This window comes from Pseudomonas bohemica (assembly GCF_002934685.1).
GTDB lineage: Bacteria > Pseudomonadota > Gammaproteobacteria > Pseudomonadales > Pseudomonadaceae > Aquipseudomonas > Aquipseudomonas bohemica.
Genome location: NZ_NKHL01000120.1, coordinates 199410 through 256758, shown reverse-complemented (window position 1 = coordinate 256758; position 57349 = coordinate 199410). Strand labels below are relative to the sequence as shown.

Annotated in this window: 53 protein-coding genes (1 of these 53 running past the window's edge); 39 read left to right on the top strand and 14 right to left on the bottom strand. The window is 59.1% G+C overall.

What is annotated here, in order from left to right; all coding sequences use genetic code 11:
• The 3 genes from dapC to map form a co-directional block, all read right to left on the bottom strand.
• Positions 1-994, bottom strand: partial view of a succinyldiaminopimelate transaminase gene (dapC, locus tag CE491_RS26865; RefSeq protein WP_110951347.1) — the 5' portion only. 203 nt of this gene lie to the left of the window's left edge; 994 of the gene's 1197 nt are visible here — the first part of the coding sequence; its start codon is at positions 992-994; its stop codon lies beyond the left edge, outside the window.
• A gap of 78 nt (positions 995-1072) precedes the next feature.
• Entirely contained in the window at positions 1073-3772 is a 2700-nt protein-coding gene (locus tag CE491_RS26860) for a [protein-PII] uridylyltransferase (protein WP_110951346.1), read from the bottom strand.
• A gap of 53 nt (positions 3773-3825) precedes the next feature.
• On the bottom strand, positions 3826-4608 hold the full coding sequence (gene map / locus CE491_RS26855; protein WP_110951345.1) for a type I methionyl aminopeptidase: 783 nt from the start codon (positions 4606-4608) through the stop codon (positions 3826-3828).
• Between the two features lie 337 nt (positions 4609-4945).
• Between map and rpsB the strand changes: the two genes are divergently transcribed.
• From rpsB to ispD, 23 genes are all read left to right on the top strand, one after another.
• Complete coding sequence (rpsB, locus tag CE491_RS26850) at positions 4946-5686, top strand: 30S ribosomal protein S2 (RefSeq protein ID WP_110951344.1); 741 nt, start codon at positions 4946-4948, stop codon at positions 5684-5686.
• A gap of 188 nt (positions 5687-5874) precedes the next feature.
• Positions 5875-6738, top strand: a complete 864-nt coding sequence (tsf, locus tag CE491_RS26845; RefSeq protein WP_110951343.1) for a translation elongation factor Ts — start codon at positions 5875-5877, stop codon at positions 6736-6738.
• A gap of 200 nt (positions 6739-6938) precedes the next feature.
• Entirely contained in the window at positions 6939-7682 is a 744-nt protein-coding gene (pyrH, locus tag CE491_RS26840; protein WP_019692086.1) for a UMP kinase, read from the top strand.
• Positions 7679-8236, top strand: coding sequence for a ribosome recycling factor (frr, locus tag CE491_RS26835; RefSeq protein ID WP_110951342.1), 558 nt, complete (start codon positions 7679-7681; stop codon positions 8234-8236). Before pyrH ends, frr begins: the two co-directional genes overlap by 4 nt.
• A gap of 16 nt (positions 8237-8252) precedes the next feature.
• Entirely contained in the window at positions 8253-9008 is a 756-nt protein-coding gene (gene uppS / locus CE491_RS26830; RefSeq protein WP_110951341.1) for a polyprenyl diphosphate synthase, read from the top strand.
• A complete protein-coding gene (locus CE491_RS26825) occupies positions 9008-9826 on the top strand; it encodes a phosphatidate cytidylyltransferase (RefSeq protein ID WP_110951340.1) in 819 nt (272 codons plus the stop codon). Before uppS ends, CE491_RS26825 begins: the two co-directional genes overlap by 1 nt.
• Positions 9823-11013, top strand: coding sequence for a 1-deoxy-D-xylulose-5-phosphate reductoisomerase (gene ispC, locus CE491_RS26820; RefSeq protein WP_110951339.1), 1191 nt, complete (start codon positions 9823-9825; stop codon positions 11011-11013). Before CE491_RS26825 ends, ispC begins: the two co-directional genes overlap by 4 nt.
• A gap of 93 nt (positions 11014-11106) precedes the next feature.
• Positions 11107-12459 carry a sigma E protease regulator RseP gene (rseP, locus tag CE491_RS26815; protein ID WP_110951338.1) on the top strand — a complete coding sequence of 451 codons (1353 nt, stop codon included), beginning with the start codon at positions 11107-11109 and terminating at the stop codon, positions 12457-12459.
• A 75-nt stretch (positions 12460-12534) separates the two neighbouring features.
• Positions 12535-14922: an outer membrane protein assembly factor BamA gene (bamA, locus tag CE491_RS26810; protein WP_110951337.1), complete on the top strand. Its 2388-nt coding sequence runs from the start codon at positions 12535-12537 to the stop codon at positions 14920-14922.
• A 46-nt stretch (positions 14923-14968) separates the two neighbouring features.
• The gene (locus CE491_RS26805) at positions 14969-15472 is read left to right on the top strand and encodes an OmpH family outer membrane protein (protein ID WP_110951336.1); all 504 of its coding nucleotides are present in this window, start codon (positions 14969-14971) and stop codon (positions 15470-15472) included.
• Positions 15473-15476: 4 nt separating this feature from the next.
• A complete protein-coding gene (gene lpxD / locus CE491_RS26800; RefSeq protein WP_110951335.1) occupies positions 15477-16532 on the top strand; it encodes a UDP-3-O-(3-hydroxymyristoyl)glucosamine N-acyltransferase in 1056 nt (351 codons plus the stop codon).
• A 112-nt stretch (positions 16533-16644) separates the two neighbouring features.
• Positions 16645-17085, top strand: a complete 441-nt coding sequence (gene fabZ, locus CE491_RS26795) for a 3-hydroxyacyl-ACP dehydratase FabZ (RefSeq protein WP_074752726.1) — start codon at positions 16645-16647, stop codon at positions 17083-17085.
• A complete protein-coding gene (lpxA, locus tag CE491_RS26790; protein ID WP_110951334.1) occupies positions 17082-17858 on the top strand; it encodes an acyl-ACP--UDP-N-acetylglucosamine O-acyltransferase in 777 nt (258 codons plus the stop codon). Before fabZ ends, lpxA begins: the two co-directional genes overlap by 4 nt.
• A 2-nt stretch (positions 17859-17860) precedes the next feature.
• A complete protein-coding gene (gene lpxB / locus CE491_RS26785) occupies positions 17861-18997 on the top strand; it encodes a lipid-A-disaccharide synthase (protein ID WP_407681375.1) in 1137 nt (378 codons plus the stop codon).
• Between the two features lie 11 nt (positions 18998-19008).
• Positions 19009-19650, top strand: coding sequence for a ribonuclease HII (rnhB, locus tag CE491_RS26780; RefSeq protein ID WP_110951332.1), 642 nt, complete (start codon positions 19009-19011; stop codon positions 19648-19650).
• A gap of 70 nt (positions 19651-19720) precedes the next feature.
• Positions 19721-23242, top strand: a complete 3522-nt coding sequence (gene dnaE, locus CE491_RS26775; protein WP_110951331.1) for a DNA polymerase III subunit alpha — start codon at positions 19721-19723, stop codon at positions 23240-23242.
• Positions 23243-23355: 113 nt separating this feature from the next.
• Complete coding sequence (gene accA / locus CE491_RS26770; RefSeq protein ID WP_110951330.1) at positions 23356-24303, top strand: acetyl-CoA carboxylase carboxyl transferase subunit alpha; 948 nt, start codon at positions 23356-23358, stop codon at positions 24301-24303.
• A gap of 44 nt (positions 24304-24347) precedes the next feature.
• The gene (gene tilS / locus CE491_RS26765; protein WP_110951329.1) at positions 24348-25685 is read left to right on the top strand and encodes a tRNA lysidine(34) synthetase TilS; all 1338 of its coding nucleotides are present in this window, start codon (positions 24348-24350) and stop codon (positions 25683-25685) included.
• Between the two features lie 271 nt (positions 25686-25956).
• Positions 25957-27588 carry a CTP synthase gene (locus CE491_RS26760; protein WP_110951328.1) on the top strand — a complete coding sequence of 544 codons (1632 nt, stop codon included), beginning with the start codon at positions 25957-25959 and terminating at the stop codon, positions 27586-27588.
• A gap of 15 nt (positions 27589-27603) precedes the next feature.
• Positions 27604-28449, top strand: a complete 846-nt coding sequence (gene kdsA / locus CE491_RS26755; RefSeq protein WP_110951327.1) for a 3-deoxy-8-phosphooctulonate synthase — start codon at positions 27604-27606, stop codon at positions 28447-28449.
• Between the two features lie 169 nt (positions 28450-28618).
• Positions 28619-29905 carry a phosphopyruvate hydratase gene (gene eno / locus CE491_RS26750; RefSeq protein ID WP_110951326.1) on the top strand — a complete coding sequence of 429 codons (1287 nt, stop codon included), beginning with the start codon at positions 28619-28621 and terminating at the stop codon, positions 29903-29905.
• 157 nt (positions 29906-30062) lie between these two features.
• Complete coding sequence (ftsB, locus tag CE491_RS26745) at positions 30063-30341, top strand: cell division protein FtsB (protein WP_074752716.1); 279 nt, start codon at positions 30063-30065, stop codon at positions 30339-30341.
• Between the two features lie 11 nt (positions 30342-30352).
• Positions 30353-31063, top strand: a complete 711-nt coding sequence (gene ispD, locus CE491_RS26740) for a 2-C-methyl-D-erythritol 4-phosphate cytidylyltransferase (protein ID WP_110951325.1) — start codon at positions 30353-30355, stop codon at positions 31061-31063.
• Between the two features lie 118 nt (positions 31064-31181).
• Here ispD and CE491_RS26735 read toward each other — a convergent pair whose 3' ends face one another.
• Complete coding sequence (locus tag CE491_RS26735; protein WP_110951324.1) at positions 31182-32075, bottom strand: LysR substrate-binding domain-containing protein; 894 nt, start codon at positions 32073-32075, stop codon at positions 31182-31184.
• A gap of 104 nt (positions 32076-32179) precedes the next feature.
• Here CE491_RS26735 and CE491_RS26730 point away from each other — a divergent pair, with 104 nt between their 5' ends.
• From CE491_RS26730 to rpoS, 8 genes are all read left to right on the top strand, one after another.
• Entirely contained in the window at positions 32180-33292 is a 1113-nt protein-coding gene (locus CE491_RS26730; protein ID WP_110951323.1) for an S-(hydroxymethyl)glutathione dehydrogenase/class III alcohol dehydrogenase, read from the top strand.
• 99 nt (positions 33293-33391) lie between these two features.
• On the top strand, positions 33392-34237 hold the full coding sequence (gene fghA / locus CE491_RS26725) for an S-formylglutathione hydrolase (RefSeq protein WP_110951322.1): 846 nt from the start codon (positions 33392-33394) through the stop codon (positions 34235-34237).
• Between the two features lie 108 nt (positions 34238-34345).
• Positions 34346-34819 carry a 2-C-methyl-D-erythritol 2,4-cyclodiphosphate synthase gene (gene ispF, locus CE491_RS26720; RefSeq protein ID WP_110951321.1) on the top strand — a complete coding sequence of 158 codons (474 nt, stop codon included), beginning with the start codon at positions 34346-34348 and terminating at the stop codon, positions 34817-34819.
• Entirely contained in the window at positions 34816-35874 is a 1059-nt protein-coding gene (gene truD, locus CE491_RS26715; protein WP_110951320.1) for a tRNA pseudouridine(13) synthase TruD, read from the top strand. Before ispF ends, truD begins: the two co-directional genes overlap by 4 nt.
• On the top strand, positions 35862-36611 hold the full coding sequence (surE, locus tag CE491_RS26710; RefSeq protein WP_110951319.1) for a 5'/3'-nucleotidase SurE: 750 nt from the start codon (positions 35862-35864) through the stop codon (positions 36609-36611). Before truD ends, surE begins: the two co-directional genes overlap by 13 nt.
• A complete protein-coding gene (locus tag CE491_RS26705) occupies positions 36611-37288 on the top strand; it encodes a protein-L-isoaspartate(D-aspartate) O-methyltransferase (protein ID WP_110951318.1) in 678 nt (225 codons plus the stop codon). The genes surE and CE491_RS26705 overlap by 1 nt, the downstream gene beginning before the upstream one ends.
• Positions 37289-37479: 191 nt before the next feature.
• Complete coding sequence (locus CE491_RS26700) at positions 37480-38376, top strand: peptidoglycan DD-metalloendopeptidase family protein (RefSeq protein ID WP_110951317.1); 897 nt, start codon at positions 37480-37482, stop codon at positions 38374-38376.
• 104 nt (positions 38377-38480) lie between these two features.
• Complete coding sequence (gene rpoS / locus CE491_RS26695) at positions 38481-39485, top strand: RNA polymerase sigma factor RpoS (protein WP_110951316.1); 1005 nt, start codon at positions 38481-38483, stop codon at positions 39483-39485.
• Between the two features lie 589 nt (positions 39486-40074).
• Here the strand turns inward: rpoS and fdxA are convergent.
• Together fdxA and mutS are read right to left on the bottom strand one after the other, a co-directional pair.
• The gene (fdxA, locus tag CE491_RS26690) at positions 40075-40398 is read right to left on the bottom strand and encodes a ferredoxin FdxA (RefSeq protein WP_110951315.1); all 324 of its coding nucleotides are present in this window, start codon (positions 40396-40398) and stop codon (positions 40075-40077) included.
• 229 nt (positions 40399-40627) lie between these two features.
• The gene (mutS, locus tag CE491_RS26685) at positions 40628-43195 is read right to left on the bottom strand and encodes a DNA mismatch repair protein MutS (RefSeq protein ID WP_199885274.1); all 2568 of its coding nucleotides are present in this window, start codon (positions 43193-43195) and stop codon (positions 40628-40630) included.
• A gap of 535 nt (positions 43196-43730) precedes the next feature.
• Here mutS and CE491_RS26680 point away from each other — a divergent pair.
• The 3 genes from CE491_RS26680 (at position 43731) to recX (ending at position 45859) form a co-directional block, all read left to right on the top strand.
• Positions 43731-44231 (top strand): CinA family protein, encoded by a 501-nt coding sequence (locus CE491_RS26680; RefSeq protein ID WP_110951313.1) that lies wholly within the window; start codon positions 43731-43733, stop codon positions 44229-44231.
• Positions 44232-44316: 85 nt separating this feature from the next.
• Positions 44317-45378, top strand: a complete 1062-nt coding sequence (gene recA, locus CE491_RS26675) for a recombinase RecA (RefSeq protein WP_110951312.1) — start codon at positions 44317-44319, stop codon at positions 45376-45378.
• A 10-nt stretch (positions 45379-45388) separates the two neighbouring features.
• Positions 45389-45859 (top strand): recombination regulator RecX, encoded by a 471-nt coding sequence (recX, locus tag CE491_RS26670; RefSeq protein WP_110951311.1) that lies wholly within the window; start codon positions 45389-45391, stop codon positions 45857-45859.
• Positions 45860-45980: 121 nt separating this feature from the next.
• Here the strand turns inward: recX and CE491_RS26665 are convergent, their stop codons facing one another.
• Positions 45981-47099 carry an LOG family protein gene (locus CE491_RS26665; protein ID WP_110951310.1) on the bottom strand — a complete coding sequence of 373 codons (1119 nt, stop codon included), beginning with the start codon at positions 47097-47099 and terminating at the stop codon, positions 45981-45983.
• 702 nt (positions 47100-47801) lie between these two features.
• The gene (locus tag CE491_RS26655; RefSeq protein ID WP_110951309.1) at positions 47802-48227 is read right to left on the bottom strand and encodes a PA3611 family quorum-sensing-regulated virulence factor; all 426 of its coding nucleotides are present in this window, start codon (positions 48225-48227) and stop codon (positions 47802-47804) included.
• Positions 48228-48445: 218 nt separating this feature from the next.
• On the opposite strand from CE491_RS26655, the gene CE491_RS26650 reads away from it, so the two are divergent.
• The 3 genes from CE491_RS26650 to CE491_RS26640 all read left to right on the top strand — a co-directional run bounded on the left by CE491_RS26650 (position 48446) and on the right by CE491_RS26640 (position 50585).
• Positions 48446-49165: a tRNA-uridine aminocarboxypropyltransferase gene (locus tag CE491_RS26650; protein ID WP_110951308.1), complete on the top strand. Its 720-nt coding sequence runs from the start codon at positions 48446-48448 to the stop codon at positions 49163-49165.
• A gap of 297 nt (positions 49166-49462) precedes the next feature.
• On the top strand, positions 49463-50110 hold the full coding sequence (gene erdR / locus CE491_RS26645) for a response regulator transcription factor ErdR (RefSeq protein WP_110951307.1): 648 nt from the start codon (positions 49463-49465) through the stop codon (positions 50108-50110).
• A gap of 106 nt (positions 50111-50216) precedes the next feature.
• Positions 50217-50585 carry a diacylglycerol kinase gene (locus tag CE491_RS26640; protein ID WP_110951306.1) on the top strand — a complete coding sequence of 123 codons (369 nt, stop codon included), beginning with the start codon at positions 50217-50219 and terminating at the stop codon, positions 50583-50585.
• A gap of 24 nt (positions 50586-50609) precedes the next feature.
• On the opposite strand, the gene CE491_RS26635 is transcribed toward CE491_RS26640, so the two are convergent.
• Entirely contained in the window at positions 50610-51536 is a 927-nt protein-coding gene (locus tag CE491_RS26635; RefSeq protein ID WP_199885261.1) for a LysR family transcriptional regulator, read from the bottom strand.
• A gap of 121 nt (positions 51537-51657) precedes the next feature.
• Between CE491_RS26635 and fpr the strand changes: the two genes are divergently transcribed.
• Complete coding sequence (gene fpr, locus CE491_RS26630) at positions 51658-52437, top strand: ferredoxin-NADP reductase (RefSeq protein WP_002554680.1); 780 nt, start codon at positions 51658-51660, stop codon at positions 52435-52437.
• 243 nt (positions 52438-52680) lie between these two features.
• Here the strand turns inward: fpr and CE491_RS26625 are convergent, their stop codons facing one another.
• The 5 genes from CE491_RS26625 to CE491_RS26605 form a co-directional block, all read right to left on the bottom strand.
• A complete protein-coding gene (locus tag CE491_RS26625) occupies positions 52681-53142 on the bottom strand; it encodes a hypothetical protein (protein WP_110951304.1) in 462 nt (153 codons plus the stop codon).
• Between the two features lie 6 nt (positions 53143-53148).
• Complete coding sequence (locus tag CE491_RS31090) at positions 53149-54375, bottom strand: PAAR domain-containing protein (RefSeq protein ID WP_110951303.1); 1227 nt, start codon at positions 54373-54375, stop codon at positions 53149-53151.
• A gap of 214 nt (positions 54376-54589) precedes the next feature.
• A complete protein-coding gene (gene tsaA, locus CE491_RS26615) occupies positions 54590-55294 on the bottom strand; it encodes a tRNA (N6-threonylcarbamoyladenosine(37)-N6)-methyltransferase TrmO (protein WP_110951302.1) in 705 nt (234 codons plus the stop codon).
• A gap of 31 nt (positions 55295-55325) precedes the next feature.
• On the bottom strand, positions 55326-55787 hold the full coding sequence (locus CE491_RS26610) for a YehS family protein (RefSeq protein ID WP_110951301.1): 462 nt from the start codon (positions 55785-55787) through the stop codon (positions 55326-55328).
• A 66-nt stretch (positions 55788-55853) separates the two neighbouring features.
• Complete coding sequence (locus tag CE491_RS26605; RefSeq protein ID WP_110951300.1) at positions 55854-56564, bottom strand: rRNA pseudouridine synthase; 711 nt, start codon at positions 56562-56564, stop codon at positions 55854-55856.
• 189 nt (positions 56565-56753) lie between these two features.
• Between CE491_RS26605 and CE491_RS26600 the strand changes: the two genes are divergently transcribed.
• Positions 56754-57349, top strand: a 596-nt coding sequence (locus tag CE491_RS26600) for an alpha/beta fold hydrolase (protein WP_199885273.1), incomplete at its 3' end; no start/stop codon positions are given.

The following is a 57349-nucleotide window of genomic DNA, read 5'->3' as shown; positions in this document are numbered from 1 at the left end:
GCCATAAATAGAAGCTGCCGTCCGGGCGTTGCACGTCCATTACCGGAGACAGGATGCTCAACACAGCATCGTATTTCTCACGGTACAAGTCGCGGTTGGCGCGTACGTGTTCTTCGTCGCTCCATGCCGCGATGCTGGCCAGTTGAGTCTGAACCGGCATCGCGCAACCGTGATAGGTGCGATACAGCAGAAAGCTCTTGAGGATGTCGGCGTCACCGGCGACAAAACCCGAGCGCAGGCCTGGCAGGTTGGAGCGTTTGGACAGGCTGTGGAAAACCACACAGCGCTTGAAATCCTCGCGACCCAGCTCGGCGCAGGCAGTCAGCAAGCCCGGTGGTGGCGTGTCTTCGTCGAAATACAGCTCGCTGTAGCACTCATCTGCAGCAATCACGAAGTCGTACTCGTCCGCCAGAGTGATGAGTTTTTTCAGGGTTTCCAGCGGAATCAGCGCACCGGTCGGGTTGCCCGGCGAGCAGAGAAACAGGATTTGGCAGCGTTTCCAGATGTCCGCAGGCACCGCATCGAAATCCGGGTTGAAGCCGTGTTCGGCCAGGCAGGGCAGGTAATGCGGCTTGGCACCGGCCAGCAACGCCGCGCCTTCATAGATCTGATAGAACGGATTCGGACTGACCACCAGACCGTCATCGCTGCGATTGACCACGGTCTGGGTGAACGCGAACAGCGCTTCACGGGTACCGTTGACCGGCAGCACATGTTTGCTCGCATCCAGCCAACCTTGCGCAACGCTGAAACGACGCTCGCACCAGTTGACGATGGCTTCACGCAGGGCGGGAATGCCTGCGGTTGTTGGATACACGGCCATCTGGTCCAGGTTGTCAGCCAGGGCCTTGGCGACGAACGCCGGCGACTGGTGCTTGGGCTCGCCGATAGACAGGGCGATCGGGCGTTTGTCCGGGTTGGGCGTGACGCTGCCGAGCAGGACGCGGAGCTTTTCGAACGGGTAAGGCTGAAGCTGTAGCAGAGCGTTATTCATGGGCAATCGGTCTCAAGGAACGGGGCGCCTGCCCTGCGGGGAAGCAGGCGCCATTGAATATCTTGCAGAGGTGTTGTTTCAAATGCTGATGCGCAGTTCGCCACTGGGCTCGGCATTGACGCTGAGCTGGCGAACGATCGCATCCTGCAAACGGCTGCACAATTGCGGGTCGGACAGCGGCTGGTTGTTCTCGTCGGTGAGGAAGAACACGTCTTCCACGCGCTCGCCAAGGGTGGCGATCTTGGCGTTCTGCAGCGACAAGTCGAACTCCAGGAAGATTTTGCCGATGCGCGCCAGCAGCCCGGGGCGGTCCGGCGCGCTGAGTTCGAGCACGGTCACCGGGCGTTGGGCGTCGTTGGAAATCGTCACCACAGGGGCAAAGGCAAAATGCTTGAGCTGACGCGGCACGCGCCGTTTGATGATCGTAGGGTAGTCGTCCGGATTGCGCAGGGCTTCGGTCAGACCTTCGCGAATAGCCTTGATGCGCTCCGGGTTCTCGCCGATCGAGCCGCCATCGCTGTCCAGCACGATATAGGTGTCGAGGGTGAACTGGCTGGTCGAGGTGATGACCCGCGCGTCATGAATGTTCAGGTTCAGCTGATCCATCGCCGCAACGGTCACCGCGAAGAAGTCATGCTGGTCCGGCGCATAGATGAAAATCTGTGTGCCTCCTTCGAACTCTCGCTGCGTGGTTTCCTTGATCAGCACCAGAGGCCCGCCATCGGCCGGTTGCTGCAGGATCGCATCGCTATGCCAGGCCACGTCGCCTGCGGTGTGACGCAGGAAATAATCATCGCCCAGTTGCGACCAGAGCTGCTCGACATCGTCGGGGTCGGTGCCGTTGCGCACCAGAATATCCAGTGCGGCGCTTTGCGTGCGGCGGATCTGCTCTTCGCGATCCACAGGATTCTCCAGGCCGCGTTTGAGCGCGCGCTTGGTCTCGGTGTAGAGCTGACGCAACAGGCTGGCACGCCAGGAATTCCACAATGTCGGGTTGGTGGCGTTGATGTCTGCGATGGTCAGCACATAAAGGTAGTCCAGGTGCACTTCATCGCCGACGAACTGGGCGAAGTCGTGAATCACCTGCGGATCGGACAGATCCTTGCGCTGGGCCGTGGTGGACATCACCAGATGGTTTTGCACCAGCCAGACGATCAGTTGAGTATCCCAGTTGGGCAAGTGGTGGCGAACGCCGAACGCTTCGGCATCGGCTGCGCCAAGCTCGGAATGGTCGCCGCCGCGCCCTTTGCCGATGTCGTGGTACAGACCGGCCAGATAAATCAGCTCGGGCTTGGGCAGCTTGCCCATGAGCTTGCTGGCCAGCGGGAATTTCTCTGACACCTGAGTGTACTGAAGCTTACGCAGGTGTTTGATCAGGTTCAGGGTATGGGCGTCGACTGTATAGATGTGGAACAGGTCATGCTGCATCTGTCCGACGATATGCCCGAACTCCGGCAGGTAAAGACCGAGAATGCCGTAGCGGTTCATTCGGCGCAGGTTGCGATGAATACCGATCTCGCATTTGAACAGCTCGATGAACAGGCTGGTGTTGCGGATATCGTTACGGAAATCGTCGTTGATCAGATGCCGATGCTCGCGCAACAGGCGAATGGTATCCGCGCGCACGCCCTTGATTTCCGGGTGTTGAGCCATCAACACGAAAATCTCCAGCATTGCGAACGGCGTACGCTTGAAGACATTCGGGTTGGCCGCCTCGATGTAGCCGTCATGCAACTGGAACCGGGAGTTGATCGATTCGGTGACAGCGTGTTCATCGTCCGAAAGAATCACTTCCTCGAAGTGCTGGATGATCAGATCACTCAATTGGGCAATGCTCATGACCACCCGATAGTACTTCTGCATGAAGCGCTCGATGGCCAGTTTCGCATCACTGTCCTGATACCCCAGAAGCCCGGCGATGCTGGTCTGGTAGTCGAACAGCAAACGGTCTTCGGAACGGCCGGCGAGCATGTGCAGGGCGTAGCGCACCTTCCACAGAAACTCCTGGGAGGAGGCGAGCAACGCGTTTTCACTTTCCAGCAGAAACCCCTGATCGGCCAGCGCATGCAGATTCAGCGTGCCGTATTGACGCCGGGCGACCCAGAGGATGGTTTGAATGTCGCGCAGGCCACCCGGCGAGCCTTTAACGTTGGGCTCCAGGTTATATTCGGTGTCGAAATACTTGTGATGGCGGGTCTTTTGTTCGGCTCGTTTGGCCAGGAAGAAGTCCTTGCTCGGCCACATCTCGCTCGGGCTGGTGACTTCGAGCATGCGCTGGCGCAGACGCTCGGGGCCGGCGATGGTGCGGCTTTCCATCAGGTTGGTGATCACCGTCAGATCGGCGCGGGCTTCCGTTGCGCATTCGTCGACGGAGCGCACGCTCTGACCGACCTCAAGGCCGATGTCCCACAGAAGAGTCAGAAAGCGCTCGATGGAATCGCGGAAAATCTCATGGTCGGCGCTGTCCAGCAAAATCAGCAGGTCGATGTCGGAGTAAGGGTGCAGTTCACCGCGGCCGTAACCGCCGACGGCGAGCAAGGCGATATCGGCGTCCTCGCTCCAGTCGAACTGTTCCCAGGCTTGCTGCAGGATATTGTCGACGAACCATGCGCGGTCCTCGATCAGTCGACGAATTTCCCGGCCCGACCTGAAGCGTTCGTCGAGCACCTCACGGGCGTGACGAATGGCCTTCTTGAAGGCGGCGATGGGGCTCGCCTTCAATGCCAGCTCGGCCTGAAACTGGCCACGATCGAACAAATCTGGGTCCACCTGCGGCATGGAACTGCTTTCCTTCTATCTATATCGGCCAGCTACGCGTCAAGGGTGTGGGATCACGCCGATGTGCGGGGGATGGTGTCATCGCTGCGCAGGGTGAAGATCTCGTAACCGGTAGCGGTGACCAGAATGGTGTGTTCCCACTGCGCCGAGAGTTTGCGGTCCTTGGTGATGGCCGTCCAGCCGTCGCCCAGCAAGCGCGTGTCGGCCTTGCCTTGGTTGATCATCGGCTCGATGGTGAAGGTCATGCCTTCCTTCAGTTCCATGCCAGTGCCGGCCTTACCATAGTGCAGGACCTGCGGCTCTTCGTGGAACACCTTGCCGATGCCATGCCCGCAGTATTCCTTGACCACCGAGAAGCCGTTTTTCTCGGCGTGCTTCTGGATCACCTCGCCGATATCGCCCAGGTGGGCGCCTGGTTTGACCAGCTCGATGCCTTTATACATGCACTCCTGAGTGATCTTCGACAGACGTTCGGCCCACTCCGGCACCTTGCCTACATGAAACATGCGGCTGGTATCGCCGTGGTAGCCGTCCTTGATCACGGTGACGTCGATGTTCAACACATCGCCTGCCTTCAGCGGCTTGTCGTTCGGGATGCCGTGGCAGACAACGTGGTTGATGGACGTGCAGATGGATTTGGGAAAGCCCTTGTAGTTCAGCGGGGCAGGAATGGCCTTTTGCTCGTTGACAATGTAGTCGTGGCAGATGCGGTCCAGCTCGTCGGTGGTGACGCCTGGCTTGACGTATGCCTCGATCATTTCCAGTACGTCCGCGGCCAGACGACCGGCGATACGCATCTTCTCGATGTCTTCAGGGGTTTTGATGGTAACGGTCATACAAGGCTCTCTCGGCGCGGCAGGGCCGCAGCTAAAACACGGAAAACGCGATTCTACCAGACCGCCGCCGGGCGGGTTATCATCGCTTCCTTATATAGAAGCCGACAGGGCGTGTAGTACGGTGCCCTGAGCGGAGCAAAGCGTCGAAAAAACAGGATCTTGTTTCCGGTTCCGTTATTCATACTTTTGTGATATAAAATGCGCCGCTTTACGGGGTATACCCCGAAAGCTCAAACCCACACACGTGTCGACACGATGACCTGGGTGCCCTCGGCTCAAGCCGTTGGTTGGTCATTGGGATACGTGGAGGCCTAACCCGACTTATCAAGGAACTATCATGTCCCAAGTCAACATGCGCGATATGCTGAAGGCCGGTGTGCACTTCGGTCACCAAACCCGTTACTGGAATCCGAAAATGGGCAAGTACATTTTCGGCGCGCGTAACAAGATTCACATCATCAACCTTGAAAAAACCCTGCCTATGTTCAACGAAGCTCTGACTTTCGTTGAACGCCTGGCTCAGGGCAAAAACAAGATTCTGTTCGTCGGCACCAAGCGTTCCGCTGGCAAAATCGTTGCTGAAGAAGCAGCACGCTGCGGTTCGCCGTATGTCGATCACCGCTGGTTGGGCGGCATGCTGACCAACTTCAAAACCATCCGTGCCTCCATCAAGCGTCTGCGCGAGCTGGAAGTTCAGGCTGAAGACGGCACTTTCTCCAAGCTGACCAAGAAAGAGGCGCTGATGCGCACTCGCGATCTGGAAAAGCTGGATCGTAGCCTGGGTGGTATCAAGGACATGGGCGGTCTGCCAGACGCACTGTTCGTTATCGACGTTGATCACGAGCGCATCGCGATCACCGAAGCCAACAAGCTGGGTATCCCGGTTATCGGCGTAGTCGATACCAACAGCAGCCCGGAAGGTGTTGACTACATCATCCCAGGCAACGATGACGCCATTCGCGCCATCCAGCTGTACATGGGTTCGATGGCTGATGCCGTTATCCGTGGTCGCAACAACGTTGCTGGCGGCACCGACGTTTACGTTGAAGAAGCTCCAGCGGCAACCGTTGAAGGCTGAGTAGCAAACACGTAGCGTTTACTCAGTACGCAAAAAGGGGGCTTGGCCCCCTTTTTGCCACCTCGAAAACCATCTGGCGTTGCCATCGATCATTATTGTCATGCGCAGCCGTCACCATGGATTTTCAAGAATTTGAACGCCCGCCCGGCGGGTGGAATGGTTGAAGACCTATCCAAGAGGATTTTGAAATGGCAGAGATTACTGCAGCGTTGGTCAAAGAACTGCGCGAGCGTACTGGCGAAGGCATGATGGACTGCAAAAAGGCCTTGACCAAGGCCGGCGGCGACATCGAAAAAGCAATCGACGATATGCGTGCTTCAGGCGCAATCAAGGCAGCCAAGAAAGCAGGCAACGTTGCTGCTGAAGGCGCTATTGCAATCAAGGACAACGGCAAGCGCGCTGTTCTGATCGAAGTCAACTCGCAGACCGACTTCCTGGCCCTGCAGGACGACTTCAAGAACTTCGTCGCTGCCAGCGTCGCAAAAGCATTCGATCAGTCGGAGCTCACCGTTGAGCAACTGATCGAAGCTCAGGAAGCCGAGCGTACCGCTCTGGTTGCCAAAGTAGGCGAAAACGTCAACATCCGTCGTCTGGCGCGTGTTGAAGGCGACGTACTGGGTTCGTACCTGCACGGCAACAAGATCGGCGTTGTTGTGGCCCTGAAAGGCGGCGACGCTGAACTGGCCAAAGACATCGCTATGCACGTCGCAGCCAGCAATCCCGAGTTTCTGCTGCCTTCGGACGTTTCCGCCGAAGCGATCGAGCGCGAGAAGAACGTCTTCTTGCAACTGAACGAAGACAAGATCAAAGGCAAGCCTGCCGAGATCGCCGAGAAGATGGTTCAGGGTCGCATCAGCAAGTTCCTGGCTGAAGCTAGCCTGGTTGAGCAAGCGTTCGTCAAGAACCCGGAAATCAAGGTCGGTGATCTGGCCAAGAAAGCCGGCGCTGAAATCGTTTCGTTCACCTACTTCAAAGTGGGTGAAGGCATCGAGAAGCCAGTCGACAACTTCGCTGAAGAAGTCGCTGCTCAAGTAGCTGCCAGCAAGCAATAAGACGGTTCTCCAACTGTCGACCAAAGAGGCTGCCCGCTCACGCGCGCAGCCTCTTTGTCAAACGGCAGAAGGAATTTATTTTTCCAGGAAGCGCGGCTCATGAGGCTGCGAAATCCTGACGAAGTAGCCTAGAGTTAGCGCAGGCTGAAACGGCCCCGCAGGCTCAGAAGATTTTTTTAACGCCGCAGGAGAGATTCGCAATGGCTCAGCAGGGCAGTGGTTATCAAGCTCGCTATAAACGCATTCTACTCAAGCTTAGCGGCGAGGCCCTGATGGGGTCCGAAGAGTTCGGTATCGACCCCAAAGTGCTGGATCGCATGGCACTTGAAGTGGGTCAGCTGGTAGGTATTGGTGTGCAGGTCGGGCTGGTCATTGGCGGTGGCAACCTGTTCCGCGGCGCGGCACTCAGTGCTGCCGGGATGGACCGGGTCACCGGCGACCACATGGGCATGCTGGCTACTGTGATGAATGCCCTGGCCATGCGCGACGCGCTGGAGCGTGCCAACATTTCCGCCATCGTGATGTCGGCGATCTCCATGGTGGGCGTGACCGATCACTACGATCGTCGCAAGGCCATGCGTCACCTGAACGCCAAGGAAGTCGTGATTTTCGCCGCAGGCACCGGCAACCCGTTCTTCACCACTGATTCGGCCGCTTGTTTGCGTGCGATCGAAATCGACGCTGATGTCGTGTTGAAGGCAACCAAGGTCGATGGTGTGTACACTGCCGATCCATTCAAGGACCCGCATGCCGAGAAGTTCGATCATCTGACTTACGATGAAGTGCTGGATCGCAAGCTGGGCGTAATGGATCTGACGGCCATCTGCCTGTGTCGTGACCACAAGATGCCGCTGCGTGTCTTTAATATGAACAAACCCGGCGCCCTGCTGAACATCGTGCATGGCGGCGCGGAAGGAACCTTGATCGAGGAAGGCGAGCAATGATCAACGAAATCAAAAAAGACGCTCAAGAGCGCATGCAGAAATCCGTGGAATCCCTAGCCCACAACTTCGGTCGTATTCGTACCGGTCAGGCTCACCCGAGCATTTTGGAAGGTGTAATGGTGCCTTACTACGGCGCTGACACCCCGATCAAACAGGTTGCCAACATCACTGTGAAAGACGCCCGCACCCTGCAAGTCGTGGCGTTCGAGCGCAACATGCTGGGCGCCGTCGACAAGGCAATCGGTAGCGCCGGTCTGAACCTCAACCCGACTAACCTCGGTGAGTTGCTGCTGATCGCCATGCCTGCACTGACTGAAGAAACCCGCAAGGGCTTCACCAAGCAGGCTCGTGATGTCGCCGAAGACGCCCGTGTTGCCGTTCGCAACATCCGTCGAGATGCGAACAGTCAGCTGAAAGACCTGGTCAAGGAAAAAGAAATCAGCGAAGACGAGGAGCGCCGTGCCACTGGCGAGATCGACGATCTGACCAAGAAGTTCGTGGCTAAAATCGACGCGGATCTGGCGCAGAAAGAAAAAGACCTGATGGCCGTATAAGGGTCAGGAAGCTTTCATGGAAAAGACAAAGCTGGCAGTGCCGTCGGCGGTACCGCGTCATGTCGCGATCATCATGGATGGGAACAATCGCTGGGCTAAAAAGCGTCTGTTGCCGGGTGTGGCGGGTCACAAGGCTGGCGTGGATGCTGTCCGTGCGGTTATCGAAGTGTGTGCCGAGGCTAAGGTCGAGGTACTGACGCTGTTCGCCTTCTCCAGCGAGAACTGGCAGCGTCCGGCCGAAGAAGTGGGGGCGCTCATGGAGCTGTTCTTCACCGCTTTGCGCCGCGAGACCAAGCGTTTGAACGAAAACGGCATCAGTCTGCGCATCATCGGCGACCGTTCGCGTTTCCACCCCGAGCTTCAGGCTGCCATTCGCGAGGCTGAAGCCCGGACTGCCGGCAACACCCGCTTTGTCCTGCAGATCGCCGCCAACTACGGCGGTCAGTGGGATATCGCCCAGGCCGCGCAACGCCTGGCGCGTGAGGTTCAGGCCGGGCATCTGCGCCCGGAAGACATCACGCCCGAGCTGTTGCAGACGTGCCTGGCAACGGGTGATCTGCCGTTGCCGGACCTGTGCATACGCACCGGTGGCGAGCACCGCATCAGCAATTTCCTGCTTTGGCAGCTGGCATACGCCGAGCTGTACTTCTCCGACCTGTTCTGGCCGGACTTCAAACACGATGCCATGCGCCACGCGCTGGCCGATTTTGCTTCGCGCCAACGCCGCTTCGGGAAAACCAGCGAGCAGGTAGAAGCTGGAGCCCGTGCGTAATGCTCAAACAACGAATCATTACCGCGCTGATTCTCGCGCCCCTGGCGCTATGCGGCTTCTTCCTGCTCGACGGCGGCAGCTTTGCGCTGTTCATCGGTGCAGTGGTCGCGCTCGGAGCCTGGGAATGGGCGCGTCTGGCCGGTTTCGAAAGTCAGCCGATTCGCGTGGCATACGCGGTGGTGGTGGCTCTCCTGCTGTTCGTGCTGTACCTGCTGCCGGGGCTGGCGCCGTGGATTCTGGTGGCGGCGTTGATCTGGTGGATCGCGGCGACATGGTTGGTGCTGACCTACCCTGAGTCCAGCGAGCACTGGTCAAGTGTGCTCTGCAAGCTGGTCATCGGCCTGTTGATCCTGTTGCCGGCCTGGCAGGGCCTGATTCTCATCAAACTTGCGCCAATGGGTAACTGGCTGATTCTCTCGGTCATGGTCCTGGTGTGGGGCGCGGACATTGGTGCCTACTTTTCCGGAAAGGCATTCGGCAAGCGCAAGCTGGCGCCCAAAGTCAGCCCGGGCAAAAGCTGGGAAGGCCTTTTTGGCGGCCTGGCGGCATGCCTGCTGATCACCCTTGTGGTCGGCATTTACCGAGGCTGGGCGGTTTCCGAAATCCTGTTCGCGCTGGTGGGTGCGGCGATCGTGGTGCTGGTTTCCGTTGTTGGTGATCTCACCGAGAGCATGTTCAAGCGAAAATCCGGCGTGAAGGACAGCAGCAATCTGTTGCCCGGTCATGGTGGGGTGCTCGATCGTATCGACAGTCTGACTGCCGCGATTCCTGTGTTCGCTCTGCTGCTATGGGCTGCCAAAGACTGGGGCATGATGTGAGCCAGCCTCAGCAGATTACCGTTCTGGGGGCGACCGGCTCGGTCGGCCTGAGTACTCTTGACGTCATCGCTCGTCATCCCGCGCGCTATAAAGTGTTCGCGCTGACCGGTTATACGCGTTTGGCTGAGCTGTTGGCCCTGTGCGTTCGTCATACGCCGCAGTTCGCGGTGGTGCCGACGACCATAGCCGCGCGTCAGTTGCAGGATGACCTGCGCGCCGCCGGCCTCGACACCCGCGTCCTGGTGGGGGAGGGCGGTCTGTGTGAAGTCAGCGCCCATCCGCAGGTGGACACGGTGCTTGCGGCCATCGTCGGTGCGGCCGGATTGCGCCCGACGCTGTCGGCAGTGGAGGCGGGCAAAAAGGTTCTGCTGGCCAACAAGGAAGCCCTGGTCATGTCGGGCGCCTTGTTCATGCAGGCTGTGCGACGCAGTGGCACGGTCCTGTTGCCGCTCGATAGCGAACACAACGCGATCTTTCAATGTCTGCCGGGCAATTACGCAGGCGGGCTTGGGGCGGTGGGCGTGCGGCGGATTCTGCTCACGGCGTCCGGGGGGCCGTTTCGCCAGACGCCGCTGCCGGAACTCGAACATGCTTCACCCGAGCAGGCGTGCGCGCACCCGAACTGGTCCATGGGACGCAAGATTTCCGTCGACTCCGCCAGCATGATGAACAAAGGACTCGAGCTGATCGAGGCCTGCTGGTTGTTCGATACCGCCCCGGCGCGCATCGAAGTGGTGATTCACCCTCAAAGCGTCATTCATTCCATGGTGGACTACGTGGACGGTTCGGTGCTGGCTCAACTGGGCAACCCGGACATGCGCACGCCGATCGCCCATGCACTGGCCTGGCCGGAGCGCATCGATTCAGGCGTCGCGCCGCTGGATCTATTCAGCATCGCGCGCCTGGATTTTCAGGCTCCAGACGAATTGCGCTTCCCTTGCCTGCGTCTGGCGCGGCAAGCTGCGGAGGTCGGCGACAGCGCGCCTGCGGTTTTGAACGCTGTGAACGAGGTCGCGGTCGCGGCGTTTCTGGAACGGCGGATTCGCTTTCCGGAAATCGCGAGTATGATCGACGAAATTCTGAACCTTGAACCTGTTGTCGCGGTGAGCGAGCTGGAAACGGTGTTCGAAGTCGACGCCAGAGCGCGAGCACTGGCTGAGCAGTGGCTTGGTCGTAATGGCCGTTAAACGGCAAATGACGCTCGGCACAGGTTCACCGAAGCGGGTTGCCACTCAATGGGTGTCAGCCTGCGACGCCAAACCGGTATCCGGAGAACTGCGATGAGTGCGCTATATATGATTGTCGGCACCCTGGTTGCCCTGGGTGTGCTGGTGACCTTTCACGAGTTCGGCCACTTCTGGGTGGCCCGGCGTTGTGGTGTCAAGGTGTTGCGCTTCTCGGTGGGCTTCGGTATGCCGCTGTTGCGCTGGCAGGACCGTAAAGGCACCGAATATGTCGTGGCCGCCATCCCTCTGGGCGGCTACGTGAAGATGCTCGACGAGCGCGAAGGTGAGGTCCCGGCCGAACTGGTCGATCAGTCCTTCAATCGCAAGTCCGTTTATCAGCGCATCGCCATTGTCATCGCAGGCCCGGTCGCCAACTTTCTTCTGGCGATTGTATTTTTCTGGGTACTGGCGATGCTGGGCAGCCAGCAGGTGCGGCCGGTCATTGGCGGTGTCGAAGCGGGCAGCATCGCGGAAAAGGCCGGATTGACTTCCGGGCAGGAAATTGTATCCGTGGATGGCGAAGCCACCACCGGCTGGTCCGCTGTCAATCTTCAGCTGGTACGTCGCCTGGGCGAGACCGGCAGTATTGCGCTGCAGGTTCGCGAGCAGGGCTCTGACGTGGACACCCCGCACGCCCTGATTCTGGATAACTGGCTCAAGGGCTCCTCAGAACCTGACCCTATCCGCTCCCTGGGGATTCGCCCATGGCGTCCAGCGCTGCCACCGGTGCTGGCGGAACTCGATCCCGCCGGCCCCGCGCAGGCCGCCGGTCTGAAAACAGGTGATCGCCTCCTGGCGCTGGACGGCCAGCCGCTCAATGACTGGCAGCAAGTGGTGGACTGGGTTCGTGTCCGTCCTGATACCCGAATTTCGCTGAGTGTCGAGCGCGATGGTGCCAAAATCGACGTGCCGGTCACGCTGATCGCTCACGGGGAAGGCAAGACGGCAACCGGGTATCTCGGTGCCGGGGTAAAAGGTATCGATTGGCCTCCAGAAATGCTTCGCGAGGTCAGCTACGGGCCTGTGGCCGCCGTGGCAGAGGGCGCGAGGCGAACTTGGACCATGAGCGTGCTGACGCTCGATTCGCTGAGGAAAATGTTGTTCGGCGAGCTCTCGGTAAAAAACTTGAGCGGACCGATAACCATTGCTAAAGTGGCGGGCGCTTCGGCCCAGTCAGGTGTAGGTGACTTCCTGAATTTCCTTGCTTATCTGAGCATAAGCCTGGGAGTTCTCAATTTGCTGCCCATTCCAGTGCTGGACGGGGGGCACTTGCTGTTTTATCTGATCGAGTGGGCGCGTGGTCGTCCGCTGTCGGAAAAGGTGCAGGGCTGGGGGGTTCAGATCGGGATAAGTCTAGTGGTTGGAGTCATGTTGCTCGCACTGGTCAACGATCTGGGACGACTGTAAAAGCTACGCCGAATTGTGAATCTGCCGCATTTTGCGGCAGTTTGTTTATTGCCAGTTGGAATAAGAAAGGACTTCATGAAACGTCTGCTGCTAACTGCGGTTCTTGCCGTACTGATGATCGCCGAAGTTCACGCCGAGTCCTTCACTATCTCCGATATCCGTGTCAACGGCCTGCAGCGGGTGTCCGCTGGCAGTGTCTTTGGCGCGTTGCCGTTGAATGTGGGTGAACAGGCCGATGACGCGCGTCTGGTCGACGCAACGCGTGCACTGTTCAAAACCGGATTTTTCCAGGACATTCAACTCGGTCGTGACGGCAACGTTCTGGTCATTACCGTGGTTGAGCGTCCATCGGTGTCGAGCATCGAGATCGAAGGCAACAAGGCGATCACCACAGAAGACCTGATGAAGGGCCTGAAGCAGTCGGGTCTGGCCGAAGGCGAGATCTTCCAGCGTGCAACCCTCGAAGGCGTTCGTAACGAACTGCAGCGTCAGTACGTGGCTCAAGGCCGCTACTCGGCAGAAGTCGCCACCGAAGTCGTTCCTCAACCGCGCAACCGCGTAGGTCTGAAGATCAACATCAACGAAGGCGCAGTCGCCGCGATCCAGCACATCAACGTGGTGGGTAACTCGGTGTTCCCCGAGCAGGATCTGGTTGACCTGTTCGAACTGAAAACCACCAACTGGCTTTCCTTCTTCAAGAACGACGACAAGTACGCCCGGGAAAAACTTTCTGGCGACCTGGAACGTCTGCGTTCGTACTACCTGGACCGCGGCTATATCAACATGGATATCGCCTCGACTCAGGTCTCGATCACGCCTGACAAGAAAAGCGTGTACATCACCGTCAACATCCATGAAGGCGACAAGTACAGCGTCAAGTCAGTCAAGCTGAGTGGCGATCTGAAAGTGCCTGAAGATCAGGTCAAGTCACTGCTGCTGGTCAAGCCGGGCCAAGTGTTCTCGCGCAAGGTCATGACCACTACGTCTGAACTGATCACCCGTCGTCTGGGTAACGAAGGCTACACCTTCGCCAACGTCAACGGCATACCGACCCCGAACGATGAAGACCACACCGTGGACATCACCTTCGCAGTCGATCCCGGCAAACGTGCCTACGTGAACCGCATCAATTTCCGCGGCAATACCAAGACCGCGGATGAAGTGCTGCGCCGTGAGATGCGTCAAATGGAAGGCGGTTGGGCATCTACCTACCTGATCGACCAGTCCAAGACTCGTCTGGACCGCCTGGGCTTCTTCAAGGAAGTGAACGTTGAGACGCCTGCCGTGCCGGGTACCGACGATCAGGTTGATGTGAACTACGCCGTGGAAGAACAGGCCTCCGGCTCGATCACCGCCAGCGTCGGCTTCGCGCAGAGCGCCGGTCTGATCCTCGGCGGTTCGATCAGCCAGAACAACTTCCTGGGTACCGGTAACAAGGTCAGCATCGGCTTGACCAAAAGTGAATACCAGACGCGCTATAACTTCAGCTACGTCGATCCGTACTTCACCCCGGACGGTGTCAGCCTCGGTTACAGCGCCTTCTACCGCAAGACCGACTACGATGACCTCGATGTGGACGTGGCAAGCTACTCGGTAGACAGCCTGGGTGCCGGCATCAACATGGGCTACCCGATCAGCGAAACATCGCGTCTGAACTTCGGTCTGTCGGTACAGCAGGACTCCCTGAGCACCGGTACCTACACCGTCGACGAGATTTTCGACTTCATCGACAAGGAAGGCGACAGCTTCACCAACTTCAAGGCGTCTGTCGGCTGGTCCGAATCGACCCTGAACAAAGGCACCCTGCCGACTCGTGGCTCTTCTCAGAGCCTGACCCTGGAAACCACCATTCCTGGCAGCGACCTGTCGTTCTACAAACTTGATTACCGCGGTCAGTTGTTCCACCCGATCACCACCAACACCACGCTGCGTCTGCACTCCGAGTTGGGTTACGGTGACGGCTACGGTTCGACCTCCGGTCTGCCGTTCTACGAGAACTACTACGCAGGTGGTTTCAACTCGGTTCGTGGCTTCAAGGACAGTACCCTGGGTCCGCGCAGTACCCCCAGCCGCGGTGAAGCCAACGGTGGCAAACCTGGCACCATCGCTGACCCGGATCAGGATCCGCTGCCGTTTGGTGGCAACGTGCTGATCACCGGTGGTGCCGAGATCCTGTTCCCGCTGCCGTTCGTCAAGGACCAGCGCTCGCTGCGCACCTCTCTGTTCTGGGACGTGGGTAACGTATTCAACACCAACTGTGATAACGCCAAAACCACCCTCAGCGGTGAGAAGATCCAGTGCAACGGGCCTGAACTATCGGGTCTTGCAAGTTCTGTCGGCGTGGGCGTTACCTGGATCACTGCGTTGGGTCCGCTGAGCTTCGCGCTGGCCATGCCGGTCAAGAAACCGGACAACGACACCGAAACCCAGATCTTCCAATTCTCTCTCGGTCAGACCTTCTAAGGGTCTGATCATTGATCACGACAACGGATTCTGTAGGAGTTACAACGTGCGTAAGTTGACCCAATTGGCACTGCTGGCAACCGTTTTGGTCGCGGGCCCCGCATTCGCTGACATGAAGATCGCCGTACTGAACTATCAGATGGCACTGCTCGAATCGGATGCTGCCAAGAAGTACGCAGTCGACGCTGAAAAGAAATTCGGTCCTCAGTTGACCAAACTCAAGGCTCTGGAAAGCAGCGCCAAAGGCATTCAGGACCGTCTGGTAGCCGGTGGCGACAAGATGGCCCAGCCTGAGCGCGAGAAGCTGGAGTTGGACTTCAAACAGAAAGCCCGCGACTTCCAGTTCCAGTCCAAGGAGCTGAACGAAGCCAAGGCCGTTGCCGACCGCGACATGCTCAAGCAGCTGAAGCCGAAGCTGGACCAGGCTGTCGAGGAAGTGATCAAGAAAGGCGGTTTCGACCTGGTGTTCGAGCGCGGTGCCGTGATTGACGTCAAGCCACAGTACGACGTCACTCGCCAGGTCATCGAGCGCATGAACCAGCTGAAGTAACTTCATGACCGCGCCCATCACACTCGGCCATCTGGCCGAGTTCCTCGGGGCCACGCTGCGTGGCCCGGCGGACAAGGAAATATCCGGACTGGCCACCTTACAGGAGGCGGGCCCCGGTCAGGTCAGCTTTCTGGCCAATCCCCAGTATCGAAAATTCCTCGCCACGACCCAGGCCGCCGCCGTGCTCCTCAAGCCCGCAGATGCCGAAGGCTACGCGGGGGATGCACTGCTGATCGCCGATCCTTACCTGGCGTACGCGCGTATTTCCCATCTGTTCGATCCCAAGCCCAAGGCTGCTGCCGGTATTCATCCGACCGCAATCGTGGCCGAAGACGCTGTGGTCGATCCGAATTCCAGCATCGGACCCTATGTGATCATCGAGAGCGGTGCGCGGATCGCGGCAGGAGTCACCCTCGGTGCTCACTGCTATATCGGTGCCCGCAGTGTCATTGGCGAAGGCGGCTGGCTCGCGCCTCGCGTGACGCTGTATCACGATGTGCGCATCGGTCAGCGTGTGGTGATTCAGTCTGGCGCGGTGCTCGGTGGCGAGGGCTTCGGCTTCGCCAACGAAAAGGGCGTCTGGCAGAAGATCGCGCAGATCGGAGGCGTGACCATCGGCGATGACGTGGAGATCGGCGTGAACACGGCCATCGACCGCGGCGCCATGGACGACACACGCATCGGTAATGGCGTGAAGCTGGATAACCAGATTCAGATCGCGCACAACGTCCAGGTTGGCGATCACACAGCGATGGCGGCGTGTGTCGGCATTTCCGGCAGCGCGAAGATCGGCAAACACTGTATGCTCGCCGGCGGTGTCGGGCTGGTCGGGCATATCGAAATCTGCGACGGCGTGTTCATTACCGGCATGACCATGGTGACCCGTTCGATTACCGAGCCTGGTTCCTATTCTTCCGGGACCGCGATGCAGCCGGCTGCAGAATGGCGCAAAAGCGCAGCACGTATTCGCCAGCTCGACGATATGTCGCGGCGGCTGCAACAGCTAGAAAAGATTGTCGAGGCAGTGACCTCAGGCGGTAAAGCGTCATCTGATGGCTGATACCTTTTTCTTATCAAGTGTGCACAGCCGATAAACTGCCTCCTTGATTTGCTAGAGGAGTGCTGCGCATTTGTCGCGCACTCCCAATCTTTACTACAGGCTTGCTCTCGAAATGATGGACATCAACGAAATTCGCGAATATCTGCCCCACCGTTATCCGTTCCTTCTGGTGGATCGTGTGGTGGAGCTGGATGTTGAGAATAAAAGCATTCGTGCCTATAAGAATGTCAGCATCAATGAACCCTTCTTCAATGGTCATTTTCCCCAGCATCCAATCATGCCGGGCGTTCTGATCATCGAAGCGATGGCGCAGGCTGCGGGCATCCTCGGTTTTAAAATGCTTGACGTGAAGCCTGCTGACGGCACCCTGTATTACTTCGTGGGCTCCGACAAGCTGCGTTTCCGCCAGCCAGTGCTGCCGGGCGACCAACTGATCCTTGAAGCGAAGTTCCTGAGCTGCAAGCGTCAGATCTGGAAGTTCGAGTGCCAGGCTTCGGTAGACGGCAAGCCGGTATGCTCCGCAGAAATCATATGTGCGGAACGTAAACTATGAGTTTGATTGACCCTCGCGCAATCATCGATCCGACGGCCGTTCTGGCCGACAATGTGGAGGTCGGCCCATGGTCGATCGTCGGACCCGGTGTGGAAATTGGCGAGGGTACGGTGATCGGTCCCCATGTGATCCTGCGCGGCCCGACCAGAATCGGCAAACACAACCACATCTACCAGTTTTCCTCGGTAGGTGAGGACACGCCTGACCTCAAGTACAAGGGCGAGGCGACACGTCTGGTCATCGGTGATCACAACGTCATCCGCGAAGGCGTCACGATTCACCGTGGCACCATTCAGGACCGCGCCGAAACCACGATCGGTGATCACAACCTGATCATGGCCTATGCCCATATCGGGCATGACAGCGTCATCGGCAATCACTGCATCCTGGTCAACAACACAGCGTTGGCCGGCCATGTCCATGTAGCTGACTGGGCGATCCTGTCCGGCTTCACGCTGGTGCACCAGTATTGTCACATCGGCGCTCACAGCTTTTCCGGCATGGGCACGGCGATAGGCAAGGACGTTCCGGCGTTCGTCACCGTATTCGGCAATCCGGCGCAAGCGCGCAGCATGAACTTCGAAGGCATGCGCCGTCGTGGCTTCTCCGATGATGCGATTCACGCTTTGCGTCGAGCTTACAAGACGGTGTATCGTCAGGGCCTGACCGTGGAGCAGGCGGTAGTCGAACTCGCCGAACCCGCTGCGCAGTTTTCGGAAGTCGCGTTGTTCCTTGAGTCCATCCAGAACTCGACCCGCGGCATCACGCGTTAATCATGAGTGTCCTGCGTATTGCGCTGGTCGCTGGCGAGGCTTCCGGCGACATCCTCGGATCGGGTCTGATGCGCGCCATCAAGGCCCGACGTCCTGATGCACAATTCATTGGTGTTGGCGGCCCGCTCATGGAAGCCGAAGGCATGACGTCCTACTTTCCCATGGAGCGCCTTTCGGTCATGGGGCTGGTGGAAGTGCTGGGACGTCTGAAGGAGTTGGTGGCACGCCGCAAGCTGCTGATCCAGACCCTGATCGATGAAAAGCCGGATGTTTTCATCGGCATCGACGCCCCGGACTTCACCCTCAACATCGAACTCAAGCTGCGTCAGGCCGGGATCAAGACTGTGCATTACGTCAGTCCGTCCGTATGGGCGTGGCGGCAGAAGCGAGTGCTGAAAATTCGCGAAGGCTGCGATCTGATGCTGACCCTGCTGCCCTTCGAAGCGCGATTCTACGAAGAGAAAGGCGTGCCGGTGCGCTTCGTCGGGCATCCGCTGGCTGACACCATTGCGCTTGAAACCGATCGTCAGACTGCCCGCGCTGAACTGGGCCTGGGTGATGGCCCCGTGGTGGCCCTGATGCCCGGCAGCCGTGGCGGTGAAGTTGGCCGTCTTGGCGCGTTGTTCTTCGACACCGCAGAACGTTTACTGGCGCAGCGTCCGAACCTGCGTTTCGTCCTGCCATGCGCCAGTCCCCAGCGTCGTGCGCAGATCGAACAACTGCTACAAGGCCGCGATCTGCCGCTGACCTTGCTCGACGGTCGCTCCCAGGTCGCGCTTGCGGCCTGTGATGCGGTCCTGATCGCTTCGGGCACCGCGACGCTGGAGGCACTGCTGTACAAACGACCAATGGTGGTTGCCTATCGTCTGGCACCGCTGACCTACTGGATACTCAAGCGAATGGTGAAAAGCCCGTACGTGTCGCTGCCGAACCTGTTGGCCCAGCGTTTGCTGGTTCCGGAGCTTTTGCAAGACGCGGCGACTGCCGACGCCCTGGCGCAAACCCTGCTGCCATTGATCGACAATGGCGCGGAGCAGACCGTCGGGTTCGACGAAATTCACCGTACCTTACGTCGCGATGCGTCCAATCAGGCCGCCGATGCGGTATTGAGCCTGATTGGCCCGTCGCCTTCACGATGAGCGCGTAAACAATGCAAATGGGTCTGGATTTCAATCTGGTCGAAGATCTGGTCGCTGGTGTCGACGAAGTGGGCCGTGGCCCGCTGTGTGGCGCCGTGGTGACCGCTGCGGTGATCCTCGATCCCAAGCGCCCCATTCTGGGTTTGAACGACTCAAAAAAACTCACCGAAGCCAAGCGCGAAAAGCTGTTCGACGAGATCTGCGAAAAGGCCCTCTGCTGGCACATCGCGCGGGCTGAAGTGCACGAAATCGACGAATTGAACATTCTGCACGCCACGATGCTGGCGATGAAGCGCGCAGTCGAAGGCTTGCTGATCACGCCCAGGCTGGCGTTGATCGACGGCAACCGTTGCCCACAGCTGTCGGTGCCCAGCGCTCCGGTGATTCAGGGTGACGCTCAAGTGCCGGCCATCGCCGCAGCGTCGATTCTCGCCAAGGTTGCCCGTGATCGGGAAATGGGCGCGCTGGAGCTGGTCTATCCGGGATATGGCATCGGGGGCCACAAGGGCTATCCGACGCCGGTTCATCTGGAAGCACTGGCGCGCCTGGGGCCGACGCCGATTCACCGACGCTCCTTCGCACCGGTGCGCGCCGCCCATGAGGCTCGCGAGATGATGATCTCCACCGGGTTTACACCATTGCCGTTCAACTGAACGCGGGCTGATGTTTTGCTCAGAGGCCGGTACAATCCGGCCTTCGTTTTCTGTGCGCTATAGGATCAACATGCCGGCTTCTTTCGTTCATCTACGCCTGCACACCGAATACTCCCTGGTTGACGGTCTGGTCCGGGTCAAACCGCTGGTCAAGGCGCTGACCGGCTTGAACATGCCTGCGGTAGCGGTGACCGACCAGAACAACCTGTGTTCGCTGGTCAAATTCTATAAGACCGCCATGGGCGCCGGTATCAAACCGATCTGCGGTGCTGATATCTGGCTGGCAGGTCGCGATCGCGATGCGCCGCTGAGTCGCATGAGCCTGTTGGTGATGAATCCCAAAGGCTATCTGAACCTCACCGAACTGATCTCCCGCGGCTTCATGGACGGTCAACGCAATGGGCTGGTGATCATCGACCGCGAATGGGTGGCCGAGGCCAGTGAAGGGCTGATCGCTCTGTCGGCGGCCAAGGAAGGCGAAATCGGCATGGCCTTGTTGGGTGGCAATCCGGCTGAGGCCGATGAGCTGCTCAAGGAGTGGATGTCGGTGTTCCCGGACCGTTTCTATGTCGAGGTCCAGCGCACCAGTCGCATCAATGACGAAGAGCATCTGCACGCCGCCGTTGCCCTGGCCGAGCGTCACGGCGCGCCGCTGGTGGCGACTAACGATGTGCGCTTCATCAAGCAGGAAGACTTCGAAGCTCACGAAACCCGCGTCTGCATCGGCGAAGGCCGGGCGCTGGACGACCCTCGACGCTCGCACAACTACAGCGATCAGCAGTACCTGAAAAGCGCCGAGGAAATGGCCGAGCTGTTCAGCGACCTGCCCGACGCGCTGGCCAACACCGTCGAGATCGCCAAGCGTTGCAACATTGAAGTCAAACTGGGCACGCACTTTTTGCCCAACTTTCCGATTCCCGATGGCCTGACCATCGACGAGTATTTCCGCAAGGTGTCCTTCGAAGGTCTGGAAGAACGCCTGGCGGTGCTGTGGCCGAAAGAGACCACGCCCGACTACGAGGCCAAGCGTCAGGTTTATGTTGATCGGCTGAATTTCGAGCTGGATATCATCATCCAGATGGGGTTCCCCGGTTACTTCCTGATCGTGATGGACTTCATCCAGTGGGCCAAGAACAACGGTGTGCCTGTGGGCCCCGGCCGTGGGTCGGGTGCCGGCTCCCTGGTGGCCTATGTGCAGAAGATCACCGACCTTGATCCGCTGCAATATGACCTGCTGTTCGAACGTTTCCTTAACCCCGAGCGGGTTTCCATGCCCGACTTCGACGTCGACTTCTGCATGGATGGCCGCGATCGCGTGATCGATTACGTGGCCGAGAAATACGGCCGCAACGCGGTGAGCCAGATCATCACCTTCGGTTCGATGGCGGCCAAGGCGGTGGTGCGTGACGTTGCGCGGGTGCAGGGCAAGTCCTACGGCCTGGCTGATCGTCTGTCGAAGATGATCCCGTTCGAAGTCGGCATGACCCTGGAAAAGGCCTACGAGCAGGAAGAGATCCTGCGTGACTTCCTCAAGACTGACGAGGAAGGCGCGGAAATCTGGGAGATGGCCCGCAAGCTCGAGGGCGTTGTGCGTAACGTTGGCAAGCACGCCGGTGGTGTGGTCATCGCGCCAACCAAGCTTACCGACTTCGCCGCTATTTATTGCGATGAGGAAGGCAGCGGTCTGGTCACCCAGTTCGACAAGGATGACGTCGAAGCGGCGGGCCTGGTGAAGTTCGACTTCCTCGGCCTGCGGACGCTGACCATCATCGATTGGGCGATGAAGACCATCAATCGCGACCGCGCCAAGGTGGGCGAGGAACCGCTGGATATCGCGTTTATTCCGCTGGATGACGCCCCGACCTACGACCTGCTGCAGAAGGCCGAAACCACGGCGGTGTTCCAGCTTGAGTCGCGGGGCATGAAGGAGCTGATCAAGAAGCTCAAGCCCGACTGCCTGGAAGACTTGATCGCACTGGTGGCGCTGTTCCGTCCCGGCCCGCTGCAATCGGGCATGGTGGACGACTTCATCAACCGCAAGCACGGTCGCGCCGAGCTGTCGTATCCGCACGTCGATTACCAGTACGAGGGCCTCAAGCCGGTCCTGGCGCCGACCTACGGCATCATCCTGTATCAGGAACAGGTGATGCAGATTGCTCAGGTGATGGCCGGTTACACCCTCGGTGGCGCAGACATGCTGCGTCGAGCCATGGGTAAGAAAAAGCCCGAGGAGATGGCCAAGCAACGCGGTGGTTTCATCGAAGGTTGCAAGACCAACAATATCGACCCGGATCTGGCGGGTAACATTTTCGACCTGGTAGAGAAATTCGCAGGTTACGGCTTCAACAAATCCCACTCCGCCGCATACGGGCTGGTGTCGTACCAAACCGCCTGGCTGAAGAAGCACTACCCGGCGCCGTTCATGGCGGCGGTTTTGTCAGCGGACATGCACAACACCGACAAGGTCGTGACCTTGATCGAAGAAGTGCGGACCATGAAGCTGCGCCTCGACGCACCGGACGTGAACAACTCTGAATTCAAGTTCACCGTGAACGACGACGGTCGCATCGTGTACGGCCTTGGCGCGATCAAGGGCGTGGGTGAAGGCCCGGTCGAAGCGATTACCGAAGCGCGTCAGGCGGGTCCGTTCAAGGATCTGTTCGACTTCTGCGCGCGCATCGACCTCAAGCGCGTCAACAAACGAACCCTTGATGGCCTGATTCGCAGCGGCGCGCTGGATCGTCTCGGTCCGTTCTTCTTCGATGAGCCCAAACAGTATCAGGCCAACATCGACCGCAATCGCGGCGTGTTGCTGGCCACTCTGGAAGGAGCGATTCAGGCCGCCGAGCAAACGGCGCGCAGCCATGACAGCGGTCACGCCGACCTGTTCGGCGGGCTGTTCGTCGAAGCCGATGCGGATGTTTACGCGAACCATCGCGGAGCCAAAGAGGTCACTCTCAAGGAACGTCTGCGTGGCGAGAAGGAGACCCTGGGCCTGTACCTGACCGGTCATCCGATCGATGAATACGAAGGTGAGATTCGTCGATTCGCCCGTCAACGCATCGTCGATCTGAAACCGGCCCGCGACACCCAGACCGTTGCCGGCCTGATCATCGCGCTGCGGGTAATGAAGAACAAGAAGGGCGACAAGATGGGTTTCATCACCCTCGATGACCGCTCTGGCCGAATTGAGGCGTCGTTGTTCGCTGACTCGTTCCAGGCCGCTCAGTCGCTGCTGCAGACCGACGCGATGGTGGTCGTGGAGGGCGAGGTCAGCTCCGATGACTTCTCCGGTGGCCTGCGTTTGCGTGCCAAGCGGGTCATGAGTCTGGAGGAGGCGCGCACGGGGCTGGCCGAAAGTTTACGCCTGACGGTACGTAGCGAGGCGCTCAAGGGCGATCGTTTACGCTGGCTGGGAGACTTGTGCAGGAAGCACCGGGGAGCGTGCCCGATCACACTCGATTACACCGGGCAGGAGGCCCGCGCGTTGTTGCAGTTCGGCGAAGCGTGGCGGATCGATCCCGCGGACAGCCTGATTCAGGCGCTGCGTGACCAGTTCGGACGAGAGAACGTCTTCCTGCAGTATCGCTGAAAGCTGACCTTACGAATTATTTAAACTCGACCGCAAGGCGCCTGCTCCATTAAGGTATGGCGCTTACGGATCAACCGGCCGGCCTCTTGGCCGTCGACCCAAGACGGATGCCTATGAACCCGAATTTTCTGGATTTCGAACAGCCGATTGCTGACCTGCAAGCCAAAATTGAAGAGCTGCGTCTGGTTGGCAATGACAACTCGCTGAACATCGGCGATGAAATCTCTCGACTGCAAGAGAAGAGCAATACGCTCACCGAAAGCATTTTCGGCAACCTGACCAGTTGGCAGATCGCGCGCATGGCGCGTCATCCGCGTCGTCCGTACACACTGGACTACATCGAACACATCTTTACCGAGTTCGACGAGCTGCATGGCGACCGCCACTTCTCCGATGACGCTGCAATCGTTGGCGGCATCGCGCGTCTGGACGAACAGCCAGTGATGGTGATCGGTCACCAGAAGGGCCGTGAAGTGCGCGAAAAAGTACGTCGCAACTTCGGCATGCCGCGTCCCGAGGGCTACCGCAAGGCGTGCCGTCTGATGGAAATGGCCGAGCGTTTCAAAATGCCGATCCTAACCTTCATTGATACGCCAGGCGCTTACCCCGGCATCGACGCTGAAGAGCGCAACCAGAGCGAGGCGATCGCCTGGAACCTGCGGGTCATGGCACGTCTGAAGACCCCGATCATCGCCACCGTAATCGGCGAAGGCGGTTCGGGGGGCGCGCTGGCCATCGGCGTCTGCGATCAACTGAACATGCTGCAATATTCCACTTACGCGGTCATTTCGCCGGAAGGCTGCGCATCGATTCTATGGAAGACCGCAGAGAAGGCGCCGGACGCTGCTGAAGCGATGGGCATCACCGCCGAACGCCTCAAGGGGCTGGGCATCGTCGACCAGGTCATCGATGAGCCGCTGGGTGGCGCGCACCGTGATCCGGCTGCGGCGTCGGCCTCGATACGTGAATCACTGAGCAGCCAACTGGCCATGCTCAAGAAGTTCAGCCATGACGAACTGCTGGCGCGTCGCTATGACCGCTTGATGAGCTACGGCATTTAACCGGAGTCTTTTTTAGAGGTCCGGCACATTTAGGGTCTTTGCGCATGACCAGGCCGGACCATTTCAAGAAAGAATTGACCCAACGACTGCTGTCGCGCCTCGACCCTTGGCGCGGCGCAGTCGGTTGGCGCATTGCCTTCTCGGGTGGGCTCGACTCCACCGTTCTGCTGCATCTGCTGGCCGAGCTTTCCCGGCACCAGCGTCTTCCTCCTCTGACCGCTATCCATATCCATCACGGCTTGCAAGCCGTTGCTGCGTCGTGGCCGGGACATTGTCGTCAGGTCTGTCAGATCCTGGGCGTGCCATTGCAGGTCATTGACGTTCACGTGCGCCCCGGAGCGAGTCTTGAGCAGGCCGCCCGGGATGCGCGTTACGCCGCGTTCAATGAAGTCCTGCAGGCGGACGAAGTGCTGCTCACCGCTCAGCACCGCGACGATCAGGCCGAAACCCTGATGTTCCGTCTGCTGCGCGGAGCCGGGGTGCGCGGGCTGGCAGCGATGCCGTCGCAGCGCGAGCTGGGCAAAGGGCAGCTGTTCAGGCCCTTGCTCGACGAACCGCGGGCGCTGCTCGAGCGCTATGCGACAGAGGAGGGGCTGAGCTGGATTGAAGACCCAAGCAACAAGGACAGCCGTTTTTCGCGCAATTACCTGCGCAACCATGTGCTGCCGATGTTGACCGCTCGCTGGCCGCAAGCAGTTGCCAGTATGACCCGCAGCGCCGCGCATCTGGCCGAAGCTCAGGGCTTGCTGGATGAACTGGCGCTGCAGGATCTCTCGCTCGCCGATACACCTTGTCCCTGGCCTTGGCTTGACCTGCCCTCACTGGAACTGGCGCCTCTTGAGGTGTTGTCTGCCGCTCGGCAACGCAATGCCCTACGCCATTGGCTCGGGCCACTGACGCGTTTGCCGGACAGTGACCACTGGGCCGGTTGGGATTCATTGCGAGATGCCGGGCCTGACGGTCGCCCGATATGGCGGCTTGCCGATGGCCAACTGCATCGCGCCGAAGGGCGGATCTGGTGGCTGTCCGGCATCTGGCTGAAGGATGTCGCCGGCTCGCAGCATTGGTCCACGGCCTCACAGCCGCTGCATTTGCCTGGCAATGGCATGTTGCAGATTCTGGGAGATATTCCGCGCGGCGGGCTGCATGTCCATTATCGACAGGGCGGGGAAGTGCTGGATGTGCCTGACCGTGGGCGGCGGGATCTCAAGCGTCTGCTCAATGAAAAGGGCGTGCCGGTGTTTTTGCGCGGCCGATTGCCGCTGTTGTACCGCGGCGAGCAACTGCTGGCGGTCGCTAACCTGCCCGGACTGGACGCCGACCCCCATGGCGACTGGCGATTGCACTGGCAGCCACCGACGAATGACCACAGTTTGAGATGAGAGGCCGTTTCCGGTAGACTACGCTCCCTTCTTGATACAGCTTATGTCGATCCTTTCGGAACGATGCAAGTTGCCGATTACCAGCCAGTCTTTACTGGGCGATTCTCAAAATGTGGCGAGCAATGGACAGACCTTCTTTCGGTCGGTCGCCTTTTCTGGCGCGGCATATTCGGAAACGCACTGTGAGATACGCAGGTCATCGGGGGCTTCGGCCTTCCTTCGCTTTCCCCGGCGGCTCTGACCGCTTTAACGCAGACTTCTAGGGTTTTTCATGACGCGCTACATCTTCGTCACGGGCGGTGTTGTTTCTTCATTGGGGAAAGGCATTGCCTCGGCTTCATTGGCGGCCATCCTGGAGGCGAGGGGACTTAAGGTCACCATGCTCAAGCTGGACCCCTACATCAACGTCGACCCGGGCACCATGAGCCCGTTCCAGCACGGTGAAGTGTTCGTCACTCACGACGGCGCCGAGACCGATCTGGACCTGGGTCACTACGAGCGTTTCATTCGCACCACCATGACCCAGAACAACAACTTCACCACTGGCCGTGTGTACGAACACGTCCTGCGCAAAGAGCGCCGTGGTGATTATCTGGGCGCGACCATTCAGGTGATTCCGCACATCACCGACGAAATCAAGCGTCGCATTATCAAGGGTGCCGGCGATGCCGACGTGGCCCTGGTCGAAATTGGCGGCACCGTGGGTGACATCGAGTCCCAACCGTTCCTGGAAGCCATCCGCCAGCTGCGTTTCGAAGTCGGCGCCAAGCGCGCGATGCTGATGCACCTGACTCTGGTCCCGTACATCGCTACTGCTGGCGAAACCAAGACCAAACCCACTCAGCACTCGGTCAAGGAACTGCGCTCCATCGGTCTGCAACCTGACGTGCTGATCTGTCGTTCCGACCACGCGATCGACGTATCGTCGCGCCGCAAGATCGCTCAGTTCACCAACGTTGAAGAGCGTGCGGTCATCGCGCTGGAAGACGCCGATACCATCTACAAGATCCCGGGCATCCTGCATTCTCAGGGCCTGGATGATTTCGTCGTTGAGCGCTTTGGTCTCCAGTGCGCAGGCGCCGACCTGTCCGAGTGGGAAAAGGTCGTCGATGCCAAGCTCAACCCGGAGCACGAAGTCACCATCGCCATGGTGGGCAAATACATGGAGCTGCTGGACGCCTACAAGTCGCTGATCGAAGCGATGAGTCACGCCGGCATCACCAACCGCACCAAGGTCAACCTGCGTTACATCGACTCCGAAGACATCGAGAATCAAGGCACCGGCCTGCTCGAAGGTGTGGACGCTATTCTGGTTCCGGGCGGCTTCGGTCTGCGCGGCGTCGAAGGCAAGATCACAGCCGTTCAGTTCGCTCGCGAAAACAAGGTGCCTTACCTGGGTATCTGCCTGGGCATGCAAGTGGCGGTCATCGAATTTGCACGCAACGTGCTGGGCTGGAAAGACGCCAACTCCACCGAGTTCGATCGCAGCAGTCCGCACCCTGTGGTCGGCCTGATCACCGAGTGGGAAGACGCCACCGGTGCTGTCGAAACCCGTACCGAAACTTCCGACCTGGGTGGCACCATGCGTCTGGGCGCGCAGGAATGCCAACTGGAGCCGGGCTCACTCGTGCACGACTGCTACGCCAACGACGTGATCGTCGAACGCCATCGTCATCGTTATGAAGTGAACAACAAGCTGCTGCCGCAACTGATCGAAGCTGGCCTCAAGGTTTCCGGTCGCTCCGGTGACGGCGCGCTGGTGGAAGTGGTCGAATCGCAGGACCATCCTTGGTTCGTGGCCTGCCAGTTCCACCCTGAGTTCACCTCAACGCCTCGCGATGGTCACCCGCTCTTCAGTGGCTTCGTCAGGGCAGCACTCGCTCAACACCAGAAGAACGGCTGACAGGGAATTCATTACATGGCACAGAAAATCATCCGCGTCGGCTCTATCGACATCGCCAACGACAAGCCAATGGTCTTGTTCGGCGGCATGAATGTCCTGGAGTCGCGAGACATGGCCATGCAGGTCTGCGAAGAATACGTGCGGGTTACCCAGAAACTGGGTATTGCGTACGTGTTCAAGGCCAGCTTCGATAAAGCCAACCGCTCTTCGGTTACTTCCTACCGCGGTCCGGGCCTGGAAGCGGGCATGCGCATCTTCGAAGAGATCAAAAGCACCTTTGGCGTGCCGGTGATCACCGATGTGCATGAGCCGCATCAGGCGGCCGCCGTGGCTGAAGTCTGCGACATCATTCAACTGCCGGCTTTCCTCTCGCGCCAGACCGATCTGGTGGTGGCGATGGCGAAAACCGGAGCGGTGATCAACATCAAGAAGGCCCAGTTTCTCGCGCCTCAGGAAATGAAGCACATTCTGAACAAGTGTGAAGAAGCCGGTAACGATCAACTGATCCTGTGCGAACGCGGTTCGAGCTTCGGCTATAACAACCTCGTGGTGGACATGCTCGGCTTCGGCATCATGAAAACTTTTGAATACCCGGTGTTCTTCGACGTGACCCACGCACTGCAGATGCCCGGCGGTCGCTCCGACTCCGCTGGTGGTCGTCGTGCACAGGTAACCGATCTGGCCAAGGCCGGTATCAGCCAGGGTCTGGCGGGTCTGTTTCTCGAGGCGCATCCGGATCCGGATAACGCCAAATGCGACGGTCCGTGTGCGCTGCGTCTGAACAAGCTGGAGCCGTTCCTTACCCAGCTCAAGGCGCTCGATGATCTGGTCAAGGCTTTCCCAACGATAGAAACGGCATAAAACCCGCTTCTCCGGCACGATAGCCTCCGGTACAGTGCCGCTCGTTTGTTTCCCGACCAATGGATCGGGAAATTCTGTCATCTCGGGCCTGCCCGCTGTCTAGTGCCCCGTGATGCCAGTCGTTTTTCCCAGCTGCGTCGTTTTCGTCAATCTTGGAGTGTTAACAACAATGGCAAAAATCGTCGACATCAAAGGTCGTGAAGTTCTCGACTCCCGTGGCAATCCCACCGTGGAAGCAGATGTGCTCCTCGACAACGGTATCATCGGCAGTGCGTGCGCGCCGTCCGGTGCTTCCACCGGCTCGCGTGAAGCACTTGAGCTGCGCGATGGCGACAAGAGCCGTTATCTGGGCAAAGGCGTTCTCAAGGCTGTGGCCAACATCAATGGCCCGATCCGCGACCTGCTGCTGGGCAAGGACCCGGTTGATCAAAAGGCGCTGGATCAGGCGATGATTCAGCTCGACGGCACCGACAACAAAGCCAGCCTGGGCGCCAATGCGATCCTGGCTGTGTCCCTGGCCGCTGCCAAGGCCGCTGCACAGGATCAGGATCTGCCGCTGTACGCGCACATCGCCAACCTGAACGGCACGCCGGGCGTCTACTCGATGCCGGTCCCGATGATGAACATCATCAACGGCGGCGAGCACGCCGATAACAACATCGACATCCAGGAATTCATGATTCAGCCGGTCGGCGCCAAGACCTTCTCCGAGGGCCTGCGCTGGGGCACCGAGATTTTTCACCACCTGAAGGCTGTATTGAAGGCTCGTGGACTGAGCACCGCAGTGGGTGATGAAGGTGGTTTCGCGCCGAACCTGAACTCCAACGCCGACGCCCTCGACGCGATCGCCGAAGCCGTTGCAAACGCAGGTTACAAACTGGGCACCGACGTGACCCTGGCGCTGGACTGTGCCGCGAGCGAGTTTTACAAGAACGGTAAGTACACCCTGAGCGAAGAGGGCGAGTATGACTCCGCTGGTTTCGCCGATTACCTGGCAGACCTGGTCAGCAAGCATCCGATCATCTCCATCGAAGATGGCCTGGACGAATCCGACTGGGATGGCTGGAAAGTCCTTACCGACAAGATCGGCGGGAAGATCCAGTTGGTAGGCGACGACCTGTTCGTGACCAACACCAAAATCCTGAAAGAAGGCATCGAGAAGAAAATCGCCAACTCGATCCTGATCAAGTTCAACCAGATCGGCACCCTGACCGAAACCCTGGAAGCCATCCAGATGGCCAAGGCTGCCGGTTACACCGCCGTGATCTCCCACCGTTCCGGTGAAACCGAAGATTCGACCATCGCCGACCTGGCCGTGGGCACGGCTGCCGGTCAGATCAAGACCGGTTCGTTGAGCCGCTCCGATCGTATCGCCAAGTACAACCAGTTGCTGCGTATCGAAGAGCAACTGGGCGCCAAAGCTGTATACCGTGGTCGCGGCGAGTTTCGCGGTTGATTGCAAGATGGTAAAAAGGCAGCAGGCGCTGTAGGGAAATTCGCTGAAAGCGTTTTATCCTGACGTCCTGATCCATGAGCCCGGTGACCACCGGGCTCTTGGGCATTTGAAATGGTCGGTTTTGCTGTCTTTCTCCACCGGGTAACAGATATTCACAATGCGCAGTCCTAACTGGTTGTTCCTCGTTCTGCTCTTGCTGCTCGCCGGCTTGCAATACCGCCTATGGGTGGGTAACGGCAGTCTCGCGCAGGTTGCCAGTCTGACCCAGCAAATCGCCGATCAACATGCCGAAAACGATGCTTTGCTTGAGCGCAACCGAGTCCTGGACGCGGAAGTGCTGGAGCTGAAGAAAGGCCTGGAGACCGTTGAAGAGCGTGCCCGTCACGAACTGGGCATGGTCAAGGACGGCGAGACCCTTTATCAGTTGGCACAGTGACGTTGGCGTAAATGACACAATCCCTTCCTGCCTTCTGGGCAGTGATTCCCGCAGCGGGTGTTGGTGCTCGCATGGCGGCAGACCGTCCCAAGCAATATCTGCAACTGGGCGGGCTTACGATTCTCGAACACAGCCTGCTTTGCTTTCTCGATCACCCCCGTCTCAAGGGATTGGTGATCAGCCTGGCTGCGGACGATCCCTATTGGCCTACCTTGCCTTGCGCGCTGGATTCGCGAATTCTGCAGGTCGCCGGCGGCAAGGAGCGGGCGGATTCAGTGCTCAATGCTTTGTTGCACCTGCACGCCAGTGGTGCCGATGACAACGACTGGGTGTTGGTACACGACGCCGCGCGTCCGAATCTGGCTCGCTCGGATCTGGACAACCTGCTTGGTGAATTGGCTGATGATCCGGTCGGTGGTTTGCTCGCCGTTCCGGCCAAAGATACTTTGAAGCGCGCAGATGCCAATGGCCGCGTGACCGAAACCGTTGATCGTAGCCTGATCTGGCAGGCGTACACGCCGCAGATGTTTCGACTGGGCGCGCTGCATCGAGCGCTGGCGGACAGCCTGGTGTCGAATGTTTCGATTACCGATGAAGCCTCTGCCATCGAATGGGCCGGCCAGTCGCCGCGCCTGATCGAAGGGCGCGCCGACAACATTAAGGTGACTCGCCCAGAAGATCTGGAGTGGCTGCGGCAGCGACGGGCCGAGTTCAGCCGTTGACGTTCTTGATGTTGTAGGAGCGCGCTTGCCCGCGAAAGCAGAATGTCAGACGACAACACAATAATCTTGCTGACGTACTGCAATCGCGGGCGGGCGCGTTCCTACAGGTTTCCTGCCTTCACTGATATTCATCCCACGACGCCAACCCCGCTTTCAAATAGTCCACCAGTTTCCTGACCTTCGGCGAAAGATGCCGCTGTTGTGGGTACAACGCCCACACCGCCGTATTTGGCGGTTGGTGAGCGTCGAGCAGAGAGATCAGCGCGCCGCTCTTCAGGTGCCCGAGCACGTAATAATCCGGCAACTGACACAACCCCACGCCTTGCAGCGCCGCGTCCAGCACTGCCTGCCCACTGTTGCAGCGCCAATTTCCATGTACTCGTTGGGAAAATTCCCGCCCGTTCTGTTGCAGCAGCCAACTGTCGGAACTGCCGATCAAGCAGTTGTGCCGACTCAGTTCCGACAAGCTATGAGGCCGACCATATCGCTCCAGATAAGAAGGCGAGGCGCACAGGTACATGCGGCGAGGCGCCAGGCGCGTAGCCACCAGTCGTGATTCCTGCAAACGGCCGAGACGGATCGCCAGATCCATCCCCTCGTGCAGCAGATCCAGCGTGTTGTTGGTGAGTTCGATATCCACGCGCAGTTGTGGGTAGTCGTCCATGAACCGTGTGACCAGAGGCGCGATGAAACGCTCGCCGTATGCCACTGCACAGGTCATGCGCAAAAGGCCCTTCGGTTCGCTGGTCAGATCACCCACCGCGCGCAACGCTTCCTCGCGGCCATCCTGCAGACGCTGGCAATGATGCAGAAACGTCTGGCCAGCCTCGGTCAGCGCGACCTTGCGGGTACTGCGGTAAAGCAGACGAGTCTGCAGACGCTCTTCCAGCCGGGCGATCTGTCGGCTGATGTGTGAGGACGAAACCCCCATACGTTCTGCCGCTGCAGTGAACTGCCCGCATTCGGCCACCGCGACGAATTCATCCAGCCCATCCCAGCGATTGGTGTACATCGATTATCCCTGTAAGGCATTAATGTTTTGCTTTTTGACGGATTATTAATCAAAACGCACTGTATTACACTTCTGTACTCGTTTTTACTTCGCTGGAGATGATGATGATCAAGTCACGTGCTGCCGTTGCTTTCGCGCCCAACCAACCGCTGCAAATCGTCGAAGTGGACGTTGAGGCGCCGAAGGCTGGCGAGGTGTTGATCCGCACCGTTGCTTCCGGCGTTTGCCATACCGATGCCTACACCCTTTCCGGCGCGGATTCCGAAGGCGTGTTCCCGTGCATCCTCGGCCACGAAGGCGGCGGTATTGTTGAAGCCGTGGGCGAGGGCGTGACCTCGCTGGCCGTGGGCGACCACGTGATTCCGCTGTACACCGCCGAATGCCGCGAGTGCAAATTCTGCAAATCCGGCAAGACCAACCTGTGCCAGAAAGTCCGTGCCACCCAGGGCAAGGGGCTTATGCCGGACGGTACTACCCGCTTCAGTTACAACGGCCAGCCGATCTACCATTACATGGGTTGCTCGACTTTTTCCGAGTACACCGTTGTCCCGGAAATCTCCCTGGCGAAAATTCCCAAGGAAGCCCCGCTGGAGAAAGTCTGTCTGCTCGGCTGTGGTGTGACCACCGGCATTGGCGCGGTTCTGAACACCGCGAAGGTTGAAGAAGGTGCAACCGTAGCGATCTTCGGTCTGGGCGGGATTGGCCTGGCGGCGATTATCGGCGCAAAAATGGCCAAGGCTTCGCGCATCATCGCTATCGACATCAATCCGGCGAAATTCGACGTGGCGCGTGAACTGGGCGCCACCGATTTCATCAACCCGAAAGACCACACCAAGCCTATCCAGGACGTGATCGTCGAATTGACCGATGGCGGCGTCGATTACAGCTTCGAGTGCATCGGCAATGTCCAGCTGATGCGCGCTGCGCTGGAGTGCTGCCACAAAGGCTGGGGCGAGTCGATCATCATCGGCGTCGCGCCGTCAGGCCAGGAAATCGCTACCCGTCCGTTCCAGCTGGTTACCGGTCGCGTCTGGCGCGGTTCGGCGTTCGGCGGCGTGAAGGGCCGTACCGAGCTGCCAAGCTACGTCGAAAAAGCCCAGAAGGGTGAGATCCCGCTGGATACCTTCATCACTCACACCATGGGCCTGGACAAGATCAACGAAGCGTTTGACCTGATGCACGAAGGCAAAAGCATTCGTTCGGTCATCCATTTCTAAGGAGCAGCGGCAAGCTTCGAACTGCAAGCGGCAAGCAGGCGCGCCACCGTCCTATCTTGTAGCTTGTGGCTCGAACGTCGTCGCGAGGAGGTACGGCCCATGAGTCTGGAAAATATTTCGTGTCAGAAAAGCTTCGGCGGCTGGCATAAGCGTTACAAACATCACTCCGATGTGCTCGGTTGCGACATGGTATTCGCGGTCTATCTGCCGCCACAGGCCGAGCAGGGCGGTAAGTTGCCAGTGGTGTATTGGCTCTCAGGCCTGACCTGCACCGATGAGAACTTCATGCAAAAGGCCGGCGCGCAGCGCATCGCCGCCGAACTGGGTTTGATCATCGTGGCGCCGGATACCAGCCCCCGTGGCGCCGATGTCCCGGGCGATCCGGACAACGCGTACGACTTCGGTCTGGGCGCGGGCTTCTATCTGAATGCGACCCAGCAACCCTGGGCCCGGCACTACCGCATGTACGACTACGTGGTTAGCGAACTGCCTGCATTGATCGAGGCGCACTTTCCGGCTTCAGAAAAACGCAGCATCAGCGGCCACTCAATGGGCGGTCATGGCGCGTTGGTCTGCGCATTGCGCAATCCGGGCCGTTACAAATCAGTGTCGGCGTTTTCGCCAATCACCAATCCGATGGACTGTCCCTGGGGGCAGAAAGCCTTCTCCCGTTATCTGGGCGAAGACCGCTCGCGCTGGCGCGAATGGGATGCCAGCGTGTTGATTGCCGATGCGGCCGAGCGTCTGCCGCTGTTGGTGGATCAAGGCGATCGCGACGACTTCCTGGCCAATCAGCTCAAGCCCGAAGCACTGGTGCAGGCGGCCAAGGTGGCTGGCCATCCTCTGGAGCTGCGTCTGCAGCCCGGTTACGACCACAGCTACTACTTCATTGCCAGCTTCATCGAGGATCACCTGCGCTATCACGCCCTGGCATTGGCGGGCTGAGGAAAGGCATTCAATCGCAATCAGCGGACGTGCAATCGAGCGCCATCAGGCCCTAATGTCTGACAAAGTAGGTAGAATCACGCCCTGACTTTTTCAGGGCGTTTTTTTATGCGTATTGGCCACGGCTATGATGTGCACCGTTTCGCTGAAGGCGATTTCATTACCTTGGGTGGGGTGCGGATCGCGCACAGATTCGGTTTGCTCGCGCACTCCGACGGCGACGTCCTGTTGCATGCGCTGAGCGATGCCTTGCTCGGCGCCGCTGCCTTGGGCGACATTGGCAAGCATTTCCCCGATACCGACCCGCAATTCAAAGGCGCCGATAGCCGCGTATTGCTGCGTCACGTGCTCAAACAAGTGCAGGCCAAGGGCTGGAAGGTCGGCAATGTCGACGCCACCATCGTCGCCCAGGCCCCGAAAATGGCGCCGCACATCGATGCCATGCGCGCGATGATCGCCGAAGACCTGCAGGTCGAACTCGATCAGGTCAACGTCAAGGCCACGACCACTGAAAAGCTGGGTTTTACCGGCCGTGAGGAAGGCATCGCAGTTCACGCCGTCGCATTGTTGATCGCCGCATGACCGAATTCGAACTCTTGGGCCCCCGGGCCTATGGCGCTGCGCTGGGCACGGCAGTGCTCAAGGCCACCGCCGAAGATTTCCAGGTCGACGAAGTGCTGGATATTCCGCTGTCCGGCGATGGTGAGCACCTGTGGTTGTGGGTCGAGAAGCGCGGGCTGAACACCGAAGAGGCCGCGCGCCGTCTGGCCAAGGCTGCCGGCGTGCCGTTGCGTACCGTGGCTTACGCAGGTTTGAAAGACCGCCAGGCATTGACAAGGCAATGGTTCAGCATCCAGTTGCCGGGCAAGGCCGACCCGGACATGTCGGCGGCCGAAAATGAGACGCTGAAGATCCTCGACAGCAGGCGTCACAAGCGTAAATTGCAGCGCGGCGCCCATGCTGCCAATGGCTTCACCCTGCGCTTGATCCAACTGAAGGCTGACCGAGCCGAACTCGACAAGCGATTGGAAGCCATCAAGCTGCAGGGCATTCCCAATTATTTCGGCGCCCAGCGTTTTGGTTACGAAGGCGGCAACGTCGGCGAAGCCCGTCACTATGCCGAGCGCCAGGCCCTGCCCGAGCAGCGCAATGTGCGCTCCCGATTGCTTTCCACGGCGCGCAGTTATCTGTTCAATCAGGTGCTGGCCGCACGGGTCGCCGATGGCAGCTGGCAACGGGCGCAGGTCGGTGATCTGCTGGCATTCACCGACAGCCGCAGCTTTTTTCCCGCCGATGAGGCCGAGTGCAGCGACCCGCGTCTGGCGATTCTCGATCTGCATCCCACAGGTCCCCAGTGGGGCGAGGGCGACTCTCCGGCCGCAGGCAAAACCGCCGAGCTTGAAAACGGCATCGCCCGGCGCGAGTCGTCGCTATGTAACTGGTTGATAAAAGCGGGAATGGAACACGAACGTCGCATCCTGCGACTGCCCATCGGGCGGTTGACGTGGCATTATCCCGAGCCTGACATTCTGCAACTGGAATTCGTCCTGCCAGCCGGATGTTTCGCCACCGCATTGGTGCGTGAACTCATCGATCTGGCGCCCGCAGGACAGACGGACAGCTCATGCGTATTCTGATTTCAAATGATGATGGGGTCTCGGCACCCGGGCTCGCTGCGCTCCACGGAGTGCTGGCAGACTATGCCGAGTGCGCGGTCATCGCACCGGATCAAGACAGGAGTGGGGCCAGCAGTTCGCTGACCCTCGACCGCCCGCTGCATCCTCACCGGCTGGACAACGGTTTCATCAGTATCAACGGCACCCCTACCGATTGCGTGCATCTGGGCATCCACGGCCTGCTGGAGCGTGAGCCGGACATGGTGGTCTCGGGTATCAATCTGGGCGCCAACCTGGGAGACGACGTGCTGTATTCCGGCACCGTGGCCGCAGCGTTGGAGGGGCGGTTCCTGCAACGCCCATCGTTCGCTTTTTCATTTTTGTCGCGTCAGGTCGATAACCTGGCAACCGCCGCGCATTACGCTCGGCTTCTGGTCGAAGCGCACGAGCAGCTCGATCTTCCACCGCGTACCGTACTGAATGTGAATATCCCTAACCTGCCGCTCGAACACGTGCGCGGTATTCAACTGACTCGCCTGGGGCATCGCACGCGCGCTGCGGCACCGGTTCGCGTGGTCGACCCGCGTGGCCGTGCCGGTTACTGGATTGCCGCTGCCGGCGACGCCGAGGACGGCGGGCCAGGCACGGATTTCCACGCCGTGATGCAGGGCTATGTGTCGATTACGCCGTTGCAGTTGGATCGAACCTATCAGGACGGTTTCAACAGCCTGAACGCATGGCTGGAGGGAATGGCCTGATGTCGCGTGAACAAGATGACCTGTTGCGTCGCGGCGTGGGTTTCACTTCCCAGCGTACCCGCGAGCGTTTGATTCAGCGGCTGTACGAAGAAGGCATCAGCAATACCCAGGTGCTGGACGTTATTCGCAAGACACCTCGTCATCTGTTCGTCGACGAGGCGCTGGCGCATCGCGCCTATGAAGACACCGCGCTGCCAATTGGGAACAACCAGACCATTTCGCAGCCCTACATGGTCGCGCGCATGAGCGAGCTACTGCTGGCGGCGGGGCCGTTGGACAAGGTGCTGGAGATCGGCACCGGCTCGGGTTATCAGACGGCGGTGCTGGCGCAACTGGTCGAGCGCGTGTTCTCAGTCGAGCGCATCAAGGTGTTGCAGGACCGGGCGAAGGAACGCCTGGTCGAACTCAACCTGCGCAACATGGTGTTTCGCTGGGGCGACGGCTGGGAAGGCTGGCCGGCTCTGGCGCCATACAACGGCATCATTGTCACCGCGGTGGCGACCGATGTGCCTCAGGCGTTGCTAGACCAACTGGCACCGGGCGGACGTCTGGTGATCCCGGTGGGATCGGGCGAAGTGCAGCAACTGATGTTGATCATCCGCGAAGACAATGGCTTCTCCCGGCACGTTCTGGGAGCGGTGAGATTCGTGCCCTTGCTCAACGGCCCGCTGGCCTGAGCACTGTTTTGCAGCTGCAATGAATTCCGCGAGGCGCCACCTGTCTACAGGCTGGCGATTTGTGATGTGGGCCTGGCCCGTTCGCTGCACAGTGTCATGAAGTTTTTCGTAACCAGTTTCCCCATGGCTGCCCGTCATCATCAAGACACAATAGGCAGCTTTATTTCAGTCACCGGTAAAGGGAGTGGCGGGTGAGTCTCACAGTCATTCGGCAGCGTACGTTTTCAGCAAGTTTTCCACGTCTGGTGATTGGCATTGCCCTGAGTGTCCTTCTGGTCGGCTGCTCCAGCACGCCGTCGGGCGGCGTGCGTGTCGTCGACCGCAACGGCGGCAAACCGGCTGCGCCCGCCCGTCAGCCCGTGACGACCGGCCAGTATGTCGTCAAACGCGGCGATACGCTGTTTTCCATTGCCTTTCGTTACGGCTGGGACTGGAAAGCACTGGCTGCCCGCAACAATGTTCCCGAGCCCTACACCATCCATGTCGGGCAGACGATCCGCTTCGATGGACGTTCGAATTCAACATCCACCGCGGTAGCGGCCGCGCCTGTCGTGGTTCCGCAGACGACAACCGGCACTTCCAGCTCGCCGTCCGGGTCGATCAAGACCACCGTCATTACACGTCCTGTTGATGCCCCATCAGGCAGTAACGGGCCGCCTGCGACTACTCCGATAAACACGCCAGTGAACACACCGGTGGTCGCTGGCGCGCGCTCGGCGAGCGGTTGGGCATGGCCTACAAGCGGCGTTTTGATCAGCAGATTTTCCTCAAACGGTAGTTTGAATAAAGGCATTGATATCGCCGGTGATTTGGGACAGCCTGTTTTAGCCGCGTCTGATGGTTCGGTTGTTTACGCCGGGAGTGGTTTACGGGGCTACGGCGAATTAGTAATCATCAAACACAGCGATACCTACGTCAGTGCTTACGGTCACAACCGTAGGCTTTTGGTTCGGGAGGGGCAACAGGTCAAGGCAGGGCAGGCGATTGCCGAGATGGGGTCCACGGGGACTGACAGGGTGAAACTCCACTTCGAGATTCGCCGTCAGGGCAAACCGGTAGATCCACTGGAATTCTTGCCACGTCGTTGATCGGTTACCAGCCTGTTCCTGCCGTAGAGGGGACAGGCTCACGTGATGCCAAGGAAAAAGGCGCCACTGGAGCTTGAGGTCGAACTCACCAAAGGACTATAACAATGGCTCTCAACAGAGAAGTGCCGGAGTTTGACATAGACGATGAGGTTCTCCTCATGGAGCCCGGGATCGTCCTGGATTCTGCAGCGGATGAGAAGCCAGCTACACCTTCTCTTCGTGCGAAGACCAAAAACTCCACAGCACTCAAGCAACACAAGTACATCGACTACACGCGGGCATTGGACGCCACGCAGTTGTATCTCAATGAAATCGGCTTTTCCCCCTTGCTCTCTCCGGAAGAAGAAGTCCACTTTGCGCGTCTATCGCAAAAAGGGGATCCGGCCGGACGCAAACGCATGATTGAAAGCAATCTGCGCTTGGTAGTCAAAATCGCCAGACGTTACGTCAATCGTGGCCTGTCATTGCTGGACTTGATCGAGGAAGGCAATCTTGGCCTGATCCGAGCGGTTGAAAAATTCGATCCGGAGCGCGGTTTCCGGTTCTCCACATATGCGACTTGGTGGATTCGTCAAACCATCGAGCGCGCGATCATGAATCAGACGCGGACCATCCGCCTGCCGATTCATGTGGTCAAGGAGCTCAACGTCTACCTGCGGGCTGCACGTGAGCTCACCCAGAAACTCGACCACGAACCCTCTCCTGAAGAAATCGCCAACCTGCTGGAAAAACCAGTGGGCGAGGTCAAGCGAATGCTCGGCCTGAACGAGCGCGTGTCTTCGGTAGACGTATCCCTGGGTCCTGACTCGGACAAGACGCTGCTCGATACGCTGACTGATGATCGTCCCACTGACCCCTGTGAACTGCTGCAGGACGATGATCTTTCCCAGAGCATCGATCAGTGGCTGTCCGAGCTGACCGACAAGCAACGTGAAGTGGTGGTACGTCGCTTTGGGTTGCGCGGGCATGAGAGCAGTACGCTGGAAGACGTCGGTCTGGAAATCGGTCTGACCCGTGAGCGCGTGCGGCAGATTCAGGTCGAAGGGTTGAAACGACTGCGGGAAATTCTCGAGAAGAATGGTCTCTCCAGCGAGTCATTGTTTCAGTGAGTGCCCCATGTTCCCGCTACGGTGAGTAGCGAATTGACAGCTTCAGAGAGCCCCGACTAGTTGGGGCTTTTTTATTGTCGCGGTTTACAGTCTGAATCATGAATTATCGATCAAACATCGTACATGGATGTCGGTTTTAATATGTTTAGTGCTCGTGAGGTTATCTAGCTTTCGTTGTAAGACATTTCTTACCCAGGTTGTCAGCGATCACGTTGTTTTCTGACAGTGAGAGGCCTTCACAGATGAGAGATATTATTTATCTTACTGATTCATAGTGGATTTATTTTAAGCGGATCGCGCATCCCTGTATTTTTTTGCAAACTCAGGGGTATTGCTCTGCTCCGATATTTCACTAAGATCAGAACTGTACCAACGGATGGGTACAGGCGGTCAAGGAAGACTGCTCAAGGACATCGCAGGATGCGATTCATCAGGATGATGAAAAAGGATTGAAGGGATTACGGAAAAAATGTGGGCGGGTCAAACCGCCCCTTTTTTTTGAGTGCGAGAAAGTCAGCGACATCTATCCACGCAGCATACAAAAAGGCCCCGAAGGGCCTTTTTGCGTGTACTGGCATCGCGCGGGAGCTTAACGCTCCAGATCAGCGATCTTGCCAGGCTTGCCATCCCACTCTTCAGCATCCGGCAGCGCATCTTTGCGCTCGGTGATGTTGGGCCAGATGTCAGCCAGCTCAGCGTTGAGTTCGATGAAGTTCTCCATGCCGGCAGGAATCTCGTCTTCCGAGAAAATTGCGGTAGCAGGGCACTCAGGCTCGCAAAGCGCGCAATCGATGCACTCGTCCGGGTGAATCACCAGGAAATTCGGGCCTTCGTAAAAGCAGTCCACCGGACAGACTTCTACGCAGTCGGTGTACTTGCACTTGATGCAGTTGTCGGTGACGACGAAGGTCATTTCTAATTTTCTCCTCAGGCGGCGGCAGCAGAGCCCTTCACGTCAGGGTTGCTCGGTTGGGATCGTTCCCGGGCCATTCAGAACACAGTCACTCCAGCCCTCTATCGAAAGGACACGAAAGCTGGCTTGGTTCGCCATGTTCGAACGCGGCTCGGATCTCATACAGCCAGGCTAGCGGCCGTACCGTTCCCAAACCGCGCGGGATTCTAACAGCTTGTTGCCGATACCGTTAGATCCGGTTTTGCAGTCCATATAACAATTCGATCGCCTGACGAGGCGTCATGTCGTCGATCTTCAGCTTCGACAATTCTTCCAGCACCGGGTGCGGCAGGCTTGCGAACATGTCGGCCTGCTGCGGTGCCGACGCTTTGCCGGGCTTGGGTTTGGGCTGCTCATGGGGCAGGCTGGTGGTTTCAAGGCGCTGCAGATGCTCCTTGGCACGGGTGATCACCTTGCCTGGAACCCCCGCCAGCTGGGCCACGGCCAGGCCGTAGCTCTGACTGGCAGGTCCCGGCAGCACCCGGTGCAGGAACACGATGCGTTCGTTGTGTTCGGTGGCATTGAGGTGCACATTCGCCACCAGCGGCTCGCTCTCCGGCAACACGGTCAGCTCGAAATAATGCGTGGCGAACAACGTGTAAGCGCGTAGCTGGGCGAGACATTCTGCCGCAGCCCACGCCAGGGACAAGCCGTCGAACGTGCTGGTGCCGCGCCCGACTTCGTCCATCAGCACCAGGCTCTTGTCCGTGGCGTTGTGCAGGATGTTCGCCGTTTCGCTCATTTCCACCATGAACGTCGAGCGCCCGCCTGCCAGGTCGTCGCTGGAGCCGATACGGGTGAAGATGCGGTCGACCAGTGAGAGCTCGCAACTGGCAGCCGGAACGAAACTGCCGATGTGAGCCAGCAGCACGATCAGCGCGGTCTGGCGCATGTAGGTGGATTTACCGCCCATGTTGGGGCCGGTGATCACCAGCATGCGGGTGTTGTCATTCAGGTCCAGGTCATTGGCCACGAAGGGCGATGTCAGGACCTGTTCAACCACCGGATGACGACCTTGCTCGATGCGCATGCAAGGCTCATCGGTGAAGCGCGGGCGGTTCAGATCCAGATTCAGCGCGCGCTCGGCCAGGTTGCTCAGTACATCCAGTTCGGCCAGCGCAGCAGCGGTGTCCTGCAGGGGCGCCAGATGACCGATGAGGTCTTCCAACAACGCCTCGTAAAGCATCTTTTCCCGAGCCAGAGCGCGACTCTTGGCCGACAGCGCCTTGTCTTCGAATTCCTTGAGCTCAGGGGTAATGAACCGCTCGGCACCCTTGAGGGTCTGGCGGCGAATGTAATCGGCGGGCGCCTGCTCGGCCTGCTTGCTCGGTAATTCGATGAAGTAGCCGTGTACTCGGTTGTAGCCGACCTTGAGGTTGGCCAGGCCGGTGCGGGCCTTTTCGCGGGTTTCCAGGTCGATCAGAAACTGACCGGCGTTCTCGCTCAACGACAGCAGTTCGTCCAGTTCGCCGTCATAACCGGTCTTCAGCACGCCGCCGTCACGGATGACCGCAGGTGGGTTGTCGATGATCGCCCGTTGCAACAGATCGGCGAGTTCCGGGTAAGTACCGGCCGTTTTCGCCAGTTGCTGAATATGCGGGGCCTCGAGTTCGGCCAGCGCCACTTGCAGTTCCGGCAGCGCGCCAAGGGCGTCACGCAGGCGCGCCAGATCGCGCGGGCGAGCATTGCGCAGACCGATGCGCGCGAGGATTCGCTCGATATCGCCAATTTCCTTGAGCTGCGGCTGCAGATGTTCGAAACGGTAGCGTTCGAGGAAACAGCCGATCGATTCCTGGCGGGCCTGCAGCACTTTCAAATCGCGCAGCGGGCGGTTCAGCCAGCGAGTCAGCAGACGAGTCGCCATGGCAGTCTGGCAGCGGTCCATTACCGATTGCAGGGTGTTGTCGCGCCCGCCGGCCAGGTTGGTGTCCAACTCCAGGTTGCGGCGACTGGCGCCGTCGAGGATCACCGTGTCATCCATGCGCTCGTGACGCAGGCTGCGCAAGTGGGGCAGGGCGGTGCGCTGCGTTTCCTTGGCGTAACCCAGCAGGCAGCCGGCTGCGCCGATGGCAAGGGTCAGGGCTTCACAGCCGAAGCCTTTGAGGTCCTGGGTCGAAAACTGCTGACACAAGCTCTTGTGCCCCGAATCCCGCTCGAAATCCCATGGCGCGCGACGACGTGAGCCACGGCGCTTTTCGGCAGGCAGCCCTTGTGGCCAATCATCCGGAATCAGCAATTCAACCGGGTTGATGCGCTCGAGTTCGGCCAGCAGGTTCTCCCAGCCCTTGATCTCCTGGACGGTGAAGTTGCCGCTGGTGATGTCCAGCACGGCCAGGCCGAACAGGCGCTCATCCCCCAGCACGGCGGCGATCAGGTTGTCGCGACGTTCGTCGAGCAGTGCTTCATCGCTCACGGTACCTGGCGTGATGATGCGCACCACCTGACGTTCGACCGGGCCTTTGCTGGTGGCCGGATCGCCAATCTGCTCACAGATCACCACCGACTCGCCCAACTTCACCAGCTTGCCCAGATAACCCTCGGCGGCATGATAAGGAATGCCGCACATGGGGATGCTCTGGCCTGCGGACTGGCCGCGCGCGGTCAGGGTGATGTCCAGCAGCTTGGCGGCCTTTTTGGCGTCTTCGTAGAAAATCTCGTAGAAGTCGCCCATGCGGTAGAACATCAACTGGTCCGGATGCTGGTTTTTCAGCTTCCAGTACTGCTGCATCATCGGCGTGTGTGAAGAGAGATCGGAAATTGCTTTATTCATCAGTTATTTAGGCAAATTCGTTGGGAGGTTTGGGAAAGTGGGAGAGTGCTGCGTGGAATACCACCTACGTGGGCCGACGTCAGATCCGATTGCTTTTGCGATGGGCGCAAGGTTACCACGCACGTTCGCTGGCCGCAGTTCCGGCTTATTCGTCACCGCTCGTTTCCGGATCGACAAAAAGACCGTTTAGCTGTCTAGGATGTCGGGGCAACTGTCCGATTCCGGGCAGCATCTTCTAAACAGGAGCTTTTTATGCGACGTAAACGCGGAAGGGATTCAACCAACGGGCGTTTCATCACGCTTGAGGAGGCCAAAAAGCGTCCTCGGGAAACCATCGTCGAAACAGTCAGAAAGCCCTGCCCTAAAGAGAGGCCGGAGCCTGAAAAACAACCGGAGCCCGCATAGATCACGCCGCAGGCGCGGTCCCGATCCAGACCGCCCTGCCTTGCGCATGCGTTGCGCTCGTGTAGCGTGTGTCTATTGCTTGCATGTTACGCAGCGTTTGAATGTTACGGAGGGTTCTGTGGACGACATTACTCAACTGGCCGCTACTTTGGGTCAACGCTTGCTGGAAACCCAGGCGCAGGTCAGCACGGCCGAATCCTGCACCGGTGGCGGCATCGCTGAAGCCGTCACGCGTATCCCCGGCAGCTCGGCCTGGTTCGAAGCCGGTTACGTCACCTATTCCAATCGGCAGAAGACGCAGCAGCTGAATGTGCCGGAGCAGTTGTTCGATCGAGTCGGTGCCGTCAGTCGGGAAGTGGTCGAGGCCATGGCGCGTGGCGCTCAGGCCAAGAGCACGGCGCGATACTCGGTTGCGGTCAGCGGCGTGGCTGGCCCTGACGGCGGTTCCGCGGACAAACCAGTCGGAACCGTATGGATTTGCTGGGGTGCAGCCGCACAGCTGATTGCCGAGCGCTTCCAGTTCGCCGGAGACCGCGACGCGGTACGCCGACAAACGGTGAAGGCCGCGCTAGAAGGGCTGGTCCAGCTCACTCGCGGAGAAATACCAAATCGGGGGTAGGCGCGCGCGCAACCCTGTGGAATAATACTGTCTACTTATACAGTTATATCGGCCGTCAGGCCTAACCGATTACGAGAGGACTTCAATGGACGACAACAAGAAGAAAGCCTTGGCTGCGGCCTTGGGTCAGATCGAGCGTCAATTCGGCAAAGGCGCCGTGATGCGCATGGGTGACCATGACCGCCAGGCTATTCCTGCTATCTCCACCGGCTCTCTGGGGCTCGATATCGCGCTGGGTATCGGCGGCCTGCCAAAAGGCCGGATCGTTGAAATCTACGGTCCCGAGTCTTCCGGTAAAACCACCATGACTCTGTCGGTCATCGCCGAAGCTCAAAAGATGGGCGCCACCTGTGCGTTCGTCGACGCCGAGCACGCCCTCGACCCTGAGTACGCCGGCAAACTGGGCGTCAATGTCGACGACCTGCTGGTATCGCAGCCGGACACGGGTGAGCAGGCTCTGGAGATCACCGACATGCTGGTGCGCTCCAACGCCATCGACGTCATCGTCGTAGACTCCGTGGCCGCGCTGGTACCAAAAGCTGAAATCGAAGGCGAAATGGGCGACATGCACGTCGGCCTGCAGGCTCGTCTGATGTCTCAGGCGCTGCGTAAGATCACCGGTAACATCAAGAACGCCAACTGCCTGGTCATCTTCATTAACCAGATCCGTATGAAGATCGGCGTCATGTTCGGCAGCCCGGAAACCACCACAGGTGGTAACGCGCTGAAGTTCTACGCCTCGGTTCGTCTGGACATCCGCCGTACCGGCGCGGTTAAAGATGGCGACGAAGTGGTCGGCAGCGAAACTCGCGTCAAGGTCGTCAAGAACAAGGTTGCTCCTCCGTTCCGTCAGGCTGAATTCCAGATTCTGTACGGCAAGGGCATCTATCGTAACGGCGAGATCATCGACCTGGGCGTGCTGCACGGTCTGCTGGAGAAATCCGGTGCCTGGTACAGCTACCAAGGCAACAAGATTGGTCAGGGTAAAGCCAACTCGGCCAAGTTCCTGCAGGACAACCCGGAAATCGGCGCGACCCTGGAGAAGCAAATCCGCGAAAAACTGCTGACTGCAGCACCTGATGTCAAAGCTCAATCGTCTCGCGTAGCCGAAGACGACGTAGCTGAAGTCGAAGACGCCGACATCTGACCTTGCAGTCATGTCGATAGTGCTTGATACGCCTGTCGCCGTACGGCGTACCGCAATGGATCTGCTCGCACGTCGCGAGCACGGTCGAGTCGAGCTGACGCGTAAACTGCGTCAGCGCGGCGCTCCGCCTGAATTGATCGAAGCCGCTCTCGACCGTCTCACGGACGAGGGGCTGCTGTCCGAATCCCGTTACCTCGAAAGCTTCGTTTCCTACCGTGCCCGTTCTGGCTATGGTCCTTTGCGTATTCGCGAAGAGCTGGGTCAGCGTGGATTGCAGCGGGCGGATATTGAACTGGCGCTTCGCGAATGCGGAGTTGACTGGCGAGAAAAGCTGGAAGAGTCCTGGCAGCGCAAGTTTGGAGGGCAGTTGCCCAAGGATGCGCGCGAGCGAGGTCAGCAGATGAGGTTTCTGAGCTATCGCGGCTACCCGCCGGAGCTCATTAGCCGGTTGCTCAGTGGCAAGGGTGGGGATGATTACTAACGATTACTGTAAATACCTGTGGCAGCACGGCTTATCGACGGTGGTGGTGTGTCAGCTATGAAGATATGGCTGACACACCGCCACCGTCGGCAAGCCGTGCGGCTACAGGGGATCTGCAACATTAAGGGCAAGTCGTCTGCAACGGCTCGCGCCCATGGGCCTGTTGAGCCTGAACCGGCTTCGCCCAGTTCTCGCTCAGATTGATGTAATCAACCAATGCCCGCAGACGCCCATGATCGCGGCCATTGAACTTGAATGCGAGTCGGGTCAAGTGGCTGAACTGCTCTTCATCGTGCGCGTCCTGATGCCCGTACTGATGAAAATCATCGCTCAGACGCAGATCAGCGAATGCATGCTGCAGATGGGCCAAGGCTGTTTCGCTAAGCGCATGATGCATCCGGATCACGAAGGTGTTCTTCAGCCAGCGGCTTGAATGGAAGTTGCTGTAGAACTGGTTGATCTGCGCTACCGCTTCATCTGCGCTATAGACCAGCTTGAGCAGGTTCATGTCGGTGGCGAGGATATAGCGATTGGTCTCCAGCTCATTCTTGATGAAACTCAGTGCGCCCTGCCAGAACGTACCACCCGGTGCATCCAACAGAACGATCGGCACCAGCGGGCTTTTGCCGGTCTGGATCAGGGTCAATACTTCCAGCGCCTCATCCAGCGTGCCGAAACCACCGGGGCACAGCACCAGTGCATCGGCTTCCTTGACGAAGAACAGCTTGCGAGTAAAGAAGAAGTGGAAGGGCAGCAGGTTGCCGGTGCCATCGACTGTGGCATTGGCATGCTGTTCGAAGGGCAATGTGATGTTAAACCCAAGGCTGTAATCCAGCCCCGCGCCTTCATGGGCGGCGGCCATGATCCCGCCGCCGGCACCGGTGATGACCATCAGCTCGGCTGCGGCGAGTTTTCTGCCGAGCTCGCGGGCCAGAGCGTACATCGGATGTTCGATCGGCGTGCGGGCAGAGCCGAACACCGTGACCTTGCGACGGCCGCGGAATTGTTCGAGCACGCGAAAGGCATTGTCCAGTTCGCGCAGGGCTTGGAGGGTGATCTTGGCATTCCAGCGGTTGCGATCGTCCTGGGCCATGCGAAGGACGGTCAGCATCATGTCGCGGTAAAGCGGGAGGTTGGGGCTGTTGGGTGCAATGAGGTTGAGTTGTTCATCAATCTTGCTGAGGTCGATTCCGTTGCTCTGGAAGTGACGGGACAGCACATCATTGGGTACGTAAGGCATGCAGACTTTCTCCTTTTGCAGAATCAACGACCCTGTCCTGTAAGACGAGGTCACGATGCGTCCTGCATCGCTGCTGCTAGCCCCTCTCTGCGGAGGGTCCGGTTCGGTTGGCGACAGGGTGACGCCACACTGATTCTGCTTATGTCCTTGGTTGAAAAGAAAAAATATTGAGCGCAGCGACAGTGACAGGCAACCCCCTTTTGCCTCGAAAACATGACTGTTAGTAAAAAGCCAATGGCTTGATGATGTGCCCGAAACATCAATGCTGGCAATGCGAATTTACTGAAGGTGGCGAATGTTATCCCGCCCGTCGGCCCGCTCCGTCTACGGGCCTGCCTATGATTTACAGAATGACATGGCAAGGTAAACGGCATTGCAACCTGGATAGCGTTACCGCGTACTGAAGCCTTGAGATCCAGGCTTTCAGAAAGGCGTCGGCTGGAAGTCATCAAGGTGAGCTCGCGAAGCGTTCGTTGAATGCAGCCAACTCATGGAGGGATGAAATGGAAATCGTCAGACTGGAAGTCGATCAGGGTCTTTATCGCTCCCTGAGCGATTCTGTATGCAGAAGGCATTCGACTTTGGAGCAGGAGTGCATCAGGCGCCTGAGTCAGAACGGCAGGCGTTCTTATTATCTTCAGGCGCTGGTTGCCGAGTTGCGCCGAGGATCAACAACGGCGCACTGGGTCGTGACGGCGCGGGTTACTTCTTCTTCACAGGTGGTTTGGCGGCGCAATCGGCTGCGGTAATCTGCTGAGTGGTGATCGGGCGATCGGTCTTGTATTCGCGGAATTCGTAACGCAGCGTCGCGCCCTTGGCCATCAGTTGGCGATAGCCGGAGTTGCGGCAGACACTGGTGCCCAACTGACGACCGACCAGCTCAGGGTTCTCGCGCATCTGCTCGGCCTGACCGGCTTGCACGCTGAGGTGGTTGATCAGGATTTTCCCGTCGACGGTGTAGCCCTGGTCGAGGATGTCCTCACTGATTGCGTTTGGCTTTCCGACGTTGCTTTTCGCCGCGACTTGTTCCAGCTCTTTATTCAGTTCGTAATCCTGTTTGGACGCCGCGTGGGCGCACAGCGGAGCGACGAGCAAAAGCGTGAGGGTAGGGGCGATAAGGCGCAGCATTAGACTCTCCTGGGGCAGTGAACGTCGTTGGACCGGTTGCGACCGCTGGCGTTCACTGGTGACTTGGGGCTTTCAAGGCCAAGCAGTATAGGTGAGTCGCCTTGGCGGAGACCAGAGACTCGGCCGCTCTGATAGACTGCGCCGTCTTTTTGCCGCCGGATGTTTCTCGTGTCGCTTCCTCTCTGTTGCCCGATGCCGTCGTGCAGGTGCTACGCCTCATGAGCCACGCTGTCTCGCGTCTGCGAGCCGAACGGCTGGCCCGCAGCACCAGGCCTTTCGTCGCCCGTGGCTCCCGTGCACCGCGTTGCTCCGGATGTCGGGTGATTGAAAGTTATTGTCTATGCGCGTGGAAACCGACTGTTGCGGCCAGGTCGGCGGTCTGCCTGTTGATGTATGACACCGAGCCGCTCAAGCCCACCAACACGGGCTGGTTGATTGCCGACGTGATCAAGGACACCGAAGCCTTCAGCTGGTCACGCACCGAGGTGGATGAAAAGCTGCCCGCACTGCTGAACGATCCGCGGTGGCAGCCTTATATCGTGTTCCCCGGCGAGTTCGTCGCCGCAGAACGCGTGGTGACCGAGGTCAAGCTGGAGTCGGGCAAGCGCCCGCTGTTTGTCCTGCTCGACGCGACCTGGCCGGAAGCGCGCAAGATGTTCCGCAAGAGCCCGTATCTGGATCGACTGCCGGTGTTGAGTCTCGCGCCGGAGCAGATGTCGCGTTATCGCCTGCGCCGTTCGAAACGCGACGATCACTTCTGCACCGCCGAGGTCGCGGCGTTGTGCCTGGAGCTGGCAGACGATCGGCAGGCGGCCGGGGTACTGGATGCGTATCTGGATGTGTTCAGCGCGCACTACCTGGGGGCGAAGTTTCAGCTGCCGATCGACCCGGACGATGCTCCACATACCTATTTGAAAGCGTTTCTCCAGCTGAGTTGAGGTGAGGCCACCTACGGGTTTCGCGGCCTATCGGCCAAGTATCGCTCGGGCATGGGCCTCCCATTGGCCGCAACCGTTCCAGCGTCAACATCGGCAAAATCAGGGCCGCGGACTGTGCCGCAAAGCGTCAAACTTGACCACCCCGGCTTCGCTGGGCATCCTTGGCGCCGCACGGGCGTTCGAACGGCCTGCGTTGTCTGTTTTTGGCGCTGATGTGCCGTGTTTACAGGCTGGCATTCCCGGATGCCGTCGTGGGGGCTGAATCCGTCGGCGCCCACTTATAAACAGGATCATGAAATGACCTACGAAATCCTGATCGCCGACGACCATCCCTTGTTTCGCAGTGCCTTGCATCAAGCCCTCAGCCTTGGCCTGGGGCCCGACGCCAGGCTGGTCGAGGCGGAAAGCATCGCCGATCTGGAAGCGCGCCTGACCGAAAAAGCCGACTGGGACCTGGTCCTGCTGGACCTGAACATGCCCGGCGCGTACGGCTTCTCGGGGTTGGTGCTGTTGCGCGGTCAGTATCCGCAGGTGCCGGTGGTGATGGTCTCGGCCCAGGAAGAGGCTGCCGTGGTAGTCAAATCCCGCGAATTTGGCGCCAGCGGTTTCATTCCCAAATCCAGCTCACTGGAGATCATCCAGCAGGCCGTACGCAACGTGCTCGACGGCGACGTCTGGTGGCCAGCGCAAGTCAATGAAGCTGTGAGCGTCTCGCCGGAGGCCAAGGCCGCCAGCGAGGGGCTCGCCAGCCTGACCCCGCAGCAATTTCGCGTGCTGACGATGGTATGCGAGGGGCTGCTCAACAAGCAGATCGCCTACGAACTCAACGTGTCAGAAGCCACCATCAAGGCCCACGTGACGGCGATCTTTCGCAAGCTGAACGTGCGCACTCGCACCCAGGCGGCGTTGCTGCTGCAACAACTGGAATCGATTTCGCCGAACTGATGTGTCTGTTAGGCACTTTCCAAGGGCGTTCAGCGGCTGCTCTTCACATTTTTTTGACCGCCGCTGAACTAGCCTCCACCGTCTTCATCGATCAGTAGTTTCCTTTATGACCTCGCCTTTCAAGGGCCAGACCGGCCTTAAACGTATTCTCAATGCCTCGGGTTATTCGCTCGATGGCCTGACCGCCGCCTTCAAAGGCGAAGCAGCGTTTCGTCAACTGGTGTTGCTCAACGTCATCCTGATCCCGCTGTCGTTCGTGTTTCACGTCAGCCGCGGCGAGCGGGCGATTCTCATTGCAGTATGCCTGCTGGCGTTGATCGTAGAGTTGCTGAACTCGGCCATTGAAGCGGCGATCGACCGTATATCGCTGGAGCGCCACCCGCTGTCCAAGAACGCCAAGGACATGGGCAGCGCGGCGCAGTTCGTCGCTTTGAGCATGATCGCGGTGGTATGGGCGCTGATTTTGCTGGGTTGAGCGTTCTCTAATACCGATAGCCTTTCAGGCAATACTGGGCAGCACAATTTCGTCACTGCGGCGAACCCCGGCCGTGAACGCGCGGCACAGGTCGAGAAACTCCCGGATGGCCGAAGTCTGGTACTTCTGCTTGTGCCAGATGAAATAAAACTGACGCACCAGGTCCAGCTCGGGGGTTTCCACTGCCACCAGACTCCCCCGCCGAAAAGCATCGCGCAGCGCCAGTCGAGAAATACAGCCAATTCCCAAACCTGACTCCACCGCACGCTTGATCGCCTCGGTGTGCTCAAGCTCAAGGCGCACATTCAGGCTATTGAGGTGATGACGCATCGACTGGTCGAAGGTCAGCCGCGTACCGGAACCCTGTTCCCGCAGAATCCACGCCTCTTTGGTCAACTCAGCCAGCGTCGCATGACCGCGTTTGGCTAACGGATGCTGGGGGGCGCAGAACACCACCAGCTCATCTTCAACCCAGGTCTGCACTTCGATATCGGGATGGCTGCAGTCGCCTTCGATCAGACCCAGGTCGATTTCATAGTGCGCGACCTGCTGCACGATATTGGCGGTATTTTGCACATGCAATTTCACTTGGCTCTCCGGGTGACGCTGCATGAAGCTGCCAATCAGCAGGGTCGCCAGGTAATTACCGATGGTCAGCGTCGCGCCGACCGCCAGCGAACCAAAGCCTGACTTGCCGTTGAGCAAGTCCTCGATCTCTTTGGCTTGATCGAGAAGGGCGACCGCCTGCGGCAATAATTGCCGCCCCGTCGCGTTCAGGCTCAAGCGTTTGCCGGCGCGATCAAACAGCTGGCAACTGGACTGTCGCTCAAGTTCGGTGATCGAGGTACTGGCCGCAGATTGCGATAAAGACAGCTGCACGGCGGCGCGGGAAACGCTTTCCTGCTGGGCCACAGCGACGAACACTTGCAGTTGACGGAGAGTGAATCGCATATCTATATAACCGATAACCCATATCTTGATAATCCAGTTAACAGATATTGTGTCTGCCACTAGAATATCGCGCAATGGCGCCGTGACTGGCGCATGCAAATTTCAGGAGTTCCCACGTACCATGAGCAACATGAATCACGAGCGTGTCCTCAGCGTTCATCACTGGAACGACACCCTCTTCAGTTTCAAGTGCACCCGTGATCCAGGCCTGCGCTTCGAGAACGGTCAGTTCGTCATGATCGGTCTGCAGCAGCCAAACGGGCGCCCGCTCATGCGTGCCTACTCCATCGCCAGCCCCAACTGGGAAGAGCATCTGGAGTTCTTCAGCATCAAGGTGCCGGATGGCCCGCTGACCTCGCAGTTGCAACACCTCAAGGAAGGCGACGAGATCATCATCAGCAAGAAGCCTACCGGCACGCTGGTACTGGATGACCTCAAGCCTGGCAAACATCTGTACCTGCTCAGCACCGGCACCGGCCTGGCGCCTTTCATGAGCGTCATTCAGGACCCGGAAACCTACGAGCGTTTCGAGAAGGTCATCCTGTGCCACGGCGTGCGCTACGTGAACGAAGTCGCCTACCGCGAGTTCATCACCGAGCACCTGCCGCAGAACGAATTCTTCGGCGAAGCGCTGCGTGACAAGCTGATCTATTACCCGACCGTTACCCGCGAGCCGTTCGAGAATGAAGGCCGCCTGACTGACCTGATGCGCAGCGGCAAGCTGTTCAGCGACATTGGTCTGCCGCCGATCAACCCGCAGGACGACCGCGCCATGCTGTGCGGCAGCCCGAGCATGCTCGACGAAACCAGCGAAGTGCTGAACAGCTTCGGCCTGACCGTTTCGCCACGTATGCGCGAGCCGGGTGATTACCTGATCGAGCGCGCATTCGTCGAGAAATGACACTCAACCTGCTGGCGACAGTAGGTCTCGGATCGGACTCAATCGCGGATGAACTGCTCTCACATAGACTGTGGGAGCTGATTCATCCGCGAATAAGTCAGTACAGGCGACAGCAACTTGGCGTCTGAAAAAAACCGCCTGGAGGTCACGGACCAGGCGGTTTTTTTGTTTCTCCGCCAGCGCACAGCAGGAGGGTTGGAGGACGGGCAGCGGCGTCTCGGATCCTCGGCTACGGGTTAATGCTCAGCGCGACGGCAGCACTGCTATCACCGTGCCGCGTGCCGCATCGATATCCACCCTGAACATCGCCTGATCGCGCTGGCGGGTGAACATGCAGGTAAAAATGCTGGGCGAGTCATGGGGGAAGTACTCGAACCAGCTGTAAACGCCCGGTTCGACCTTGCCATTGATCAGCAGTTGATCGCTGACTTTCACCTGCTGTTGACGGTCGCCGGAGATCACGTAGAGGGTTGCATTCACGCCCGACTCGTCGGTGTTCCACAGGATGGCCAGGTGTTGCCGATCCGGCACCACGATCGCCAGCAACCCCAGGCGATGGGCAATGTTTAGAGGCTGCCCCTGCCAGCGCCAGCGCACGTCGACTACCCGGCATGGCGCCCATCCCTGAGCGATGATGCGGTCTACGGTCATGCTTTCGTCGATGACCTTGCTGTCCTCCCGGACTTCCTCAAAATCAGATATCACAGATTTTTACTCCGACGGCAGCACGCGGGGTGCGCCCACCACTTTTAGATTTTTGTCACCGACGAACTGCACCTGACGGACGCCGCCGCCGAAGTCTTCCAGGGGGCCGGTAATGCCACTGTACACCTTCTGGGGGGCGGTGGTTTCGAGGGTTACCACATGCGACACGTCCTCTTTGAATCGCTCGAGGATGACGAGTTTGTCCCGTGCGTAGGCCTGGCTGGGAACGGGGTCGGGTGTGCCGAAAGCACCGAACGCGGGCTTACCTCGAACGAGGGCTTCGGCCTGGCCCTTGGCGACGACCATCTGGTAGCGCGTACCGGCCGGCACCACCTCGGTGTTGACCATGGTGCCCTCAAGCCAGGCTGGCAGGTTGCCCTCGGCGGCCCAGGCCTCGTTTACCTGCGCGGCAGTGCGCACTTCCAGCACTTGGATCTGGCTGGCCAGGCGCGCGGCATTGCGCTCGGCACTCAGTCGGGCCATCTTCGGCCCGGCACCGAGCAGCGCCAACCCGGCGATGCCCTGCAACAGATCGCGATAACCAGGGCCGAGCCGATCCCCCAACTGGCCCAGCAGCTCCATGCCGCGGTAGACCGCCACACCAAATGCCGCGCCGGTCAACAGGACTGCCAGCCCGGCCACCGCCGCCAGAACCAGAGCGCCTGCGGCCGCCACCAGGCCCAACGCCTCAAGCCCGGAGTGCATCCAGCCCTCGATATCCAGCACGAATTCCATACGCAGCGTCGGTCCGCCGATGAATGTGTCCTGGCTACCGGATTTGATGTGCGCACCGCAGGTCATCTTGCTTTTCAGTCGCGCCGCCGGCTTGCCGTTGAAGAAAACCGTGGCGCTGCCTTCGGCGATGGTGACCGGAAACGGCCAATAGGGGTGGCCCATGGGAAATCCGCTGCACGAGGTTGAGATATCCTCGCTGGCACGCATGGCGTTGCGCAGGTTGATGAAGACATTGGGGCTGCCTCTGATGAGCGACCCCGTGGTGGGTTCGGGCAGATTGAAGATGGTCGAAAGCCCCTTGACCACCTGGAACGTCGACAACCCACCAGCAGCGATGGACCCCGCCAGAATCACTGCCGCCAGGCCACCGGTCGCCGCTGTCGCCGCAATGATGGCGGCGCCGACAAGAGCACCGGCGACTGCGCCAGCGAGCATGGCCGCGACGCCGAATCCATGGGCGACTTCATCGCCCAGCCGCGCTGCGGCTTGTGCATCCATGCTGAGCCTCCGCCCCGATGCGTGAGCGCATCTTCTGTGGGCCACTGGTTGGCGTGAGCGGCGGATTATCGAAGATAGGCCAGAGGCTAAGCAAGTTTCGCAAGCGCCCGTTCATTGAAGCTCGACGGTGGGAGTGGCTGCTTCACCCAAGATTTATCAGGCGCACAGTACGCAGCTCGCATGGTGCGCCGTTCGACGGACAGCCCCTACCGTGTCAGCTGGCAGCAGCGACGACTTCCAGCACGCATATGTGGCCCGGACGCGGGTAATGCCAGCGCACGTCCAGATCCCAGAATTGCGCGCCGTAGCGGCGTTCTGGCGCAGGCACTTGATAGGCGGGGCGCGGATCCTGAGCCAGGCACTGCTCGATCAGTTCCACCAACGGTTCGCCGAGACGCAGGGCATTTTCGCGGGCTTGTGACAGCGCGCTTTCATCCCAGGACACCGGGATCAGCCCAGGTGCCCCAGCCGCCATGCCGTTGCTGGCATTGGCGATAATGTCGGCGTAAGGCACGTAGGGTTTGACGTCCAGCACCGGCGTGCCGTCCAGCAGGTCGATCCCCGACAGCCACAAGCGACCTGCCTCGACCTTTTCCAGCTTGACCACCGATTGGCCTATGCCGTTGGGGCGATGGGTCGCCCGCGTCGCGAACACTCCCATAGATTGATTGCCGCCCAGGCGAGGAGGGCGCACTTTGAGGCGCGGTTTTTCTTCCAGTGCCTCATGAAACAGAAACAGCAGCCAGACATGACTGACCTGCTCCAAACCCTGGACCGCATCACCCTGATCGAACGGTGAAACCATTTCCAGCACGCCACGGGCCGCGGGCGCCAACTGTGGCTGACGCGGGATAGCGAACTTCTCCTTGAAACAGGAGCGCACGAAGCCGATGGGGGTCACGCTGTAGCGCTGGTTCATGCAGCCTGGCTCATCCAACGCCTCACAGCGCTCAACCGCGAACGCGCAGGGTCAGACCGCGCAGGAAATTGCGCAGCAGCTGGTCGCCGCACGGGCGATAGTTGTTGTGGCCGGCCTTGCGGAACAGGGCGCTCAGCTCCGGCTTGGACACTGGAAACTCGGCAGCCTTGAGGATTGCGTGCATGTCCTCTTCCTTGAGTTCGAACGCCACGCGCAGCTTTTTCAGCACGATGTTGTTGGTCATCGGCAGTTCGATCGGCAGCGGTGGACGGCTCTCGTCCTTGCCGCGCTTGAAGAACACCAGGCCGTCGAGAAAATGCGCCATGACCTCGTCACTGCAGGGCTCGAAGCCGTCTTCTTCGTCTTTCTTCATGAAGGCCGTGACCTGCGCCTTGGTGACGTCGATGCCGCCCAGCTTGATGATGTCCACCACTTTGGTATCGCTGATGTCGAGCATGTAGCGAATGCTACGCAGTACGTCGTTGTTCATCATGATGCGTATTTCCTGATCAATCGGTATGAGCGCGCGCGAAGTCCCGCGCGGCGCTGAAAAAGAGGGTTAGAACTTTTCTTTGTCGGTCATGTAGCGCCAGTGACCTTCCGGCACCTTGCCGATGGAAACGCCACCGATGCGGATCCGGCGCACGGAGACGACCTTCAGGCCCACGGCCTCGCACATCAGGGCGATGACGCCGGGCTGCGGGTTCTTCATGGCGAAGCGCAGGCGTGTTTCGTTCTGCCAACTGGCTTTGACTTTCGGCAATTCCTTGCCTTTGTACATCAGGCCGTGGTTAAGGCGGTTGAGGCCGTGAGCGACCATCTCGCCGTCAATCTCCACCACGTATTCCTGCTCGATCTTGCTGCGGTCATCGGTAAGCTTACGCAGGATCTTCCAGTCCTGGCTGAACACCATCAGGCCGCTGGCGTTGGCTTGCAGGGTCGAAATCGCTTCCAGACGCAGAAAGTGACCTTTGAGCGGACGCTTGCCGATGCTGTGCTCGGGCGACAAGGTGCCGGGTGTGATCAATGGCAGCGCATGTTCCGGGCTCATGCCAGCGGGCGCGTTGAACAGGAGGGTCACGGCTTGCGGGGTATCGGCCTTGGCCTCGGGGCTGAGCACGACGATCTGGTTCTCGACCTTGAATTGCGGTTCATCGACGACAACGCCGTCCACCGTCACCCAGCCGCCTTCGATGAACAGCTCGGCTTCGCGACGGGAGCAGCCGACCAGCTCGATTAGGCGTTTGGAAAGGCGAATGGGGTCAGTCATGAGAGAAGCCGTAACAGAAGGGAAAGGCGCCTATTGTACCCATGCAAGCACCGTTAATCGCTGCAACATTGAAAATGCTTCCTGAATCAGACTCCATTCGAGGGACTTTTCCGAGGGCGGCGTTGGTCTGCTCTTGATTCCCACTCTGTCTGGAGCGTTTTCGTGACCAAATGGCTACCCGCATTGCTGATGAGCGTCAGCCTGCCGCTGATGGCGGCACAGGCCCCGTCCTATGGCCCACAGCTGGAAGGTTTTCAGTACCCGTTTCCGGCAAAGAACTTCAGTTTCCAGTCCCAGGGCGCGCAGGTGCAGATGGGTTACATGGACGTCAAGCCGACCGGCACGCCCAACGGCCGAAGCGTGGTGATGCTGCATGGCAAGAACTTCTGCGGCGCGACCTGGGAGGGCAGCATCAAGGCCCTTACGGCCGAAGGCTATCGTGTGGTGGCGCCGGATCAGATCGGTTTCTGTCGCTCCAGCAAGCCAGCGGACTACACGTATTCGTTCGAGCAATTGGCGCAGAACACCAAGGCGCTGCTGACCGATTTAGGTATCGATCATGTGACCGTCGTCGGCCACTCCATGGGCGGCATGCTGGCGACGCGTTTTGCGCTGATGTATCCGGATCAGGTGGATCAGTTGCTGCTGGTCAACCCGATCGGCCTTGAAGACTGGAAGGCCAAGGGCGTGCCGGATCGCAGTTTCGATGACTGGTATGCGCGGGAGCTGAAGACCAGCGCCGAAAGCATTCGCAAATATCAGCAGTCGACCTACTACGCCAACCA

Excerpts from the sequence above, each read along its gene's own strand:
- CE491_RS26860 (WP_110951346.1), bottom strand. The coding sequence starts at position 3,772 with ATGCCGCAGGTGGACCCAGATTTGTTCGATCGTGGCCAGTTTCAGGCC.
- map (WP_110951345.1), bottom strand. The coding sequence starts at position 4,608 with ATGACCGTTACCATCAAAACCCCTGAAGACATCGAGAAGATGCGTATC.
- rpsB (WP_110951344.1), top strand. The coding sequence starts at position 4,946 with ATGTCCCAAGTCAACATGCGCGATATGCTGAAGGCCGGTGTGCACTTC.
- tsf (WP_110951343.1), top strand. The coding sequence starts at position 5,875 with ATGGCAGAGATTACTGCAGCGTTGGTCAAAGAACTGCGCGAGCGTACT.
- pyrH (WP_019692086.1), top strand. The coding sequence starts at position 6,939 with ATGGCTCAGCAGGGCAGTGGTTATCAAGCTCGCTATAAACGCATTCTA.
- frr (WP_110951342.1), top strand. The coding sequence starts at position 7,679 with ATGATCAACGAAATCAAAAAAGACGCTCAAGAGCGCATGCAGAAATCC.
- uppS (WP_110951341.1), top strand. The coding sequence starts at position 8,253 with ATGGAAAAGACAAAGCTGGCAGTGCCGTCGGCGGTACCGCGTCATGTC.
- CE491_RS26825 (WP_110951340.1), top strand. The coding sequence starts at position 9,008 with ATGCTCAAACAACGAATCATTACCGCGCTGATTCTCGCGCCCCTGGCG.
- rseP (WP_110951338.1), top strand. The coding sequence starts at position 11,107 with ATGAGTGCGCTATATATGATTGTCGGCACCCTGGTTGCCCTGGGTGTG.
- bamA (WP_110951337.1), top strand. The coding sequence starts at position 12,535 with ATGAAACGTCTGCTGCTAACTGCGGTTCTTGCCGTACTGATGATCGCC.
- lpxD (WP_110951335.1), top strand. The coding sequence starts at position 15,477 with ATGACCGCGCCCATCACACTCGGCCATCTGGCCGAGTTCCTCGGGGCC.
- fabZ (WP_074752726.1), top strand. The coding sequence starts at position 16,645 with ATGATGGACATCAACGAAATTCGCGAATATCTGCCCCACCGTTATCCG.
- lpxA (WP_110951334.1), top strand. The coding sequence starts at position 17,082 with ATGAGTTTGATTGACCCTCGCGCAATCATCGATCCGACGGCCGTTCTG.
- lpxB (WP_407681375.1), top strand. The coding sequence starts at position 17,861 with ATGAGTGTCCTGCGTATTGCGCTGGTCGCTGGCGAGGCTTCCGGCGAC.
- rnhB (WP_110951332.1), top strand. The coding sequence starts at position 19,009 with ATGCAAATGGGTCTGGATTTCAATCTGGTCGAAGATCTGGTCGCTGGT.
- dnaE (WP_110951331.1), top strand. The coding sequence starts at position 19,721 with ATGCCGGCTTCTTTCGTTCATCTACGCCTGCACACCGAATACTCCCTG.
- accA (WP_110951330.1), top strand. The coding sequence starts at position 23,356 with ATGAACCCGAATTTTCTGGATTTCGAACAGCCGATTGCTGACCTGCAA.
- tilS (WP_110951329.1), top strand. The coding sequence starts at position 24,348 with ATGACCAGGCCGGACCATTTCAAGAAAGAATTGACCCAACGACTGCTG.
- CE491_RS26760 (WP_110951328.1), top strand. The coding sequence starts at position 25,957 with ATGACGCGCTACATCTTCGTCACGGGCGGTGTTGTTTCTTCATTGGGG.
- kdsA (WP_110951327.1), top strand. The coding sequence starts at position 27,604 with ATGGCACAGAAAATCATCCGCGTCGGCTCTATCGACATCGCCAACGAC.
- eno (WP_110951326.1), top strand. The coding sequence starts at position 28,619 with ATGGCAAAAATCGTCGACATCAAAGGTCGTGAAGTTCTCGACTCCCGT.
- ftsB (WP_074752716.1), top strand. The coding sequence starts at position 30,063 with ATGCGCAGTCCTAACTGGTTGTTCCTCGTTCTGCTCTTGCTGCTCGCC.
- ispD (WP_110951325.1), top strand. The coding sequence starts at position 30,353 with ATGACACAATCCCTTCCTGCCTTCTGGGCAGTGATTCCCGCAGCGGGT.
- CE491_RS26735 (WP_110951324.1), bottom strand. The coding sequence starts at position 32,075 with ATGTACACCAATCGCTGGGATGGGCTGGATGAATTCGTCGCGGTGGCC.
- CE491_RS26730 (WP_110951323.1), top strand. The coding sequence starts at position 32,180 with ATGATCAAGTCACGTGCTGCCGTTGCTTTCGCGCCCAACCAACCGCTG.
- fghA (WP_110951322.1), top strand. The coding sequence starts at position 33,392 with ATGAGTCTGGAAAATATTTCGTGTCAGAAAAGCTTCGGCGGCTGGCAT.
- ispF (WP_110951321.1), top strand. The coding sequence starts at position 34,346 with ATGCGTATTGGCCACGGCTATGATGTGCACCGTTTCGCTGAAGGCGAT.
- truD (WP_110951320.1), top strand. The coding sequence starts at position 34,816 with ATGACCGAATTCGAACTCTTGGGCCCCCGGGCCTATGGCGCTGCGCTG.
- surE (WP_110951319.1), top strand. The coding sequence starts at position 35,862 with ATGCGTATTCTGATTTCAAATGATGATGGGGTCTCGGCACCCGGGCTC.
- CE491_RS26705 (WP_110951318.1), top strand. The coding sequence starts at position 36,611 with ATGTCGCGTGAACAAGATGACCTGTTGCGTCGCGGCGTGGGTTTCACT.
- rpoS (WP_110951316.1), top strand. The coding sequence starts at position 38,481 with ATGGCTCTCAACAGAGAAGTGCCGGAGTTTGACATAGACGATGAGGTT.
- fdxA (WP_110951315.1), bottom strand. The coding sequence starts at position 40,398 with ATGACCTTCGTCGTCACCGACAACTGCATCAAGTGCAAGTACACCGAC.
- recA (WP_110951312.1), top strand. The coding sequence starts at position 44,317 with ATGGACGACAACAAGAAGAAAGCCTTGGCTGCGGCCTTGGGTCAGATC.
- recX (WP_110951311.1), top strand. The coding sequence starts at position 45,389 with ATGTCGATAGTGCTTGATACGCCTGTCGCCGTACGGCGTACCGCAATG.
- CE491_RS26665 (WP_110951310.1), bottom strand. The coding sequence starts at position 47,099 with ATGCCTTACGTACCCAATGATGTGCTGTCCCGTCACTTCCAGAGCAAC.
- CE491_RS26655 (WP_110951309.1), bottom strand. The coding sequence starts at position 48,227 with ATGCTGCGCCTTATCGCCCCTACCCTCACGCTTTTGCTCGTCGCTCCG.
- CE491_RS26650 (WP_110951308.1), top strand. The coding sequence starts at position 48,446 with ATGAGCCACGCTGTCTCGCGTCTGCGAGCCGAACGGCTGGCCCGCAGC.
- erdR (WP_110951307.1), top strand. The coding sequence starts at position 49,463 with ATGACCTACGAAATCCTGATCGCCGACGACCATCCCTTGTTTCGCAGT.
- CE491_RS26640 (WP_110951306.1), top strand. The coding sequence starts at position 50,217 with ATGACCTCGCCTTTCAAGGGCCAGACCGGCCTTAAACGTATTCTCAAT.
- CE491_RS26635 (WP_199885261.1), bottom strand. The coding sequence starts at position 51,536 with ATGCGATTCACTCTCCGTCAACTGCAAGTGTTCGTCGCTGTGGCCCAG.
- fpr (WP_002554680.1), top strand. The coding sequence starts at position 51,658 with ATGAGCAACATGAATCACGAGCGTGTCCTCAGCGTTCATCACTGGAAC.
- CE491_RS31090 (WP_110951303.1), bottom strand. The coding sequence starts at position 54,375 with ATGGATGCACAAGCCGCAGCGCGGCTGGGCGATGAAGTCGCCCATGGA.
- tsaA (WP_110951302.1), bottom strand. The coding sequence starts at position 55,294 with ATGAACCAGCGCTACAGCGTGACCCCCATCGGCTTCGTGCGCTCCTGT.
- CE491_RS26610 (WP_110951301.1), bottom strand. The coding sequence starts at position 55,787 with ATGATGAACAACGACGTACTGCGTAGCATTCGCTACATGCTCGACATC.
- CE491_RS26605 (WP_110951300.1), bottom strand. The coding sequence starts at position 56,564 with ATGACTGACCCCATTCGCCTTTCCAAACGCCTAATCGAGCTGGTCGGC.